Source organism: Bacteroidota bacterium (genome assembly GCA_016711505.1).
Taxonomy (GTDB): Bacteria; Bacteroidota; Bacteroidia; order AKYH767-A; family 2013-40CM-41-45; genus JADKIH01.
Map to the genome: position 1 here is coordinate 461,371 of JADJSV010000002.1, position 57,671 is coordinate 519,041.

The following is a 57,671-nucleotide window of genomic DNA, read 5'->3' on the forward strand; positions in this document are numbered from 1 at the left end:
TTTCAGGTTTTTTTTCATAAAAGCGAATGTCGCGAATTATTCTATCTCCCATTTTTGTTTACTTCAATTAATTCCCGTAAAATTAATTTGTTGGTTGAAAACCTTCTCGCTCTGCAACTAAAACCATTTCATCAAATATCTTAAAGATATCTTGTCCATTCGATTTCAAAATAAAGTCTATACTCAATTGTTTGCGAAAACCATTTTTTGAATCAATTAGAAAGCCGAATGAGTCATATGTTTTTGAAAAATCCGTTATTTTCTTTAGACCACCTTTCGCCTTCATAAATGGAATATCACAATCAATTGTTGCGTATGCTATCAAAGCATCACGGGGGTCTTCTTGAAAATAGAATCCCGTCTGATAGTTTTTATGCTTGCCAATAAATGTTTTACTTCTAACTTCATAATATCCTTTTAATTTTAAAGCCGTTAGAAGTAAGGAATTATTGACCTCGTTTAACAATCTGACTTGTTTTTTGCGACGAAAAAATATAAATAGAATAGCCAGGCTAATAAATCCAATTGCAAGTATATAGTCCATGATATTTTGTTTTCTTTAAAATGTTACAATGAATTAATTAAAATTTAGCTTGTATTTTACAATTATATTAATTTCATTCCATATATTCAACTTGCTGTGCTTTTATAAATTGTTTTAATTAGCAGACATTTCAAATAATTTACTTTCCAGATCTTTACTTTCTAATTCTGCGACTTTTGCAATTTGTCTGTCAATATTTAAAAACTGTAATGATAGCCAAGCTATTGAAATAAATATTGCAAAGGCGAAAAGTGAAATTTGCCAGTTGAAATTTTCTCTGATAGGTCCAATTAAAGCTGCAAAAGTCATTTGTCCGAGGTTTGCAATTGTCATGAATAATGTAAATTGACTTGTTGATACTTTTTCCAACAACATTGCATTGCAATGGCAAGATGCCAATGCTGGCAAAAGTGTACAATATATTTTGAGTAATCATAAAAGCAAAAATAAAGTTTCTGCTAGGCCAATAAGATTTTGATAAGACCAGTGTCATTATTAAAAAGATCGAACTTAAAAAGTAAAAGTTCATCATACGTTTTTTGCCAAACTTGTCAATCAAAAGTCCGCCAATTAGCATTCCTACAATCCCTCCAACTAGTTTTGCAGATGCAAAATAATTTGAGTAGTCCACATTTGTCCAGCTTAATTCTTTTACAGTAAAAATAGGAAGTAGTGTGGAAACATATTTAAAGCCACCTTGGCTGATGAATAAAACTAAAGCGATGATTAGTGAGTTTCGTAATCTAAATACGCTGAATAAAGATTTGAAAATGTGTCGCCAACTTTCTATTTGTAGATTTTTTGTTAAAGGTGATGCTTCGCCTGAAGTCCATGGTACAATTTTCTCACCCTGTCGTTCTCTTAAAAATAAGGGCACAAGCATAATAATGCCAATAGCAACAGCCATCATTAGTATCGCAATAGTAAAATTGTATTTGTTTAATAGCCAACTTCCGAGAGCCAATGAAAGAGACATTCCAATAATTTTTGAGCCCCACATCAAGCCATTTGCTTTTGCTTGTTGGTCGGCAGGAATAATATCTACTGCCATACCATCGGTAGCGACATCCTGGAATGCCCCGAAAAACGAAACAAAAAAACCGGCAATCATCAATTGGTCAATATTGTTTAAAGGTTCAGGGATATAAGCCAAATAGATACAACTTACCAGTAAGCCTATTTGTCCTAAAAGTATCCAAGGTCTTTTTCTTCCCATGGGCAGATAATTATATCGGTCCATTAGAGGTGCTACAATAAATTTAAAGCTCCATGGCAAAACTGTTACTACGGCAAAGCCTGCTATTTCTCCGGGTGATTTACCATTCATTACCATCCAGGCCGGTATGCCGAAAGAGAGCATTCCTTCAGGAACGCCTTGCGCACAATACAATACTATAGAAGTGATATAACGTAAAAAAGAATTATCGGTAAGCGATGTTTTTCTTTTTGTTTTAATTGTCTGGTAATTCATTGTAGGCTTGGTGTCTTGTGGGTGAAAATTGTAGATAGAGTGGATGATTTAATACAACAGATTTAATTTACTCTAATTACAAGTATATTACTTTAATCCATACTTTTAACTTGATTTGTTTAATATTAGAAATAAACTGAATTATCTTAGTTAGTTGAAAAAATATCAGGCAATTTATCTGTTTTCAGCTACACTCATGCTTGCTAGTTTCTTTAAAGTTGTATTTTTGAAAAATTATATCACTATCTATGAAGCAAATTTTTACCATCATATTTTTCTCAATTTGTACTATTATAACTCAGGCTCAGAAATTTCCCGATGAAATTCAATTGAGCAGTGATGGAAGAATGCTGAAAACAGGACATCTTCCGAATACCGGCTTATACGATCAATCTGTAATTAATGAGATTCATTTGAATTTCCCTCAGAATGATTACTGGGATGATCTTGAAGATAATTTTGATGACGGTATCGATCTTGCTGCGCAACTAATTTTTAATGGCGAAGCATTTGATAGTGTTGGTGTGAGATTCAAAGGAAGTTCATCGTACAACAACATCGGAACCTCGCCGAAAAAATCGTTCAATATTTCAATGGATGCCTTTATTGAAGGACAGGAGTTGCTGGGTTATGGAACATTGAATCTGAATAATTGTTATCATGATCCGTCCTTCCTGCGTGAGATCACCTATCAGAATCTGATAAAGGATCATGTAGTTACAACAAAAGGAAATTATGTTCACCTTTTTATTAATGGGCAGGATTGGGGTCTGTATGCAAATGTACAGCAAGTAAACAAGGACCTTTATAAGGAGTGGTTCTATACAAACGATGGTGCAAGCTGGAGATGCAAGCGTCCGCCAGGTAGTCCTGCAAGTTCCGGCAGTGATGGTGATGGCACAGCTGCACTAAATAATCTTGGAACCGACAGTACAGATTATCAGCCGTATTATTATTTGAAATTTTCGGATCAACCGGATCATTGGACAAAGTTGGTTCAGCTTTGTAATGTGCTGGATACTGTTTCACCGTCCAGAATGGCAAACATCCTAAGCGATTATCTGGATATTGATCGGGCACTCTGGTTTCTGGCAAGTGAAATTGCCTATTGCGATGACGATAGTTATGTGCTTAAAGGTAAAACTGACTACTATATTTATTTTGAACCTGAATCCGGACGTATTGTTCCAATAGAAATGGATGGCAACGATGCATATGATGTAGACTTTACAACTTCATGGGGACCATTTTATCATTCTACTGATGTTAACTATCCTCTCCTCGAAAGAATTTTATCTGTTCCTGAATTCCGTCAGCGGTATATTGCTCATTTAAAAACAATCATCAGCGAGGATTTTAATCCTGCAACTACTTTCCCAAAACTTGATCAGTATTATGATATGATTGAAGATATCGTTTTGAATGATCCTATAAAAATTTATACTGATGCAGAATTTGAAGACGAGATTGATGTGATAAAAGATTTTATTACCGACAGACGTACATATCTTTTGGGAAATTCTGAAATGAATGAAGTTGGTCCTGTAATTACAAATGTTATATACAAAACGGATGATACCTTATGGAAGATTCCTGTAAGTATGCAAGATGTAAATGTAAACGCAAGTGTAAGCAGAGCAGGCGGAGTTGATATTGTATATCTGTACTATTCCGATCTGCTTACAGGGAAATTTTCCAAGATCACAATGCACGATGATGGTTTGCATGAAGATGAATTAGCAGGAGATCATGTCTACGGTGCAGAGATTCCCGGGAGAATAGCCGGCACAAGGGTTCGGTTTTATATAGAAGCTATTGCAGATAACTCTGATAAAACTGCCAGCTACAATCCCGTAGGCGCAGAACAGGATGTTTATACTTACTATGTTAATCCAAGCCGGAGTGCCGATAGTTCAGTTGTACTGAATGAGATCATGGCAAAGAATGAAACCATAGTTACGGATAGTCTTGGTCACTATGAAGATTGGATCGAATTGTACAATCGGTCTAATTCACCTGTGGATCTCAGCGGTTATTATCTGACCGATGATACATTGAATATTCGAAAATGGGAAATGCCGGCGGGTACTATTATTCAGCCGGATAGTTTTTTAATTATCTGGACTGATGAAGATGGTGAAGAAGGATTGTATCATGCAAATTTTCAGATGTCAGGAGATGGTGAGAGAATTACTTTGTTGAATTCAGTCCTTGAAATTGTTGATGTAGTAGAATTCGGAATTCAGCAAACTGATCTGTCATTATCACGACTTCCAAATGGTATGGGGGATTTTGTAATACAAGCGCCAACTTTTTATGCCAATAATAATCCTGTTGTAGTAGCAGGTTTTGAGATGACAGATTCTGCAGGATGTGCGTCGCTTACAATTGCCTTTACTAATATGTCTGTTAATGCTAGTTCATACTTCTGGGATTTTGGTGATTCAATAAATTCTGCTTTAATTTCTCCGACACATATTTTTAGTCAGGCCGGTACTTACATTGTAAAATTGGTTGCAACACAAGGAATGTTCATGGATTCAATTTATCGTACAGTTGTTGTTCATCCTATACCAATACTTGATTTTGGTGTCGATACAATTCACAGTTCTGCAGCTGCCTATCAGCTTAATTCTCCCGGAATATTTCAGACTTATTTCTGGGGTGCAGGCAACACTGATTCATCATTATTGGTTGATACTGAAAACAGTTATTGTTTACTTGTTACAGATTCTAATTCATGCCAGATGTTTGATTGCGTTTTTGTGGATTTATTTTTTGTTGGTATAGATGATGTTTCTTCTCAATCAGGGATTTCAATTTATCCGGATCCGGCCAATGAGTATATTAATATTTCTACTTCGCAAAATGAGTCAGGGAATCTGACGATCTTTAATATTTTAGGTGAAATTGTCTATGAAAATTATATGGAAAAACGGATTCTGATTCATACAGAAAATTGGGAAAATGGTATCTATTTTTTCAGAGCTGGAAGTAGAACAGGAAAATTCATGGTAAATCATTAATGAATGGGTAATTAATTCCCATGGTTTTTGTTTGGAATTAGAAGATTTTTTTAACTTTGATAATAAGTTAACAATCAAATTCCACAAACATGAAACTGAAAAAATTACTCTTGATTATTCTTTTGACTATCCCTCTTGTGCAGATGTCGAAAGGGCAAATAACCTATTGCGAACCATCTTTCAATCAAGGTTGCTTTGGATGGAACAATCAGGAAATTTCACTTGACAGTATCCAGTGGACACTTGGTAGTACAGATTGTACAATTTCGGATTATACATCGATGTCAACTACATTAGTTAAAGGCATCGCAACACCGATGACTGTTTTGAACGGAGCCTGGTGTGGAGTAGGTGTATGGATCGATTATGATCTTAACGGCGACTTTGATTCAACAGAAAATCTGTATTATCAATATACTGCCGGAGATCCGCAGACATACAGCTTTCTGATTATCGTTCCGAATACAGTTGCTGATGGGGCATATAGAATGCGTGTAATAGCAGGTTGGGGAACTGATTGCTATACGGTAAGTGCAAATGGATATGGTGCTTGCGGGTTATATGAGTATGGGAATTTCGATGACTTTACAGTTAATATAACTTCTAATGTCGGAATAACGGAAACTAAGTTGACTGATCTTAGCATATATCCAAATCCTGCGAGTTCGATGCTAAATCTGAATTCGAATTTAATAGGAGAATCATATTCGATTATAGATCCTTTAGGGAAAGTAGTTTCGAAGGGAACAATTAACTCATTGAATAGTTCAATTGATATTAACAATTTAACGAATGGGGTTTATTTGCTTTGGATAAATCAAAAGGTCAACAAGGCTTTCCGCATTTTGAAAAATTAATACTTGGAATCCATGATAAAAAAGCACTCTTCCGGAGTGCTTTTTTTATTTAAAGGTGGCATAGAAATTTAGGGGAAGTTTCTGCTAAACTCTGTTTAGTTTTTTTATGAATAACCTAAACAGATACCCCGCTTTAGAAGAGCTATATGATAAATATGGTCGGACAGTTTATGGAATCGTATTGAGGTTTAAAATTTCTATTCCTGAAGCGGAGGAGATCGTATGTGAGCTCTTCAGGAATTTAGACTTAAAAGAAATTGAACAATTGAAAAATATTTCAGTGCGACAATTTTTAATCTCACATACAATTGAATTTGTACGAAATAAAAAAGGCGAAGTTAAAATGGAAAGTGATCTTCACAATGTGACTTACATGAACGAAATTCTCTATAAGCAAAAGTCGCTTGAAGAATTATGCAATGATAACCAAAAGAGCAGAGCAGAACTTTTTAAAGCAGTAAGACGTGAACTTCAAATGAGATCAGGCTTTATTAAATAACGAAGATTATACGGTTTCGAAGATATTTAGTGTCTAACATTGGAAATCTATTTCTCCACAAAATACATATCAATCTCGCCCTTACCCTTAGCCTGAATCTTTCCTCTATGCTGGAATTTAAATTTGTCTTTTACCATTTCATAGGTAGTACCTGAAATATTTACTTTGCCTATTTCGCCGCTGCTTTCCATTCTGCTGGCAGTATTTACAGTATCACCCCAGATGTCATATGCAAATTTCTTTACTCCGACAATTCCTGCTACGACCGGTCCGGTATGAACTCCTATTCGGATCTCAAAAAATAATTGTCCTGCAGCAGCCTTCTTTGCTTTGTGAGCGTCCATAAATTCGCGTACTTCAATGGCAGCATTAACAACATCCACTGCGTGAGTTTGATTTGGTGTAGGTAATCCACCCGCTGCCATATATGCATCACCGATGGTTTTTATTTTCTCTACCCCATACTTTGTCATGATGTGATCGAAAGCAGAAAAACATTCGTTGATCTCATTTACTAATTCTTTCGCGCTTAATTTTTCTGACAATTGAGTGAAGCCTTTAAAGTCAGTGAACATTACAGAGATCAGATCAAAGCTCTGAGGTTGTGCTGTGCCGGTTAACTTTAACTCTTCTGCAGTTTCCTCAGGAAGAATGTTCAGGAGTAATTCGTCGCTTCGTTTTTTCTCTTTGCTGATCTTGTTTCGTTGACCAAAAAAGATGAATGCAAAACATCCGACTACTAAAAATCCTCCTACGAAACCATTCCGGATTAACTTCTGACGTTTGATTGTCTGATCCTGGATCACTTTATCTTTTGTAAGTAAATTGATCTGTGATTCCTTTTTTTCGAGATCAAAAGTGAACTGAAGTGTTCCTAGTTTTTTATCTGTATTAATATTATAGATGGTATCCTTAATTGATAACAACAGATTTTGATATTTGAAGGCATTTGAATAATCGTTTTTCTGCGAATATGCCTGTGCTAAACCTTCATATGCATCTTTCACTTCCATATTTGCATTCAAAGATTTTCCGATATCGACTGCTTCAAGAAATCTTTTGATCGCAAGTCCAAGATCGCCTTTAGCAAGATATGCCTGAGCCAGTCCTACGAGTGATTGTGTTTTGTCAAGTTTCGTATCTAGTTTTTCGGAAATATTCAGTGCTTCTAAATGGGTCTCTATCGCTTTTGAATATTCTTTTTGTCTTACATAAACACGACCCTGATAATTTAGTGCATAAGGAAGATCTTCAGTGCCGGCATAAGCTTTTTGAGCCTCATTGAGATAAACCATTGCAGTAGAATCGTCATTTAGGCGATAGTACAGTTCCCCCAGATTAACAGCAGATGTTCCAATCATATATTTGTCGTCAATCAGCTTGCTTAATGTATAAGCTCTTTTAAAATTGTCGATTGCTTTCTTATATGTAGCAGATTTGTTCAGATAAATGGCACCTATGTTGGTAAGCGAAGTGACAATGCATAAGGTGTCATTTACATCTTCTGACATTTTCAATGATTGTAAATGCAACTCCAGTGATTTATCATCATCACCCTGATTGAAATAAACTGCACCCTGCTTACTCAGCATATTTGCAACTCCAACTTTATCACCATTTGATTTATATACCTCCAGGGCTTTTTGCCAGGTATTGATTGCATCGATATAATTTCCTTGCAGATAATATGCAATTCCCATATTTTTTAAAGCAAGAGCCAGACCCGGTTTGAAGTTTATTTTTTCAGCAAGTTCTTTAGAGGAATTTGCAATTTTTACTGACGTATCCGGAGCAACGTTAAAATAACTTTTGCTCAGAGCATTTAATACAGTTACTCTGGTGGTATCGGGAAGTTTTGTTTTTAATAGTTCTTTTAAACTGTCAGAATCACTTGCAGGAATATTTGTATTGCTAAATAAAAAACTGATTAAAAAGAATAGAATAAACCAATGTTTTTTGTTTATCATTTCTGTGCGTATTTGGGTGTGGTTTGTAAATCTAATAAAATACGTTCTTTCAAAAGTGATTTTCTGATTATTTTATAAAGAATTGCCCGTCAATAAAAATGTTGATTTATTCAGATAGCGCAAATTGGATAAAAAAGGTAGGGTATCAGTTGGAATCAGAGCTTATTTCTTCGTTAATTTTTCCAATCCATTTCCTGCTACCCCAAAAAACAACGCAGGAAGCAAGAAAACGTAAACCCCAATAAATTATCCCCTTAAATCCGGTATGAAGGACGTAATCAGTATAGCTATAGTAACAAAATATAGAAGTGCATAGAAAGGAAAAACTAATTAGCATAATAATTACTGCCCAAAATTTTACCAACCTTGACAGAGAATAATGCTTGAAAATTATTGCATATAGAATAATGAAAACAAGAATCAACATAACGGATTCAAGGTAAAATTCAATTGCAGATTGAGCAGTCGTTATTTTTTTTATCCACTCATATACAAATAGGAAAATAATTGCAAGTAAGAAAGAGAGATACCACTTACTTGTAATAGTGCTTTTCATTTTTTGGATCTTCAGAACTATGACAATTTGCTAAAAATTTTTGATAATAAATTTAAAAGCCATAAATTAATCATACAACATCCCGGTATACTAAATAATCCATTTACTCCTGGGCCAAAAAGAGCCATCTGTTCAAAATAATTCTATAATCCCAATCCCGGTAATCCTATAATCCAAAAAAATCCCGGTAAAAAAAATTATCAAACCATAGCTGAAATATCTTAATCCAGTACTCAATAATCCTAGTATCCTAGTATCCTATAATCCTATAATCCTATAATCCTAATATCCTATAATCCATTAATCCTAATCAAAAAGGGGTGTCAAGCCTCTGCCTAACACCCCCTTTTTCATAATGCTCATTGATTCTATCTGACAACAATTCTTGTTGTCTTTGTTACCACCTCATCAGCCGATAATGTAACCATATAAACTCCTTTGGTCACTCCGGTAATATCAAATTCTCTCGTGTTCATTCCGGTTTCAGAAGTGAATACTTCATTTGAAATGATGTTCCCAATAAGATCAGTGATCCTGATCAGATATTTCGTTTCAGTTTCTGAATTGAACGTTACAAGAATTTTTCCTGAAGTTGGATTTGGATATACTACTATTTCAGAGTCGGTGATCTCAATTTCATCGGCAACAGTCCGACACGACAGGTTCACTGCAACATTCAATTGTCCCGGTTGTGAAGGTCCGCATAAGCTGTTAGCATTTGCACGAATTATTGAAGAAGGATTCAGCGATGTATTGTAATTGACTACTGCGCTTGTTCCCGAAGGTGAAATTGATGCGCCACCTGTAACTGACCATGAATACGAAGTCGCACCTGAAACCGGTGCAATGTTATAAGCAACGGATGAATTTGTTTTACAGACAGACGTAGGGCCGCTGATCACAGGAGCCGCAGGACGTGATGTAATTGTGAAACACCGCGCAGGTCCTGTTCCACAGGCACTGTTTGCAGAAACGCAGATCGTTGACGAATTGGATGTGAATGCAGGCGTAAATCTGACGTTAATAGACAATCCGTTTGGTGCAGTAGAAAGAATCGTAACACCTGCCGGAACTGTCCAGTTATAAGACGTTGCCGTTGGTACCGGAGCAATTGAATATGTAACCTCTGATAGTCCGCAAACGCCGCTTCCCGGTCCTGATATCGATCCAGGTTGAGCAGGAGTAGAGTTCACAGCGAATGAACGCGAATACGAACCACAACTGTTTGCATCAGTAATAGTAACCATTCCTGAAGTCCATGCCGGACCAAAGTTGATGGTCGCTGTTGTAGTAGATGCAGTCGTAACTGTAGATGCAACTGTTGCATCACCTGTAACTGACCATGTATAAGATGTTGCACCAACAACAGTATTCATTGTATAGACTCCTGTTCCGCCTGCACAGACAAACGTCGGACCTGTAACCGGATTAGAGTGAGCAGGGATACCTGTGATTGTCATACCGCGGACAGCACTTGATCCTTTACAGTTCACACTGCGAACTTGAATTGAACCTTGTCCGAAGTTCGAAGGAATGCTGACTTGTATCGTATTTGTTCCTTGTCCATTTACAATAGATGCACCTGTACCTGTTATTGTCCAGTTGAAACTTGTTGCATTAGGTGCAGAAGTGGAATACGTATGTATTCCCGGACCACATGGTAGTACCGGACCTGCAATTACAGCAGGAACCGGAGGCGCCACTGTGTTCACAGGAATGTTCAGACAAGATGTTGCAGAAGTGCCGCAAACATTTACAGCAGCTACACAAATAAATCCGTTAGCATATGCAGGACCAAAAGCTACAGTGATACTGTTTGAAGTTGAAGACCCTGTTGCTCCTGTAGGAAGTGTCCAGATATACGAAGATGCTCCCGGAACCGGTGTCACCGAATAAACAATTCCTGATGTACTTCGGCATGCACCTGCCGGACCGGAAATGGATCCCGGAACAATGATCGAACCACCTGTTGTGTTAACAACAGCACTGGTTGAAGCAGTACATCCCTGGCTATCTGTAACTGTAACTGAATAATTTCCACCCGTTAGATTATTTGCTGTTTGAGTTGTCTGTCCATTTGACCATAGATAACTATAGCTACCCGAACCACCGCTTGCATTTGCTGTGGCTGAGCCATCGCTTGATGAACATGATGAAGGTGTAGTCGTTGTTAGTACTTCAACTTTTGTTGGTTGAGTCAGTGTAAGTGAAATTTCAGATGCACATCCATTGGCATCAATAACAGTGTAAGCCATCGTACCCGCAAACTGCGCGAAAGTACCTGTGCCGCTGTATGGTGATGTACCGCCACTTGCTGTCACATCAACTAATGTTGAACCTCCGAAACATGATATAGAAGTACTGTTCGAAGCAGCCGCAATTAATTGCGACGGTTCGGTTACAGTGATCATTGTAGATGTAGAACATCCGTTTGCATCAGTGAGAGTATAGTTATACATGCCTGCACCAACATTGAAATCTCCCGTTCCTGAATATGGTTCAACACCACCGGAACCGGAAACAGAAATGGTAGTTTCACCACCATAACATGCGATAGCTGTTGCGGAAGAGGATGCAACAAACTGTGCAGGTTCAGTTATTGTGAGAGTAACTTCAGAAGTACAACCTTTTGCATCTGTTACAACAAAAGTTTGTGTTCCAGCCGTTACAGTATGAGCGCCATCGCCGGAGTAAGGCGATGTTCCACCACTTGCCGTGATGGTAACTGTTGTTGTGCCGCCATAACAATTGATATTTCCCTGTGAAGTTGATAGAGTTAATGATTCATCTACCGTCAACACTCCCGGTTCATATACGAGAATATAATTGGCAGGAGTATCAGCTTGTACCAGATCACTCGGAACGATCTGATAAGTTCCACCTGCAAGATTACCACTGCCAACATTCACATTCATGTTGTCAAGAATAGTAAATACCGGTCCGCTTGCAATCACGTTACTGTCTGCATCTTCGTATTGGTAGATGGAGTTGGTGAACGTGTAAGCCGGTTGAACACCGTTGCAACCTGCAGTGGTATCGTTTGCTTTTACAGTAAGTGTTTCAGGAACGATCGTAAGTGTTCCTAGTCCGTAAGAGATGTCGAAGTTTTCCGATAACAATACACCCGGAGCGATCACCCAGTTTCCTACTGTGATACCGGTGATCATGTTCATGGAAGTATAACCAACAATCGAATCATTCGGATCTCCATACACATCGAGTGAATCGACGATCAGTACAGCGTATTCGTTTGATTCATCGTTGAAGGTATTGCTGTTCACGGCTTGCTTTCCATTTACGGCTTGCTTACCATTCACTGCTTGTTTACCATTCACTGCTGCTTTACCATTCACGGCTTGCTTACCGTTCACGGCTGCTTTACCATTCACGGCTTGCTTGCCATTGTATAGTACAGCATTGGTTGAATCGATATGGTAATCGAAGATCGATGCCGGATGTACCGGAATGTAATAGGTCGTGTCGTAAGAGATACTGTTCACTGCTTGTTTTCCATTGACAGCTTGTTTACCGTTGACAGCCGCTTTTCCGCTGACAAGGAAACTCATGTTCTGGAAATCGGCAGCACTCAGTCCGTTGACGGCTTGTTTACCATCGACCAGTACAATTGAAGTTGACATGGCAGACTGATGTTCTTCCGATAATGAATCATGGAATAAAAGTTGTTCGGAAGGATCAATGTTAGAATCATCGTAAACATATGTGAACTGAATATCTTTTCCATTGATGGCATCACCATAAACCAATGTCATATCGTTTGGTGTGACCATGATCGGCATTCTTTCAATAGTAAGAACACCATCCACAAACTGATAGTTGAAGATTGCAGAAAGCGCGAGTGACTGCGGATTGGAAAGATCCGTCACCGCAGAGTGACCGCGTCTGAAATATAAACCGATATCGGAAGTGTTGGTTGCATTGGTAGAGTAGGTAACGTCTGTCAAGCCAAGCGTAGATAAAGTTTGTCCTGTGCTTGCCATTGGAACATCGTTGATCGTAACATCAAAAGAATAAGCAGGAATGACCTCGCCATATTTTTTGTTAACGCTGTTGATGGTCACTTTTACGTTCTGCGGAATCGTGCTGAGTAAATAAATAGAATCACTTACTCCACCATCCAGACCACTTGGAGCGATCGGTGGATTGTAAACCACCAGTGGCGGGTTACCTAAGAAATCAGGAAGTTCCACAGTAAGTTGATTGCCGACCACTGTAGCCGGAATTGTATCGTATTGGAAGATGACCGAAGCATCAGGAGCAATGTATTCACCATTGATGACAAGCGTGATCGGTTGTAATCCCGGTGTGAATGCAGAATCTGCTAAATGATAATCATCGATGATCGGGAACGGATTAGCAAATGTCTGCAGCGCAGCATCGGCCTGAATGAATCCTGCTCCTGTTGCTGCATCATATCCTGCACCATCCATGTTGATGGCAGTCGATTTCAAGAGTGCTTTCATTTGTGCACCGTTGAATGTTTCGCCTGCATAATATTTTTCTTTGGCTTCAATCAAAAGAGCAGCCACACCCGCAGCATGCGGAGCAGCAGCAGAAGTACCGAAGAAGTTAGGGAAAAGATCGTTGTCAATATTCACGCCGCCGAAATTCACAGTTGTATTCACGCCATTCGGAGCGCAGAAGTCAGGCTTCTGTCTGTCGATACCATCGATAAGCACTCCACCTCGTGAAGAGAAGGAAGCTACTGTCGGAGGATTCACACCATAAACAGGGGTATTAGTATACAACACTGCACCGATCGACATAGCGCTTTCAGCATTTGCCTGTCCGATGACAGTTGCTGTTCCCTGATTGTATTCATTGATCACACCTTCACCACGGAAGATGACATATTTGAAACGAACATTGCCAACACCACTCTTGCGGGTGATAATGATGTTTGCTCGCGAAGTAACCTTCACAACTAATGGAAGGATCTCACGTGGATCACCATCGATGTTGTTACGATTGACGCCAAACCGACGTGCACCGAACTGATCGACCAGGAAGATGTCAGGGTCATTCTGAGCACCAACGATCTCACCGATAGAATAGAAATCATCATTCCATTGCAGAGCGATCGTATAAGTTCCTTTTGGAAGTGTTACGCTTTGATAGAAATCACCACCACCGAAATCGTGTGCAGCACCGGCATAACCGGCAGGGGCTGCGATAGGAGTGAAATTGCCTTCGTAGGATTTTATTCCGAAGTTACCTGCCGAAGTAAAGTAGTTCACACCTGTAGCAGAAACATCTTCCACAGCTTGTGCAATGACACCATCGCGGAAGAATGGTTCAGTGATGTAGGTGATGTCATCGACAATTACTTTACATCCTGAATCACGAAGTGATTTGATGCCATCAGCAAAGTTGCCGGCACTGATGAAACCGGAACGGAACATCAGTTCAGCATTTGGAGCAACATCATGAATGATCTGCAGCATGGCACGACCTTCATCAGATCCTGTTCCATAAGGATATTCTTCAGAAACAATTACGTCTGTGTTGAAATTCGGATTAGCAGCACCCGGAAGATCACCATTCTGAACATCACGTTCAGCAGGAGTAGGGCTACCGAATTTAGTATTGTAACTATCAGAAAGTACACCCACTTTTACACCATCACCGGAAACTTTCCAGGCTTGTTTGGCTTTGTGTGACATCTGAGCTGAATCACCTTGCGATGTTGTCAAACCGGTTGATGCCAGCGCAAAATTTCCATTGATTGGAGTGTAGTATGGCCGGGCATAATTTATCAAAATTGGCAATGAATCGAGCTTCGGTAAATTTGCGATCGGATACATTCCTGTTATGATCAGAGTAGTGTCGCCATTATCGATCAAACTATTCATGCCATAAGCAGGAGTTTGCAATAAAGCAAGAAGTGTATTGTACTGACCTACGTTTGCAATTACCTCGATCAATACTTCGCCCTGGATTTCATCTATCTTAAAGATATTATTCGCAGCAGTAGTATCGACGAGAGAATCAGGATATGAATACAATTGAGTCAACTCAGATCCGATCAGATTATCGATCGTGTCATTCGTTGGTGGTTCATAATATGGAATGATACAATTTGTAACGAATACTTTCAGTTCTGTTGTCGCTGTACATCCATTACCATCAGTAACAAAATAATTGTATGTTCCGGTAACAAGGTTCAGAGTATCGCTTCCTGTATAAGTGTAAGGCGCAACACCATTCAACGGAACAAGATTTACATCACCACTTGTTGCTCCGTTTTCTGCACAAACAAATAACGTATCGCCTGCAGATGTTGTAAGTGATAAATTACATACGAAAGAACAGTTAGTACTGAACGATGCACCTGCATCTTTTCCTGCGCTCCAGAAAGTATTCATGTCGTTCACATTGTCAACCTGAATACATGAAAGTGAAGGATTTCCTGTTGCATTGAATGAAATCAGGTTTGAATTGTTTCCATTCTGGATATTCAAACTTGAAAGGTTGTTTTGATTTACAAGTAAGTCCGATAAGCTTGGAGTAGAGGAAAGATCAAGTTCAGTTAAATTATTATTTTGACTTATGAACTGCGTGATACCCGGATTCTGACTCATATCGATTGAAGTCAAGCCCGGATTGTTTGAAATGTTTAATGTCGATAACAGTGGATTGTTCGTTACATCTAAACTTGTCAATTGATTACCCAGTGCAATAACAACAGTTAAGTTTGCATTATTTGTTAAGTCAAGTGATGTAATGTTATTGAATGGACATTCAAGCCAGAATAAATTTGTATTTGAGCTGATGTCGATTGTCGTAAGCTGGTTAATTCTACATACTAATTGTTGAAGTGCAGTATTCGAAGAAACGTCTAATGTTGTTAGTTGATTACTTCCAACATCAAGATAATTCAACTGTGTATTTGCAGAAACATCAATTGTTGTTAACTGGTTATTATAAACCTGTAAAACCGTTAATGATGTGAAAGCTTCAATTCCGGTCAGATCTGAAATTGACAGGCCGTTTACATCCATATTACCGTTGAAAGCTAATGCTTCCGAGCATTCAATTTCTAAATTGCTGTTTGTGTTGATGCTTGCATTTGCAAGCAAAGCATTTTTGAAGTTGACGTCAGGGATATTCACATAGCATACACAATTTGTTCCTGTAACAACTCCACCCGGAGAGACCCAGTTTGATGTCGCACCTTCAAGGTCAAAGTTGTTCAGTATTGCATTGTTGCCATTGCCGCTTACATCAGTATCATTTATAACACTTACGTTACTTTCATTAGCAAAGCCTTGATTAAAATGAAAGGCAGCAGCTAATCCGGGTTGAGCACCGATCTCACAGTTCATATTGTCAACGATCTGCGATTGAGATCTGCTAACATTCCAGATTCTGACTTCATCTAATGCACCATCCAGAAATTCATTACCAAATGATTTTCCGATCTGAAGATTATTTGCAGTCGGAACATTTAAAGTGCCCGGAGTATCTTGTCCGCGTAACACACCATCGGTATATATCGAACGTGTTGTACCATCGTACGTGGCAGCAATGTGATGCCAGTTACCATCAAGTATATTTGGAATCATCACTATAAGATCATTCGCCCACCAGTAATTAACCAGTTGTGTTGGTCCGGCAAATCTGATCGCATTAGATTCATTCTGTGTTCCGAAGTTTCCATATCCTATGAATCCTTCGTTGAAGTTAATTGTATTTGGTTTGATCCATGCTTCAAGAGTATAAGGGCTGTTGCCGGTTGGAAGATTGTCGACTGTGTTTAATGAAACAAAATCATTAACTCCATCAAAATCCAGAGCAGCTGCCGGTGTACAACCTGAGTGAGTATTAATATCTGAATCATCACAATCATTATAGTCATTCACAAGGTTTCCAGGTGCAAAGCAAGGAGATGTAACAACTATAGAGTTATTAGGGTCTCCAAAGCCATCACCATCCAGATCATAATACATTGTACCTGCATAACCACCATTCCAGTTAGAAACGTTGAAGTCTCCTGAAAGTGAAAAAGAGATCAGTTGACCAATGTTATTGGTCGAAGTAAAATCAGTAAGAATGTTGACTCCTGGATTCTCGGTGTTAGCTGTACCGTGATCGAAAGGATAATAATTTATTAAATTCGGTTCATAATAGACATAAGCAGTCATTTTGGATCTGATCTCTGCTTGTGTTTTTGCTACATCCCAGATACGTACCTCGTCCATTTTTCCGGAGTACCACTCAAGATTGAAATCAGGCCATCCGCCTAGTCGGCCAACATTAAATCCTGATGTTAAATCTCTGGAGTAAGTGTCAGTTATGGATTCGTCAACTCTTCCATTTACATAGATCTTATAATTCATCCCTGCTCTTACCACTGCAACATGTGTCCATTGATTGAGCGAGATTGAAGTTGTTCCGGAAACTACTAAATAACCAGGAGCTCCGGCTTCTGCAAGTTCTAGCATAAGATTTCCGGAATCAAATTTAAGTCCGAACCAATTCCCCGCACCACCAGATTCACTCGTTCTGTTTGTGATAATATATCCGTTAGTTGTTGCATATGGGTGAATCCATGCTTCAATAGTGAAATCATTTGTTCCAAGATTGAAGTCCTGCATTTCTACATAGCTGGTAGCACCATCAAATGAAAGTGAATTATTTTCACTGATATTTCCATTACAGTTTTGATCTGTTCCGTCGCAAATTTCAAGAGCACCGGGACCTTCACTGTAACTATTAGGGCTGCAATCATTACTGAAAAATGAACTTCCACAAGGCGTAGCCGGCAGTACTCCAAAACCATCGTTATCATAATCATAATAAGTTGTATGAAGATCATCGCAATCCAGATTATTAACTACATATCCCGGAACAGGAGCAACATCAATGATCTGACTTGCATTGTCTCCAAATCCATCACCATCAACATCTGCATAGAAAGTTCCCGGTAAATTACAATTTGTACCTGTAACAACACCGCCACTGGTGATCCAGTTTGAAGTGTTTCCGTCAAGTGTAAAATTGAAAAGACTTCCATTCCCGTTGAGTGCCGCATCTGCTAACTGATCAATCATTGGTGTTGTGTTATCACTTTCTCCTATACCTTGATTGAAATGATAATTGGCCAACAAGTCTGATTGCGGTGCAAGAATTTCACAAGCATAATGATCTGTAATTTCCTGGGCCGTTAATGCTCTTGACCAGATACGAAGTTCATCCATAGATCCCGGGTAGAATCCTGAAGTTCCTAATCTAGATCCGACATATATTGAACTGCCAAGTCCACCGCCTATTGCAGTAACTGATGCCACAAATGCACCATTTACATAGATAGATTGTAAATTAGTTTGGTCGTCATAGGTACAAGCAATATGATTCCATGTGCCAAGAACCAATGGACCTGTTGATACAGAAGTGTTATCTCTCAGCCAAAATTCAAGATTCTCAGTTGATCCTTCTAAACTAGGATCGGAAATTGAAGCAGCACTTTCCCATACAAAAGCATTTTGACTTGCATCAGCTTTCACCCAAACTTCAATTGTGAAAGAGCTTGTGCTAATTGTTGGAATCGCTACATAATCATCTATACCATCAAAGTGCAATGCAGAACCCGGACCGCCGGAAGTTAAATCACTGCCATTACAATCCTCATCGATAGAGTTGTTTGGAATCTCTGTTGCACCCGGATTGATTAGAGGGTCATTGTCATTACAGTCTGCACTGCTTTCAGTATAACCTGGAGGTATAGTACAAACGCTACCTACAAGAATAGAATTATTCAGATCTCCATAAGTATCTTCATCACCATCTGCATAATATGTCAGAAGTGTAATGGGTGTACATGAAGTTCCTGAAACAACTCCGCCAACTTCAACCCAATTTGATTCTGTTCCTGAAAGTGAACTGTTTTGAATTACACCATTACGATTATTTCCGGAAGCATCGTTTACAATGTCTACTGAAGGATTGTTTGATCCGGCAATTCCTTGGTTCAATGGGTAGTATGCTACCAGACCCGGAGCGTTTGTCGGGATCTCGCAATTCATATTAGCACTTATTTCGGTCTCGCACAATGCACGATTCCAGATTCTGACTTCGTCAAGAGTTCCGTCTAATGCATATCCTGAATTGTCATTTCCAAGGATAAGATCGAATATTGTATCATTGACTGTTCCTGTATATGGCACTGTTGCTTCAAGAGCCCCATTGACATACAACTTCATGTCGAAGCCATCATATGTACCTGCAACATGGTACCATTCTCCGGGAGTAATAGTAGTAGTTGAATTCGCATCATGCCATCCCCAGCCGTTTACAAAGAATGTAAAATTTGTACCGCCGCCACTTAAGTTTAATCCGTATCCATCTGCAAAAGAAGACGGTTCGGTTTTCATGATGATACCTGCATAGTCGTCAGCAGTTCTCGGCTTAACCCAACATTCAATTGTCAATTCAGTTGGGTCTAAAGCGTCATCATCAGGAACAATTACAAGATCATCAACACCATCTAAACTTAAGGCAGCACCCGGTATTGGAGTCGCAGCTTCCCCGATCTGAAAATCAGAGAATGATGTAAGTTGTCCTGCTGTGATCGATAAACTTGTTCTGTTGAACACCTGGAAATCTATCCAGTCAGGTGCATCATATTTTTTTACAATAAAGTTATTGAAGTCTGCATTCAGATCAACATCTGCAGCATCCCAGTTGAATGTAACAACTAAGTCCTGAAAATTCAGTCCTGCATTGGTAAGATTCCAGAAACGGTTTACTGCTTTATTCGGGTCAATTCCTGAAGAAGCAATTTCCGGATGCACACCAGGCTCTGTACGTGCTATAATTCCACCATCAGGGAACAATCACCTGTACATTTAAAGATACAGGTGCATATTGTGTTGCATCACCGATTGGATAATCTTTTACTCCTGTTGAAGTAAAGTCTCTTTGTAAATTTCCAACTACGTAAGAAGTTGAAGATGCATTGTGATGGTAGCAGAAGCACCAATAATTACATTGCTGAGATTTGTGATCAGCTTACCATTATTAAAATTAAGGTCTTGATTAATTGTTTGTGTTCCCTGAATAACGACGTCAAATGGATTGAGAATAGTCAACTTTTCAATTGAGCCTTGACCGAAAATGGTTTGCTGAAGACTTCCTGTCATAGAAAGATCTGTAAATTCAATTGATCCTCCATTAGTCAGATTCAAGCCACTGAATGTCATGTCGCCTCCTGTTAATGTCGCAAGTGGATCTACAATCAATTCATTTGCATTGATAACAGTTTGAATATTGAAAGTTCCATTCTTAAAGACAAGCATTCCGCTGGCCATTGATAGGAATGATGAGCCCCCAAATGTAAGGGTGCCCGGAGTAGCAAAAGTAAATAACCCATTATTGTCAGGACAATAGAATGTTCCATTGAATGTATTATCCCAGCCGGTCGCAACATTTACAATTCCAAAATTATTATTGAATGTACCGTCATTTGTAAATACAGATAGATTTAAAATAGTGTTTAGAGTTGACCCTGTAGCATTGAATGTGTGATTGACAGTTCCTGTTGAAGTATTGTTCAGATTAAAGTTATTGATAGTTACCTGATCTATACCATCGTGAAACAAAAAGTTCACGATATTGTTATTGATCATTTCTCCTGCCATATTATATTCAATCAATGCGCAGCAAGAAACGTCAGAGTTTTCAATATTTATTACACCGTTATTTGTAACAGACAAAAATAAGTTTGCTCCATTGGCAGTATTATTTCCTAAGTTTAAAGTTGCATCACTGTTAATTATCATCAAACCTTGACCGGTCAATGTGCCATTTTCAACTATAACAGTTCCGGAAACATCAAGATCAGTACCTGGTCCGTCAGCAATCACAATTCCTGGTCCTGTTACATGTAATGTTGCACCGGTTTGAACAACGATTTGATCTGCGGTAATTCCACCATCAACCGTAACCGTAAATCCACTTTGAAGAGTGATAGTATTGTCCCCATAATTCGGAGTACTTAAAGCAGGTTGCCAAGTACAGCCATCAAAATATTCCCAGGTAGAAAGAGCGCCCCAATTGCCACTGGCAATTGAACGAAAATCACCTGTTGGAATACATGCTTCAAAGTTTTCTCCGATCTGAAATTCACTGAAGGATGTGATGTTAAAGGCAGTCAGAGATGTTTCTGTTATGTTACCTACTGTAGGAAGTGTCCAGGTTGGATCATTGTATTTTGCAACGATAAAATTGTTGAAGTTAGTGCTGCCATCAACTTCAGCAAGGTCCCATGAGAAATTAACATCACATGTATTAAAACTTAAACTGTGATTAGTTATGTTCCAGACACGGTTCACACTTAACGCCTGGTCAATTCCTGAATTGAGAATGTCGGCATGGTCTCCTGCTGTTGTATGTGCATTAATAAATCCGTCACCACTACCGTCATTTGGAAGATCGAATGTCAGTGCGATAGGTGCGTAAGCATTTTCATCACCAATAGGTAATTGTACTGGACCCGGAGTTGCATATGCAAAATGGTGCCGTAGATTACCATTGACATATGAATTCACAGATGGATCCATAATAACAGCACCAGGCCCAAGAATCAATGTGTTCGGACCGGTATTAATTAATCCAACACCCATATTCAAAGTATTTACAATGGTCTGATTTCCATCAAGTGTTACTCCGGATTCATTATAGATAGACATATTTGCAATACTTCCTGATCCAAGAATAGTCTGTTGTCCAAGTGATGTAAAAGAAAATCTTGCCAGTTGAATCAATCCATTATTTTCTAATGTACTTCCGTAAAATTCAATTCTGCAAGTCCATTCAATTCTGCATCGGAATAAATCCGATATGTACCTGAATGTGTGCCAAAAGAATTTCCTAGTCTGAGTTCTGAAGCTGATTGAAGTTCTACAACACCAAGATTGTTAAATTGCATTTCTTCATCATAGATCAATCCATCGATTCCAGTATCAATCCATATAGTACCGGAAGGCATGTTATTAAACTGGGAGTTGGAACTAATCGAACCCAGGAAACTTGTTGAAGCATTAAAATATAAGTTGTCGTAATTGTTGAAAAAAGTATTAGCTCCTCCGAAGGTAATGGTTGCATTTGAGTTCCAGGTTATCGGTGTGTAATTATTAATAGTCAATCCGTCATTAAACGAATAACTTCCACTCGACATTTCTATAGTAGAACCTGGCAGGAAGTCAATAATTCCCGGTCCATAAATATCACTACCTAAAAGAAAAGTACTTCCATCTTCGAATTGTGCATTTCCAAGTATATTAAAGGTAGCAGCTGAGAACTCAATTGTACCGGAACATTGTAAATCTATTCCGGCTCCATCAGCAATGGTAAATTCCATTTCTGTTACCAATAAACTACTGCCTGGATTAATTATTAGTTGGTCAACTACAAGAGGCGAAGTATTTCCAGGTACCATATAATGGTCGGTAATTGTAATTTGTTCAGCATTTGATGCTACCGGATAATCAATAGCAGGTACCCAGGAATTTCCGTCAAATGTTTCCCAGTTGGAAATATCGTCCCACGCGCCATCACTCACAGTTCTATAGTCATTTACTGCATACGAAGCTACTTCTCCTACCTGATAGAATCTATCTGCAAAAGTAGTAACACCGGAAACATCAATTGAAGTTGGTTGTGGGTTAGAAGATGTTGCAATGCTCCAAATACTGGCATCACTGTAATAAGAACCTACTCCAAAATTTGAAGTAATTGCATCAAGATCAACATCAGTTGCATCCCAGTTTAATGTAAAATCAGCAGTAGAAAATATCTGATTCGCACTCTGATCAATTGACCAACAACGATTCACACTTAAATCACTTATAATACTTGATGTTCCAACTTGCGGATGATCATTTCCCAGGAATGGATACGGAATTCATCACCAAGAAGTAAACCATTTATAGTTAATGATACCGAGTGTAAACGTTGTCGTCACCAACAGGAAAATTTAATGTAGTTGTACCTGCAGGGAAACTTCTTTGGATAAAACCATTTACATAGCTACTTGAAGAACCTGAAGAAATATTACCGGTTGATAAGATGCTTATTGTATGAGCAAATGTTCTGATCTTTCCTGTTGTCAATGTAAGAAGTCCGTTGAAACTTTGAGACCCACCTAATGTAATTCCCACTCGGATTAGCAACAGTCATATTTAAAATTGATCCATTACCATTAATTGTTTGGTTAGAAGCACCGACAACTTGAAGATTGGTAGTATTTAATGTACCATTGTTTGTGAGTGTCGGACCGGAGAAAGAAATATTGTTTGCTGTCAACGTTGCACTATTATTCACAACTAAAGTACCGCCCACATTACAGTTTCCGGTTAATGATAAAGTTCCTGCGGATACTGTCATCGCTGATCCTGTATTCGTGTAAACGCTAACAAAGCTATCGAAAGTAGATGTGCTTGTAGTGGATTTAGTAATGCTTCCCCCTGTATTATTCCAGAATGTAAATGTCGCAGAAGGATCACCATTGAAATGTAGAAAAGAAGGAGCAGATAAATTGAATGCACCATTGTTTTGAAGTGTGATAGTACCACCATTATATGCAATATTGTTTGCTGTCCCCGGCCATGTCATTGTACCATTGTTGGTGAAAGTATGAGTACCTGAAAGAAACATACTACCTGTACCTGTCCAATTGAAATTTCCACCGATATTATTTGTCCAGTCACCATTGCCTGTAATTGTGCCTGAATTAAAATTAAAGACTCCGCCACTGGTAATTGATACAGTTCCTCCTGAGCCATTGCTCAGTGTTGGCCCGCTTAAATTACATGTCCCTATGATCGTAAGTGAATTTCCTACACCCCCATTCAGAGTCAGAGAACCGGAACCGGATACTGTTAAAGTTCCGCCTGAATTAACCACTGTATTATCTGTAGTTACATTGGAATTGATAGTAACTGTGTGAGTGCTTAGAATTGTAATTGTGCTATCTGAAAAAGATGGTGATGTAATAGCGCCTATCCATCCGCAAGCTGTGAGTGTTTGCCATATCGCCGGATTACTCCAGGAACCTGAACCCGCTGTACGATAGGTATATGTTGCACCCATAGCATAAGAACGAACCCAGTTAGAAGTTGTCCCACTCAATGCAAATCCGTTTAACGTACCGTTGTAGGCGTTACTGCTCAGATCAAGAAGTGTTGTAAGACCCGGATTATTTTGATCTGCAATTCCTGATTGAATGGATACATTACTACTAAGCCTGTTTGTGGAGTTATCTCACAATTCATGTTTCCTTGTATCTGAACTTGTGAACGTGATACATTCCATATCCGTAATTCATCTAAAGTTACTGCAGTATATCCTTGTAAAATATTATTCATCAATCCCGCACCGATTGAAGTCAAAGACATAGGTTGTGGACCAAGTCCGGTTGTACCTGTGCCATCAGAAATTCCATCCAGATAAAAAGTAACGGCGTTTCCTGATTTTGTAACTGCAACATGATGCCAGTTACCATCATTAACGTTAGTATTGCCGGTGAGCTGATGTAGTGATATACCATCACCAACAGCAAGTCGTAACTTTCCGGTGTTTAGTGCAAACTGCACATAATTGTTATTTATTGCTTCCCCATACAAAGATGGTTGCGTTTCCATCAGTTGTCTGAATCCAGGTTTCGATTGTAAAGGTTCCGGAATAAGGGACGACTGTGTTAGTAGAAACATAATCGTTTGTACCATCAAAATGCAATGCGTTTGAACCTTGCGCTTTTAATTCTGATGCGAAAGAAAATGTTAAAATAAAAAGTGTGGACAATACAAAATTTGCCCAATTGAATGGTGTGGGGTTTTTCATGTGTGTTTCAGTGTGTATTGGTTTGCAAATTAAGAAATTGCTGAGTCATATTAAAATTTTATCGGTAAACTGACGAGTATTTTTTTTTCTATTTTTTCATAGATAAAAATGCTCGAAAATGCAGCAAAATCAATAGATTTAAGACTTGACAGGAATTAATTCCAAAGATTAATGCATTAACCCGGTTAATTTCTTCGAATTCCTGGTTATTTGCTTGGTAAAACGCGCAAAAATGAATGTTAATAATTAATTAATTTTGTTCTTAATTTCTGATTCGATGGCAGGATTTTTTAAATGTGGAAATTCTGTTTTTGTGAACGTCTGAATTTAGAATAAAAACAACTACTTTGTAAAAATGAAAATCATCACCTTCTTTGTTTCACTTCTGCTTATTTTGAATTTCAGCTCTCTTCTTTTGAAAGCTGAAGAGATTTCAACGCCTGATACTGTCAATGTCGGATTATACATTACAAGTATTCATGACATAGATTTCCGGCAGAAAGAATATTCCGTGAATCTGTGGCTATGGCTAAAATATAAGAACAGAGATTTTGATTTCATGAAAAATCTTGAAGTACCAATGGCAAAGTCTGTCGAAAAATCGTATGCAACTGTCGATACACTTGAAGATGGCCGGATCTATTTGCTGATGAAACTTCAATGTGTGATGAAAGGAACGTGGAAGATAAATGATTTCCCATTCGACAGACAAAAATTACGATTTGCAATTGAGAATTCTATGTACGATTCTAAAGCATTGGTGTTTTCTGAAGATACTGTTGGGAAACATTATGGTAAATATTTTTAATGGGATGGGAGAAAGACAGTTTCAATATTAAAACAGAAATGAAACGATATGAAACTGCTTTCGGTGACCCTAGAACTTGATAAACCGGAATCAGAGTACAGTAGTTATAAAGCTACAATTGTTGTCCATAGAAATTCATGGGAAATGTTTTTCAAGATATTTTTAGGAATGTATATCTCGTTTCTCATCTCCACGATATGCTTTTTGTCCACCTGACAATATGGAATCACGACTGGCTTTAAGTGTTGGTTCTTTGTTTGCTGTAATCGGTAACAAGTATATAATTGATTCTTCACTTCCGGAATCCAATACGTTTACAATGGTCGATACACTGCATGGACTGACATTGCTTTATATTTTTCTTGTGATCGCATCTTCTGTTTATACGCTACGGCTTGTTCGTGCAGGATTTGAACACCGTTCTGAAAAACAAAACCGGTTGATGGGGTGGATGTTATTACTTTTTTATGTAGCGTTGAATATATGGGTTATCCTGCAATCATATAATACGATTGCAACTGGATAAAAAATATGAGACAACTTATTTCCTGCATTGTTTAATTTATTATTGAAAATGAAACAGATCGTATTTTTTATTTTATTGTCGTTTGCTTCCGTATCGAAGGCAAACATCCATTTACCATCCTTTTCCGGACTCAAATGCTTATTGGAATATTATAGTTGAAGTGTATTGTGCACCGATGAATAGCCATGTATTTGATCATCACTCTGTCGAAATCGGAGGTGATACACTTATCGGTGGAATTCAGTATCATACTTTTCAGGTACCATTCATTCAATCTGGAAGCAATGGCGTTTGTCCCTACTATCAGAGTGGATATAAAGGTGCGTTTCGTCAGGATACAACTTTAAGGAAAGTTTATATTATATCTCCCGGTGATTCTCTGGAGCAAATATTATACGATTTTAGTCTTAATGTTGGTGATACTGTATCAGGATATCTGGTAAGAGATTTACCGACAGTCGAAACGGTTATTAGTATTGATTCAATAATTATAGGAGGAAGTTACAGGAAGAGATGGCTGATTAATTCAATATATCCACTTTATATGACGGAAGGTGTAGGGTGGCATTACGGTTTAATTGTTCAATCACCAGGAATATTGCTAGACGCAACAAACATAAATATGACATGCTTTACACAAAATGGAATTGTTCTTTTTAATAATGGGTTTCCGGTGTGTGACCTGATTGATCAAGTTGAAAGAAATAATCAGGAACAAACAATTTTTGAGTTACCCAAATCCTGCAACATCAACGACTAAGGTAAAATTGCCTTTATCTTTTGTCAATGGAAGATTTGAAGTTTATGATATTAATGGCAAATTAATTGAAGATTGCAGTGTTGGTGAGAACGTGGATTTTGAATTTGATGTTACATCATTCCGGAAAGGAATTTATTTTATGAAATTTTATTCTGTTGAAGGGAAAAATACTTCGTTAAAATTAATTAAGGAGTAATTATAGAATCACATGTAATTGAATTTTTTCAGAATAGCAGTTAATTATACCTGATTTCTTACAGTTTACAATTATCAATTCTGCAATTGGGTTCTATTTATTTATGAAATTGATTAAGAAAAATGGAAAATCATAGTTTTTACTGTACTGAAAGTTACTATTGATTACAGAAATGACTTTTAGTCAATCAAAAGTTGTTGAACTTTTGTTAGTGGAGTAGTATTAAATTGTGAATAAACACACTAAATCCACACAATGAAAAAATTAATTACTCTTATTATTGTTTTTGCATTTTCGAAAACAAATTTAAATGCACAACTTTTGAACGGTTCTTTTGAGAACTGGAGTACTGTGCAGTATAATGATCCTGCCGGATGGCATAATGGAAATGAGGAATCTGTTCCGACTATTGGTTCCGCATGTGTGACTGAAGTTGCAGGTGTAACCGGTTCAGCGATCAGACTTGAAACAATGGTAAATGAAAATGACACGGCTCAGGCTTTCTTTACTAATGGTGATCCTATGAGTGGTGAAGGCGGAGTACCATGTGCTTCTCAGCCCACTTCAATAACAGGAAATATACGTTACAACATTCCCGGAAACGATACTGCTCTTATTCTTATCATGTTCAAAAAGAATGGTGCCGTAGTCGGACAGAATGTTATACAGATAAAAGGAACCGGTATTCAGAATTCATTCGCACCATTTTCTTATCCTGTAACTTCTTCGGTTGCTCCTGATTCAGTTATTATCGCAGCAACATCAAGTAATTTATTAGGCAACGGTGGAGTAGAAGTAGGAAGTTTCATTGAGATCGATGACCTTGCCTTCGCAGGTGCTGCAGTTGCTATTCCTAATGGTGATTTTGAATCATGGTCGCTTCAACAGTTGATTTTGTTTCTGACTGGAATTCAAATGGAGATGTTCAGCGTACAATGGATAGCCAGGATGGTACATATGCTATTAAATTAACTACAGTTGATTATGGAAATGGTGACATCGGTGCAGGTCAGGTATCAAATGGATACTATTCTCAGAACGGTCCTGTCGGTGGATTTCCTTATACTTTAACAAGTGATACACTTTGCGGATATTACAAATACATTACTTCAGGTAGTGATTCAGCGGACATCAGCGTAACTGGCACCGTAAACAATTCTATCATCGGCGGCGGATTTCTTTCTTTTGGACCGGTATCGCAGTATACATACTTCGAAATTCCAATTTACTTTGGATCAGCACCTGATTCATTGCAGATAAATTTTTCATCGTCTCATTGGCCGTATTCAGGAAATTCTATCGGCGGTACTTTGTACATAGATAATCTTGCATTGAGGTCACAACTTACTGCCGGTATTTCTAAGAATGAGAATAAAAATCCTTTCTCGGCCTATGTATTTCCAAATCCTTCAAGTCACCTTATCTCAATAAGAACAGAGCAAAATTTATATGGTACTTCTGTAGTATCGGTTTATGATGTCTCGGGTAGTCTTGTGAAAAGTGATATTATTTACAATTCAGGAAATACAATCGAACTTGACATTACAACTTTAAATCCCGGAAATTATTTCTTTAAAGTGATCTGTGGAAGTATTGTACTTCAGAGTTCATTTACGAAAAATTAATTTCGGAATATTAATATAAAAAAAGGCCCTTAAGAAGTTGGGGTGTAGTCTGCAGACTACACCCCAACTTCTTAATGCCTTTCAATAAGTGATCTTGATTGTTAATTTTTCTCAATCACTACAGTCTGTGTTTTGACAATCGCTCCATCTCTTTCTAAAAGAAGAATGTAAACACCGTTTGTGACATTTTCAATATTGATAGTATTTCTCATCAGACCTTCGCCTTTCAGATCTTTTTCTTCCAATATTAATTTGCCATACATGTCAATCAACCTGATGTTGAATTGTTCTCCACTCAGAGCGTCAAATTCAACATTGATATTTGATGCTGCAGGATTCGGATAAACACTGAAGATTCCTGCTTCTGTTTCATCCTCTTCACCCATTGTTCTGCAACCAAGATTTACGTTGATCGCTTTTGTTGAGAATGCAGAACTGCCGGAAGAATGGTTTGCTCTTACTGAAAGTGTAGCAGAATTTGATGTTGCAGATGTGAACCTGACTATTACAGTTCTTCCCGTTGTAGATCCCACAAAAGTTGCACCTCCTGTAATCGTCCATGAGTATGAAGTGGCTCCTGTTACAGAAGAAATACTATATGTAACATTCGTATTGGATTTGCAAACGGCCGAATTGCCGGAAATACTTCCCAGGTAGCCGGTGCCGGTGAAACGACTAAGGAAGAAACAGGGCTCGAACCGCATGTGCCATTCGCTCTGACTGTTATTGTACCTGTTGATGTAAAACTGTTCCCGTAATTTACTTTCACACTTGTACCTGTCGAACTACCCGAGAAAGTTGCACCTGAAGGAAGCGTCCATGTATATGAAGTTGCATTCGGTACAGCACTGATTGAGTAGGTCTGACCGGTTTTCTTACACAAGTTAACAGTAGGCCCGTTGATCGCGCCTGGTGTTCCCGGGATGGATGATGAAATATTCAGTGTAGTAGTTGGTCCGTCACCACAAGCATTACTTGCATAAACAGAAAGAGTCCCTGAATTAAATCCGGCCGGATAAGTAACATAAACTTTTGTAATTGCACTATCAACAGTCAGTGGATTTCCGGTTAAACCAAATCCATCCGAAATTACTGCTCCTGCCGGTGCTTCCCATGTATATGATGTTGCATTCAGGAATTTAAAGATCTGATAAGTTTTTGTTGTTCCCGGACAAACTGAATTTGTTTGAGCTGAAGTGAATATAGGTGGAATTATTAATACTCCTAATGAATATGTTATTCTGAATCCGCTGCTTCCCATGCAATTTGTTGCTCTTACGGAGATCAATCCGGCGATGAATCCTGAAGGATAACTGATGCTAACCGTATTTGTTCCTTGTCCGGATAGTATGATAGCCTGTGTTCCGCCACCGATACTTAATACTGACCAGATATAACTTGTTGCATTTCCTACCGGAGCCACAGAATAAGTACTTACCTGTGGTCCGCAGATATTCTGTGTTCCTGTGATCGGTCCCGGTGTTCTAGGTGCAGAGGTAAATTGTGAAAGAGTTACTGTACTTGCAAAACTTGCTCCACATGAATTAACTGCTTGTACCGTTAACACACCTCCGGTATATGTACTTCCAAAACTTAAAGTTATCGATGTTGAAGTCGATGAACCTGTCGCACCTGCAGGAACTGTCCAGAGATAAGAGGTAGCTCCGGCAACCAGGGCGATACTGAAGACAACGCCAGTTTGATTTTTACATGCACCGGACGGTCCTGTAATAGAAGTTGGCTCACTAGGTACAGAAGATGTATTTGTTATCAATGCAGAAGCATTACCTGTACAACCATTGTTATCAGTAATTGCTACCGAATAATTTCCTTCAGGTTGAGATGTTATTGATGAAGTGGTTTGTCCACCCGGTGACCATAAATAAGTAAAAGGTGCAGCCCCGTTTATTACTGTTGCTGTTGCTGTACCATTGCTTAGATTACAAGTCGTATTAACTGTGCTTATTGAAGAAGAGATAGGAGCAGGCTCAACAAGGTTGATTGATGCACTTGTCGAACATCCATTAGCATCACTCACTGTATAGTTGTAGTTTCCGGCAGTTACATTGGTGAATGTTCCTGTTCCGGTGTATGGAGACGTTCCTCCGATCGCTGTTACAGTAACTGATGTTGTTCCTCCATAACATGCTATTGATCCATTTGCAGTTGCTGATAATGCTGATGGAGCCATGACTATTCCTGTTGCAACTGTTGAACATCCGTTTGCATCTGTTACAGTGAAACTATAAGCACCGGCATTAACTGTGAACGTACCGGTTCCTGTATAAGGTCCCGTTCCGCCTGTTGCGGTAACCGTAACTTCAGATGTACCGCCGTTACATGAAATTGGTGTAGCAGTTGCAGATGCAACAAGCATCATCGGTTCTGTAATTGTAATTGATGTATTTCCTGAACATCCATTTGCATCTGTTACTGTTGTATTGAATGAACCTGCCATAACAGTAAATGTTCCTGTACCTGAATAAGGTGGTGTTCCACCGGTTGCAGAAATAGTTATCTGTGTGTAGTCACCATAACATAATACTGGTGTCGCACTTGCTGTAGGTTCTACTTCTGTTGGCTCAGTCAATGTTATTGTTGTAGTCGCTGTACAGCCATTCGCATCAGTAATATTGTACGTATACGTTCCGGCACCTTCATTAAATGTTCCTGTTCCTGTATAAGGAGCAGTTCCACCTGTAGCCGTAACAGTAATATCTGCATGATCTTTATTACACAAAATTATTCCTGCAGTAGAATTTGCAGTCAGTTCATTTCCTACCGTCAATACTCCCGGTTCATATACGAGAATATAATTGGCAGGAGTATCAGCTTGTACCAGATCACTCGGAACGATCTGATAAGTTCCACCTGCAAGATTGCCACTGCCAACATTCACATTCATGTTGTCAAGAATTGTGAAGGTCGGACCGCTTGCAATCACGTTACTGTCTGCATCTTCGTATTGGTAGATGGAGTTGGTGAACGTGTAAGCCGGTTGAATACCGTTACAACCTGCTGTATTATCGTTTGCTTTTACTGTGAGTGTTTCCGGAAGAATCGTTAAGTTACCAAGACCATAAGAGATATCGAAATTCTCAGACATCAATACACCCGGCGCAATGAGCCATGTTCCCACTGTATACCCGGAGATCATGTTCATCGAAGTAAATCCAGCGATAGTTACTGAATCATTCGGATCATCATATACATCGAGTGAATCCACGATAAGTACGGCATTCTCATTCGACTCTTCGTTGAATGTGTTGCTATTCACAGCTTGTTTGCCATTAACGGCTTGCTTCCCATTCACAGCTTGCTTTCCATTCACGGCAGCTTTTCCATTGACAGCTTGTTTTCCATTCACGGCAGCTTTGCCATTGACTGCTTGCTTGCCATTGTAAAGAACAGCATTGGAAGAATCTACATGATAGTCGAAGATAGAAGCCGGGTTGACCGGAATATAATACGTCGTGTCGTAGACAATGCTGTTAACCGCTTGTTTGCCATTGACTGCTTGCTTGCCATTGACGGCTGCTTTTCCACTGACCATGAAACTCATGTTCAGGAAATCAGCAGGAGTAAGTGTTACACCATTTACCGCCTGCTTTCCGTCGATTAGTACCACTGAACTGGACATTGTTGATTGATGCTCTGTTGACAATGAATCAAGGAAAACCAGTTGATCGGAAGGATCAATGTTGGCTGTGTTATAATCATAATCAAATTGAATTTCCTTACCGTTGATCGCTTCACCATAAACCAATGTCATGTCGTTCGGCGTCACTGTGATCGGCATTCTTTCGATCGTGAGTACTCCGTCGATGAATTGATAGTTGAACAATTCTGACAAGGTCAATGAGAGAGGATTACTCAGATCAGTAACAGCAGAGTGACCTCTTCTGAAATACTGACCAATGTCAGATAGATTAGTAGCGTTTGATGAGAAAGTAATATCAGTCAGACCAAGCGTAGCAAGAGTCTGTCCTGTACTTGCTAAAGGCACATCATTGATCGTAACATCAAAAGAATAAGCAGGAATAACCTCGCCATATTTCTTGTTAACGCTGTTGATCGTAACTTTTACATTCTGCGGAATAGTGCTAAGTAGGTAGATTGAATCACTCGCTCCACCATCCAGACCACTTGGAGCGATCGGCGGATTGTAAACCACCAGTGGAGGATTACCTAAAAATTCAGGCAAGTCGACTGTGATCTGATTTCCAATTACAGTAGCAGGAAGAGTATCGTACTGGAAGATGACCGAAGCATCAGGAGCAATGTATTCACCATTGATGACAAGCGTGATCGGTTGTAATCCCGGTGTGAATGCAGAATCTGCTAAATGATAATCATCGATGATCGGGAACGGATTAGCAAATGTCTGCAAGGCAGCATCGGCCTGAATAAATCCTGCTCCTGTTGCTGCATCATATCCTGCACCATCCATGTTGATGGCAGTCGATTTCAAGAGTGCTTTCATTTGTGCACCGTTGAATGTTTCGCCTGCATAATATTTTTCTTTGGCTTCAATCAAAAGAGCAGCCACACCCGCAGCATGCGGAGCAGCAGCAGAAGTACCGAAGAAGTTAGGGAAAAGATCGTTGTCGATATTCTCACCACCGAAATTCACAGTTGTATTCCCACCGTTCGGAGCACAGAAGTCAGGCTTCTGTCTGTCGATACCATCGATAAGCACTCCACCTCTTGAAGAGAAGGAAGCTACTGTCGGAGGATTCACACCGTAGACAGGAGTGTTTTTGTACAACACTGCACCGATCGACATAGCGCTTTCAGCATTTGCCTGTCCGATGACAGTACCGGTTCCCTGATTGTATTCATTGATCACACCTTCGCCACGGAAGATGACATATTTGAAACGAACATTACCAACACCACTCTTGCGGGTGATAATGATGTTTGCCTGCGAAGTAGCCTTCACAACAAATGGAAGGATCTCAAGTGGGTCACCATCGATGTTGTTACGATTGAAACCAAACAGACGTGCACCGAACTGATCGACAAGGAAGATGTCAAGGTCATTCTGAGCACCAACGATCTCACCGATAGAATAGAAATCATCATTCCATTGCAGAGCGATCGTATAAGTTCCTTTTGGAAGTGTTATGCTTTGATAGAAATCACCGCCACCGAAATCGTGTGCAGCACCGGCATAACCGGCAGGAGCAACCATAGGAGTGAAGACGCCTTCATAAGATTTAATTCCGAAGTTACCTGCCGAAGTAAAGTAGTTCACACCGGAAGCAGAAACATCTTCCACAGCTTGTGCAATGACACCATCGCGGAAGAATGGTTCAGTGATATAAGTGATGTCATCGACAATTACTTTACATCCTGAATCACGAAGTGATTTGATACCATCAGCAAAATTGCCGGCACTGATGAATCCTGAACGGAACATCAGTTCAGCATTCGGAGCCACATCGTGAACAATCTGCAGCATGGCACGACCTTCATCAGTTCCTGTTCCATAAGGATATTCTTCAGAAACAATTACGTCTGTGTTGAAATTCGGGTTAGCAGCTCCGGGAAGGTCGCCATTCTGAACATCACGTTCAGCAGGAGTAGGACTTCCGAATTTTGTATTGTAACTATCAGAAAGCACACCCACTTTTACACCATCACCGGAAACTTTCCAGGCTTGTTTGGCTTTGTGTGACATCTGAGCTGAATCACCTTGCGATGTAGTTAATCCTGTTGTAGCAAAGGCACTGCTAATAGGTGAATAGTAAGGTCGAACATAATTGATAAGTATCGGTAATGAATCCAGTTTCGGCAAATTCGCTATCGGGAACATGCCGGTAATGATCAGAGTTGTATCACCATTGTCAATAATGCTGTTCATGCCATAAGCAGGAGTTTGCAATAAAGCAAGAAGTGTATTGTACTGACCGATGTTTGAAATTACCTCGATCAAAACTTCACCTTGATTATCGTCAATGAGGAAGATATTGTTTGTTGCAGTAGTGTCTACTAATGAATCCGGATAAGAATAGAGCTGAGTCAACTCTGCACCGATCAGATTGTCGATCGTGTCATTCGTAGGTGGCTCGTAATATGGAATGATACAATTAGTAACAAATACTTTCAATTCAAAGGAAGCAGTACAGCCCACAGCATCAGTTACATTATAAAAATAAGAACCTGTAACGAGATTCGTTGTGTCATCACCTGAATAAGTATATGGTGCAGTACCATTGAGAGGTACAAGGTTTACGCTTCCACTTGTTAATCCGCTTTCTGCACAAACAAATAAGGTATCGCCTGCGGAAGTGGTCAATTCTAAATTACATGCGAAACCTTCATCTACCAATCCATCGCAATCGTCATCGACACCGTTTAATACTTCAATTGCATCCGGATTAATATCTATATGGTTGTCATCACAATCTAAATCATTTGATCCATTACCACATGCTACTGCAGGTCCTGCTCCATATCCATCACCATCCAAAGCGTCATACATGAATTGATAGTCATTGCAATCATTGTTGTCAGTAACAAATCCGCTTGGCGGTGTATTTGAACAGCTTTGAGTTGAATTATAAAAATTACCAAATCCATCACCATCAACATCTGCATAGTACGTATATGTTACATTTTGTGTTGTGTCATTATCATTACAATCAGTATTCGTAGTAACACTTCCGCAAGCAATCAAAATGCCTGAGCCAATTCCATCATTGTCAAGATCTGCATAGGTTAATAATGAATCATTGCAATCTGTAGAGTCTGAATTATAACCCCCGGGAACGAATGAACATGAGTATTTAACATTGTTGGGATTTCCGAAACCGTCACCATCAGCATCTCTGTAATAAGCAACTCCCGGAATTACAGTAACGTCTTGCGTGCAAGTTGTAGAGTTATTAAATGCATCTGTTGCTGTCCAGGTAACTGTTGTTACACCAATTGGCAAACAAGTTGGAGCGTCATTAGTAAGAGTAACGTTTGAACATAAACTTGAAACAGTAGGGAAGGTAGGGCCAACTACAATTACACCGATAGCCATTGATGCTTCGTTTTCAAAATTTCTGTTTGGCTGGCAGAAATAATCAAGTGTTCCTTGCTGACTTAAATAATATATTCCCGGAATAGTAGGAGCTGTAAATGTGATTGAAGAATAAGAAGCAGAATAACCACTATAAATATTTGCCTCGCACTGGATAGTCTGACTTGTTCCTCCGATTCCAATGTATGATTGAACAACACAGCCGGGACAATATCCGGTTTGAGAATCAAAGAACACAGAAACATCATATCCAAGTGTTACTGTTGAACCACCGGTAACAACGGCGGAATTTCCGCCACCATTAATTGAAACGTTGTTGTATGAAATTCCTCTGTCTGCGTAATCAACAGGTACACCTGTGATTACAGTTGCAGGGTAGAATTCTACGTTACAAGCTCCTGAAGCATCATTCTGACAAACAGTGAATGGTACAGGGCAAGTTGTAAATACAGGTGCTGAATTTTGAACAGTAACTACTGCTTCCGCGCATGCGCCCGGTGCAACACATCCTTCTTCTGCTCTTACATAATAATAAGTGGTTGCTGTTGGAGCAACAGTTATAGAACTTCCAACACTTAAATATGTACCGCCGCAACTACCTTCATACCACTGCCAGTCTGCAAAATCATTTAGGTCTCCTGAGTCAATACTTAATGTGATACTGTCGCCGGGACAATTGCTTGTCTGATTTATTACTACAGGGACATCAGCAGGTATACAACTAGAAATACCAATCTGGATAGCACCTAAACTTGTTCCTGTATAGTGCAATGTTGCTGTTGTTGCAGAACTCGCTAAGACATCAACAATTTCCCAAGCCTGACCGGTCCACATTCTTGCAATCAGATTCGAAGGGTTAGCTGCTTGATCGATTTCAGTAGCGCCCCATTGTACATCAAGGTAATATTGATTGGTGGCTGCACCGGAAGAAGAAATTGTCCATGTACGGTTAACAGATTTATTTGGATCAATTCCCGAAGATCCAATCAATGAATGATCAGCACCATCAGTTCTTACTATTATTCCACCCGGACTAGTGATAAAGGCGGAAAGCGTAACCGGTAAATATGAAGTTGTATCACCAATTGGATAAGTTAAACCAAGTGATGATTGATAATAAATTTCAAGATTACCATCAACATAAGTAGTAGCAGTTCCGTTATAAATAGAAGCGCCATTCGCAATTACAATTTTTCCCGATCCTTGGGCACGGACAATTCCATAATTAAATGAAAGTTGATCGGTAATTGTTTGTGTTCCTGTAATCGTAACCAAGGAAGGGCTAAAACTGAAAGGTATAAATGTTGAGATTATTCCATTCCCGTTAATTGTAACAGAGCCGGTTCCCGTGATAAACTGAGAAGTGTTTAATGATCCATTATTGATCAAAGTACTTCCGCTATAGAAAAAACTTGCACTACCATTTACTTCTGCACCTGAATTCACATCAAGTGTAGCAGCATTACTCCATGAGATACTACCTTCAATAGTCAGATCCGGACCTGTTCCATTGTTGATCACAAGTGTTCCGCTGTTTACAGTAAGTGTTCCTCCTGACTCTACAGTTGTCTGATCAATTGTAGTGCTACCATTTATATTCACGTTGTTTCCATTCCGGATCGTAATAACATTAGATGAAGCAGATGGTGCTGATACAGCAGGAATCCAGCTACATCCGTTATATTCTTCCCACGTTAAAGGATTACCCCAGTCGCCGGAAGTTACAGATCTGTAATCACCTGTTGGATCACATGGTTCGCCTATCTGAAATTCACCTAAAGCAATTTGACCACCATTCGACTGAATTGAATTTGATGACCGCGATAAAATTGATTGTGTAAACCATGACCCATTACTGTAAAGGCTGACATTGTAGTTGTTATAATTTACACCTGCATCTTCATCTGCTGCATTCCAGTTGAGAGTGGATTGATAAGATGTAAAAGAAGTTCCATTGTTTGTCACTGACCAGGTTCTGTTTACAGTCTTTGCAGGATTCATTCCTGCAGTGCTTATATTCACATCATCACCTGCAACAGTTCTGGCAATAATAGAACCCGGACCGGAGATCGCAGGAAAACTTAATTGCATTTTAGCTTTTGAAGTTGCATCACCAATTTCAAAAGTTGCTACTCTGCTTATTAGACCAGAACCTATTATATATTCAATAATTCCATTCACCCAGCAATTTGCTGTTGAAGTCTGAGTGATGCCATCGCTAAGTATAACTCTTCCGGCGCAAGTTAGAATACCATTCGTCCAGCTAACAGAAGTTTTGAGAAGTGGACTGTCAGTAAGAGTGAATCCGCTTGCATTGTTAAATGTAACGTTTGAAAAACTTCCGTTTCCTGCAATGGTTTGCAATGCAGTTCCACTAAAACTGATTGCACTCATTGAAACTTCGCCGTTATTCGTAAATGTACTTCCGGTAAAATTCATATTGCCGGTTCCATTTAGTCTACCTTGAGATGTTACATTATAAATTCCGGAATGAACTCCAACTGACGAATTCAAAGTGAAAATCCCTGCATTCACGTTAAACGTTCCGTAATTGTTAAGTCTGTTTGGACTTGTCAGTGAAGTCGTATCAACATCATTTTTGTTTACAATTCCACCCACCATATTATTGAAAGCAGGTGCAACGACACCACCTACAACAGCAAAGTCAGCTCCTGAATTAATATTGAAAGTTCCGTAATTGTTGAATTGAACACTTGCTCCGAAAGCAAGACTTCCTGTAACACTACTTGTTAAATTACATGTTCCGTAGTTATTAATTGTTCTTCCGTCATTGATGATTTTTGTTCCAACACCGCCTAATACAAATGTTCCACCCGGTTTAATAGTTGTAGTTCCGGTTCCCCGCATATTTCCATTCGTCCATGTTAACGTTGCGCCGGTATTGATTTCAATTTCGCCATCACCTTCAATAAAACTTCCTGAGAATGTCATTGTGCCCATTACAAACAGATCTGTAGATGGATGATTCATCACTTGAAGTGTACCACTTGAAACAATCAATGATCCGCCTGCATCCACCTGTGTCTGATCAATGGTTACAACTGAATTCACGGTTACAGTATGACCGTTTCTGATACTTATACTAGAATCAGTAGATGTTGGTGCAGTGACTGCCGGTACCCAACAAGAGCCGTATTGAGTTTCCCATATTGCCGGGTCGCTCCAGTTTCCTGAAGTAATTGTCCGATAAATATTTGTTGGCTGAAATACAATAGAATTTACCCAATTGGATGTGGTGCCATTTAAAGCAAAACCTCCCAGAACACCATTACGTGAATTGCCACTATAATCAGTTAATACAGTGGTTGAAGGATTTGATCCGTTTGGAATTCCATGATTAAAATGATAAAGAGCTGCAAGGCCTGTTTGTGCATTCAGTTCACAATCCTTGTTATTCATTATTTCAGATTGTGTCCTTGCAATGTTCCAAATTCTGACTTCATCAATCGTTTCAATCGAGTAACCTTGAAGACTTCCGTTGATTATACCAGCTCCAATTGCTGAACCGGAAATTGTGGAAGATGGATTTCTTGTACTTGTGCCGCTTCCATCAGGAATACCATCAACATAAAATGTTACTGATGTGCCCGATTTAACAACAGCAATGTGATGCCATGTGTTATTACTTATAATGGTATTACCATCAAGTTGATCGACACCGCCGCTGCCTCCGACAGAAAGGCGGAGTGTTCCAAGATTTAAACCCAGATAAGCATGTCCATTTAAAACAGTACTTTCCCAGATAAATAACTTGGCATTCGGGTCACTTGTTTTTATCCAACCTTCGATTGTAAATGTACCCGTATAAGGAACAGAAGGTGTGATGTCAACATAGTCGTCGTTGCCATCAAAGTTCAGAGCATTCGCTGTCTGGGCGAATAATTTATCCGTTGTGCCGAATAAATTAATAGAAATTAAGGCCATAACTAAGATGGCCCGCTTGAGTGGTGTGGGTGTTTTCATGTGTAAATTGTTGTGCTTGTGAAAATTAACAATTTTCTCAAATCTGGCAAAACTGGTTTGAAAAAAGTTGATAAATTTTCGTCACTTGAAATGATGCATTTTTATTGGGTTTTTAGTGTAAAAACACAACTTTTCAAGATCTATAATATGAGTTAATTAAAAGTGTTGAAAATTTATTCTGCGAAATGGCGTCAGACGGAGTGTCAATATGACAAATTACATGGGTAAATGATGTAGGTCATTGGATTTAAATAGTGATTATATGGATAGAATTAAGCCGCCACACACCTACATTTCTGATTCAAAGTAGATCTTGTAAAATTTCCGGCCATCCTTCTCAACACCCCTTTCAATCATGTCTTTATTGCCATGAATATAGATGTGAAAATTCTTGTCGAGCTTCAAAACACTTTTGAAAACTTTCGATTGCTTTTTAACCGCCGGTTTAGAAATTTCAAACTGATCTTCGATCTCCAGATCATTGTCCTCTCTGTAACTGGTGTCATAACTTCTGAATGATTTGATGATCTCCGGCTCCTGAAAAACTTTTTTCTCGAAATCTTTTTATCGAAGGAATCATTTTCTTTAAAATATTCGACGGAGCGGTTTAACAGATCGATCTGATCCGACTTGCTCACTTCGAAATCTTCTGAAAGTTGTTTGACGACAAAGTTTTTTGCAATGCCTAAAAATTCTTTCGTCATATGGAAATCATTGTTCACAGGTTTTACTTTCAGAAAATCATCTTTCCAGTATTGTGCTTCAAGTGATTTATTCAGATTGTCGACGATTGCAATTTTAAATCCTGTTGTCTCGTCTGTATTAAAGATCAGACAACCTTTATCAAGTTTATTTGTATTGATGCCTTCTTCACTTGAAACATTGAAGATCTTGTTTTTCTGCTTGACCTTCAAAAATCTGTCTTTTGATTCTGATTTAAAAAGTCCAATGGCATCAAATGATTCATCATCCAGAACGAGATCAGTAAAATAAGCTACATAAAATTCACCACTCTTTATTTTCGGATGCTCCGAACATTCATACAAATGCTTGGCAATATTTTTTCCTTGTCCGAAAAAATTACGCTTCTCTTTAAAGATCTTCGTGCAAAAACTGAAAAGTTCGTTCAGCTCAAGATCCGATTCATGATAAAATTCAAACAGTTCTTCGCCTTTAATTGATGACAAAAAATATTTCAACAAAGCCTCAATCGTAGCATCATCCGGTTGTTCCATAACAGATTCGGAAAACTCAATTCCTTCTTCGAGGGATTTATTTCCGACGTAGTGTACGGCGAGTTGGCGGATTTGGGTGTTGAGAGAATGAATCATATAAAGTCATATTGATGGAGGCAAATATAGACTTTATTAAACTCAATTATTTCTGGCGTTTTGCTTTATCCAGTTAAAGATCATTTCGATCTGGCAAGGATCCAGATTTCCAGTAGGAGGCATTGGCTGGGTAGTTGATTTCATTTGTATATAAAGGATGCTGAATTTAGGATTAATCGTGTCTATATATCCTTTGCCTGGTTTCATCAGTTCTGTATAAGCTTCAAGAGGTTCCAGATTTAAGCCACCTTCGGGACTTGTGCCTGAATGGCAACCTGATGTATTGCAATAATTATTGAACAAGGGAATGATGTCATTATTGAATGATATGGAATCATTTGACTGATCATTACATGGGGACAAATTCAGGTTGTCATATGTACATGAATTGAGTATAAGAAGAAAAAAAACAATCAAGCAAGTTGAGAAAGTAATAAAATTGATTTCAGCCCCGATCCGTTTTGGCCGGGAAAATAAGATGAATTTATTTTGTTTGTTTCTCATTTAAATGGAATAAAAAACTACCTGCTGCAATTTAGCAGCAGGTAGTAGAATCAAAACATTTTTTATTGAATGATTATTTTTTGAGTTTGTACGCCATTGTTTGTAGTAATTCTCATGAAATAGACACCTTCCGCTACATTTAATTCAATCTCATTTTTTGAAATTTTATTAAACTGCTTGATGATCCTGCCTGCTTCGTCAAAAATATTTATCTCAAGAATATTTTCGTTTTCATTCTTGAATTCTAGTTTGATTTTGCCGGCACTTGGATTTGGAGCTATCTGAATTGTGGCATAATTCTTATCCGGTCCATAAAGTCCTACAGGAATCACAGGCAATTCTGAAAGCCCCTGTGAATACAAAGAATTGTTTGGAGTCGAAGTGAATATTCGTGTAGTAACAAATGAAAGTTTATTCAGATCAGCATAGCTGGGTACATTAAATTGTGTTCCGGCCTCTTCCCATGTCACTCCATTATCTGAACTTGCAACAACAGAACCTCTGATACTTGCAAAAACATATCCTGCATAAAATCCCATACTCTGAATTCTGGTTACATCAAGACCCATCAATGCAATGAATGAATTTGAAATAGAAGAAGTAGCCGACCAGTTGATCGTCGTAGCATCAGAAACGAACACACCATTACCATCAGTTCCGGCGAAAACTTTATTTTGATCATTTAAAGAAACGGATGTTACATTTAAATTGCTCAAACCATTGTTGAATTGTGTCCAGACACCGCTTGATTCATTTCTGGTATAAATACCATCACCATATGTTCCTAATAAAATGATGCCCTGATAGAAGATCATAGAAGTTGGAACAACTCCACTTGGTAGTCCTGCCTGTACACTTACCCAACCTGTCATCATATCTGAACGATAAATTTCATTTGATGAATCAATAATGTAAATGTAATCTGAACTTGCAATTATTTTTTTAATGCTAAGATTTGATAAACTCATATTCATCGTCATCCATGTTGAACCTGTGTCATGACTCATAAATACTCCGTCGTTTTCTGTTGCTGCAACCAGTGTGTTTCCGAAAAATGTAACGTCGTTTACATGCAGACTATCGGTCAGGCCTGTATTTGCAGTTCTGTAACTTGTAGCAAGATTATTACTTACAAAAACGCCTCTTTCAGTTGCTGCTACAATCAAAACAGTGTCTTTTGCTGCGAGAGAATAAGTGACAAGGTTGTTGAATCCGGTTGCAACTTTTGTCCAATTGACTAATGAATCCGGAGTTTTGAACAAGCCTTCATTATTTGTTCCAACTACAAGCCTGTTCTGATTCGGATAAGGTACTATAGCTGTAATATCCTGCGTCGTTAGTCCTGTACTTTCGCTTGTCCAAGTGATACTTCCCGTCGTAGAACTAAAAACACCTTGATTAGTTGCCAAGAACCATTTTGATCCATTATTGGAAATGGACCTGATCTGGATACCTGAGGGCAATCCTGTTTGTGATGCAACATAACTCGGAACTCCAGTTGTACTTGCAGACGCTAGTAAAAACAGACCACCTGTATTGTTGATTAGTATTTCGTCAGTCAATGTATTGTATGAAATCGCTGTAGCATCAATGTGTTCTGTGTTAGCATCATTGAATTCATCCCATGTTAGAGCATTGTCATCCGATGACCATAACCCACCGTCGCATACTTGTATTATTCTTGAACCTGCATTTGCAAAACCTTTTACATCGAAATGATGAAGGTTTGTATTAACTGCTGTCCATGTCAAACCTTTGTCACTTGATTTGTATACACCATCACCCATTGTACCTGCAAGAATAGTTATCGAATCAATGGAGCACAATGAGATTACTGAAATGGTATCTAATCCTGCATTCACCTTTTCCCAGTATCTATCATTCCCGACAAAACCAGTGAAACGGTAAACACCGCTATCACTTGCAGCAAACAAATAGCTGCCTGTATGAGTTAGTGCATTGATCTTTCCACTCTTTAAGCCCACTGGGCGAGGAGTCCATGCTGCCAATAATGTATTGGCACTTTGATAAACACCACCCGTAAGTGTTCCGACGTAAACGACAGTGTCATTTACAATAGCGCAATTCACTGTGCCGCCGAATGGGCCCTTTGATCCGAAGTGTGCTATTGAATTAGTTGCTGAAAAAATAATTGCGGTGGCGGTGATCAGAAATATTTTTATTTTGGATATTTTATTTTTCATTTTTGAGTTTTAATTAAAATTATTTTTTGTTCGACCAGATGAAGTCATTTATAAATTGGAAAAATTTAACACGAAGGTGGCGGACGAAAAATGGAATTATTAAAGTCAATCGAAAACGTCCTGAGATATAGTGTTTCGATCTCATTGATCTCGACTAAGTAAAGTGTGTGTTTTTTGTGTATATCTGATGTGAAGGCCCATTCGATCTGGCTTTTCAGGTCCATGTTCTTTTCGGATTCTTTTTTTTCTTCTTTCTCAAATTGTTTTTTTAGGTAACAGTTTCCATGACATTTCAATTCCGGTTTATTTTTGTTTTCGCATAAGTTTGTGGCGATATAATCGTTCTTCAGAAGAAATGAGGATATGATCACCAGATTCATCTGTGATTGGATAGTGAAAACAATTAAGAGAAAAATTCCAATGATCTTTTTCAAGACTTTGACTGTAAGAGGGATTACTCCGGTTTGAACATGTTTGGTATATTACTTACTAATCTGACAGCTATCGTTGAACTATTGTCTGCCGGTGTTGCAATAATAAGATTGCCGACATCATTAAGCTGAACACCTGAAAATAGTTCAGTGTAATCAGCAACCATGTGTGCAACAGCTGCCTGATCTTTAAGTATACTTACATTTATACCGGGAATTGTAACCTGAGCCAAATTTGCATTTGTTCCTATCTTGTAACTAAATGGCACTTGTGCTTCTGTCAGGCTTGATGATGTATCAATTGTTCCCTGGAAATTAAAGAAAACATAACCTTCAGGTTGCGCAGCTGGACCATACCACATGTCTGACCTGTTGAGTATAATAGAATCCGGTGAGGAGGTTGGTTGCATTGCATTTGTAGCAGCATCAAGACCAATTTTAAATTTAACTGTTGTGTAGTTACCGACAGGAACATCGCCAATAGTATAGAGTACATTTTCAAAAGTCTTCAGGATTTTTTTACCGGAAAAACTATACACTGTACCATCTAATTTTACAAGTTGAATGTCGGTAATGTATAAATTTGCTTTGGTAATAGTAATTTCTCTTCCATTATCATCCGGATTGGAAAGGTTTGGGAGTTCTCCAATGTCAGTTGCATCAATATAATTGTGAAGGTGCAATAACATTGTTCCTGTTTCGGTTATTACTATTGGCTCATCTGTTGCTTCCTTTTTCTTGCAAGAAGAAAGTGTCAAACTAAATGCTGCTATAAATAAAATTGCTAATCGAGTAAAGAATTTGTTTTTTGATTTCATTGTTGAATATTTTTTTAAAGAAACTAGTTAAACGATTTTGTAATCGTAGCAAACAAAGAATAAGCTGTCGACATCTGGATCCCATTCACATTCTGATAAACGGGAATCCCAAATTCAATTCCGAATTTAGTATCATGCAGAAAGCCTTTGTTCAGGTAGTAGTTGAATCCTGCATACGTGTTTCCTTTTATGCCTCCATGGTTAACAGGATTTGCATCCGGTTCTGCTAAAATTGAGATCATAGGATCTTTTCCGGAAATAACATCGCCATTAAATAGTTCTCCACGCAATGAAGCACTGAACGATGAACTGAATGAGTAAGCCGACCAGATATTAAAAGTCAGATCGCTGCCTTGTCTGTAACCATTATCATTTTCAAATGGCCGTATATTCAATAAAGCCTGTGTGCTCCAGGAAAGTTTTCCTGTTCGTTTGTAATAGGTGAGACCGGGCATCAGGTCAAAAGAACCTGTGCCTAATTGCATCATGTATGACTGTCGTTGTCCCGGAAATAATGCATGTTCTCCTGCTTCAACATTGATATTTCCTGTTGGAACATTTATTCCGGCACTTAGCACTAATGAAGACCCTTCACCGTTACCGATCTTATATAAGCCCCATAATTTTACATCGCCAAATCCACTTGACTCATGTGTGTGAAATAAAGAACCATCGCTGTTCGCGCCTCCATGAACATGTCCTGCTGCATATGATTGCATGTCCATTGAATTAACATTATAAGAGGCCATCATCATTACGGTAAGTCGACCTGTGAATCCATACATAGCCATGATCATATGCATGTCCATTTTCATTTTTTCTGCGGCCATGCTGTAATCCTTAGTAAATATTTCTTCCGCAGAAATTTTCGCTGTTTCTGACAAATTATTTTTCATCAGCATGTTCATGTAAGTATAGTTGAACATCCAGCCGCCTTTGGGATGACTATGACTGATCATTATACCGGCAGGACTAGCATCAAGATTTTGGGCTTTAATTGTTTTGCTGAAAATAATAGTCAGCAAAACTATAAAGCAAAATTTTGCATTCATATGTTCTGATTTTTTAGATTGAAAATAATGGAACTGCAATCAAATATTGAATCGTGAAAAATTCCTATTTGATGTGTTAAGTAATGCAGTCCTGAAAAGTTATTTTTAATCAGCAGGAAGGTGGATGAAAAACAGAAGCCGGAAAGCCTGTATGAATTTCTTTAATTGTTACTTTAGAAAAGCGAATTGGTTCTTCAGAGAAAATTTGTTTTTCTGCAATGGATTCAACAAACAAAACGATAGAGTTTTCCGATTTCGAATTATTGACAGGATTGCTTTGTTTTTTATCATCTCCTGCAAGCTCTTTTTTCAGATGGCATTTGCCATGACAATTCATTTTTGGTTTGGCCTTGTTTTCCACATAGAACATTACTGTAATAGGAAAGATTTGACCGGTAATGAATTAAAAGAAGTGTTTTACTTACTGCGCTGAGTAAGACACATATTAACAAAAGAAAAGATATCTGCCTGATGACCATATTTAGTGCAAATGTAAATAATATTATTAAGTTAAAAATGTTATTTTTACAAAAAAAGAGAGAAATTGAAGAAAAGAAGGTTGCAACAGATTTTTGCATTTGCAAGCATATTATGCTTGTTGTTGTTTTGTTGTAATTTGGTTTCTGGTGATCATCAATCTGATCAAATAGTAGATGAGGATTTGACATTTCTGTCATCAGGCAAGAAGTTAGGTAAGGGTAATTCAGTCATGAATTGTCCTCTTGCAGCTCCTTTCCTGGAATTAAATTCGGGAGTGTACAAACTTGTTAAAGGAAATTTCAGTAAAAAAGTAGCAGATCATAAATTTTTTCTTTGTGAAAACAGTTTAGGATTATTAAATGGCTTTTCATTACTTTATTATAAAACATTTTTCAGGAAGACGCAGGAGTTGCATCTCATTACATCCATTTTGAGAATTTGAAATTTAATATTTCCAGTAGTTTTTTTTTTAAAGCAAATCGGATAATTCAAAAATCAAAGAGGTTTGAATTATCGGGGTTGTTAAATTTTAATATCAATATAAATAAAGTTAGAATGAATAAAGTAGCTTCAAAAAAAGATTTCAACTATAAACTGGCAAAGAGATTTCTTCAATTCAAGATCGTAATGGTGAATAATGTGAAAGATGTTATCCTCATCATATTCGGAATCTTTGCCGCAGCTTTTGGATTCAAAGGATTTTTATTGACCAATCATTTCATTGACGGTGGTGCAACAGGAATTTCACTTTTGATCTCAGCATTGACAGGAACACCATTGTACATTCTCATCATTTGTCTAAATATTCCATTTGTAATTCTCGCTCACAAGATCATTGACCGGAAGTTTGCTTTCAAAATGACTTTGGCTATTTCAGGACTAGCCTTGGTTTTAGCAACTGTATCATTTCCGAATGTAACAAATGATAATCTGCTGGTTGCAGTTTTCGGCGGATTTTTTCTTGGTGCCGGTATCGGACTATCAATCAGAGGCGGTGCTGTACTCGATGGGACAGAAGTGCTTGCAATTTATCTGAGTCGTAAATTCGGAACAACGATCGGCGATATCATTGTGATCATTAACGTTATCATCTTTTCGGCAGCTGCATACTTCCTGACAATACAAATTGCATTATATTCAATGATCACCTATTTGTCTGCGTCAAAAACGTTAGACTTTTTAGTAGAAGGCATTGAAGAGTATTCCGGTGTTACAATTATCTCAGTTCATAATGAGCAGATCAAACAAATGATCATAAATACATTGGGCAGGGGAGTAACTGTCTACAGAGGATCTGGTGGATATGGAAATCATGGCACTAAGGGTGATATCGATATTTTGTACACAGTGCTCACAAGGCTGGAATTGAACAGACTCAATACCGAAATTGAAAAGATCGATAAAAATGCATTTGTAGTTATGAGTAGTGTGCGGGATACTAAAGGGGGGATGATTAAAAAACGACCTTTGAAACATTAATTTGCATGGGAGAGTTTTGTTAATTTGTTAGGGCACAGCTTTGATTTTTTTTAAACACTAAGAACACAAGAGGCGAAGCCTCATTCCGTGGTCTTTCGTGAACTTAGTGCCCTAAGTGTTTAATTTCTCACATGTTTTTCTGGTACAATCCTTGCCTATCAAAATAAGTTCCCCAAATTATTAACAGCCAAATCTCCAAAACATGTAATGAAAATCATTTTTTGGACAGAAATGATGGCTAATTTTGCTCTCTCTTTAGTACACATTAAACTAACAATTCATAATTTAAAAAAAACAAAAAATGAAAACAGGAAAGATCATTCTGATCAGTGCTTTTTCAGCATTAACAATTTTCTCAGGTTGTAAAAAAGATGAGGATAAAGTTGAAGATGCAAAACTTGATGCTAATGTTTCACAATTTAATTCCGATGCCAACAATTATAAAGCAGAATCGGATCAGGTAGACAACGATATTAATAATTCATTGAGTGAAATTCCGGCTTTCGGAAGAATGTCATCTTCATCAACTTCATCAACAATTTTATCGAGTCCTTTATGCGGTGTAATAATTGATTCATCGCAGATCGCAAACAAGATCCTCTTTTACAATTTTGATGGTGTTACTCCTTGTTTCAGTCCATCCCGGACTCGTTCAGGACAGATCAAAGTTGAATTAACCAGTGGAACACATTGGAGCGATATCGGTGCAGAATTAACTTTGACCTACATCGATTTTAAAGTTGTACGATTGAGTGATAACAAATCAATAAAATTCAATGGTGTCAAAACTTTGAAAAATATTAACGGAAACAACTGGCTAGGCTTCCTGCTGAGTACTGCTACCCTGAAATATCAGGAGCGTGCATTAAATATCAATGTCGTTTTCGATAACAATATGAGTGCAGTGTGGAACAGTGCAAGAATTACTGAGTGGAGTCTGATTCCGGCAACTGCTAATCCAAGCATTCCTTATGCACATATTCAGTTCAGTGCTCTTGGTGATACATCTTTGAATGGTCACACTAACGTAGACAGTTGGGGTGTGAATCGTTTCGGAAGTGCATTTACAACCTATTATAATTCCACAGTTAATTCAAATACATATTGTGGTCTCTGGAGATTCAACTCAGGTGAACTATCGCATGCCGTCGATGGGAATACATTTACGCTCACACTTGGTGTAGATCAAAGTGGAAACCCTACTCCGTATGCATGTGCTTATGGATACAAAGTTGCATGGAATGTGAATGGAAATTCCAATAATGTTGTTTTAAGTTACTAAATGAATTTATAACCTTCGTTTAGATTTTTCTTTTAAAAAAGATGTTATATAGCCGTGATCTGTTAAAAGGTCACGGCTTTTTTATTAATGGCATAGATATTTATTTTTTGACATTAAAGGTAAATATCATGAGAAAAATATACTTGGTTTTCGCACTTTTACTCACATTGGGTAAATCAGATTATGCTTCTACAATCTTAATTACCGTTGAGGATTTTGAATTCGATCCTGCAGTTATAACAGTAAATGTTGGCGATACTATTTTATGGATCTGGGATGATGGCGTACATACTACTACTTCGACTTTGATTCCTTCAGGAGTTACAACCTGGAATTCTCCGATTGATCAGGGGAATCCTGTGTTTATGTATGTAATTTCACAACCCGGATCTTACGATTATGAGTGTATTTATCATTCATCAATGGGTATGGTCGGTCACATCACTGCATTGGATCCAACCGGTGTTCCTGTATTAGTAAAGAATGGCACAGGACTGGATTATAATTTTACTTCTGAAAAACTGCAATTCAGTTTTGAAAATGCCGGATCATGGAGAATCGAAGTTTATGATGTAAGAGGAAATTCAGCTAAATCTCTTGGATATGTTTCATCGGGTAATTCGCATGTTGAATTTTCTATTGAAGATTTAGCTCAGGGAATCTATATCGTAAAAATGACAGATGGTAAGTCAGAACTTTCCGGTAAATTGATCAAAGAGTAAAAGAGTGGAAGTTTATAGTTTTTTTAAAAATGTTTTTATAAAGATTGTCATGGTAAACATCATCATTTTTATGTCTGCAATTTTTTCGCAGATGACAATTACAAGTCCTGCTTTCAAAGAAGGGAAACTAATTCCTGAGCAGTTCACATGTGAAGGAAAAAACATCAGTCCCGAATTGAATATTTCAGGTTTTCCTGAAAACACAGTCACACTTGCTTTGATCATGCATGACCCGGATGCACCGATGGACGGTGGCTTTACGCATTGGGTCGCTTTCAATATCGATCCTGTAAAAAAGATAGAAGAAAATACTTCACCCGGAACAGCCGGCAAAAATAGCTCCAACAAAAAAGGTTATACCGGACCCTGTCCGCCTACGGGAACGCACCATTATAAATTCAAAGTTTATGCATTGGATGCAAAACTGGATCTGAAAAAAGGTGCCACAAAAGCGGAACTTGAAAAAGCCATGGAAGGCCATATCCTTTCTCAGGGACTTTTAACGGGTTTATATAAGAAAACTAAAACCAAAGGCTAATTTAATTTAGTAGTATGATTCACATTGGTTAATACTAATGAGGATTGTAATTTAATGAGCACTAATCGAACTTCTGAATCTGAAGTTCATTAGTGCTTTTTTTTATGTTATTTACATTTGAGGAATTGGATACAAATGCATCCCAGGCAGAAATAGATTTGAACGAATGCAATAATGGCTTATATTTATATAAAATTATAAGTTCAGACAATAGCATTAATGCTCAGGGACGCCTGAGTGTAATAAAGTAAAAATGAAATTTCTAAAGCGTATTATATTTTTTATAATTGTTAATTCCCTGTGTGCTTACTCACAGGGAATTGACAATTTATGGATGATGGGATATGAAAGCTGGGCTGGTTTTCCTTATGGCGGAATAAATATTGATTTTAATTCAGGAACTCCGAATATTTATGGAGTTAACAGAATTCAGAACTTTAAAGCTACGAACGCAAATATTACTGACAACTCAGGGAATTTGTTGTTCTCATCAAATGGTGTATGGATTGCCGATGCTACAGGCGATACTATGTTGAATGGAAGTGGATTGAATCCAAGTAACTATACGGCATCAAATACTCCATATGGACTTTATATTGCTCAGGGAAATGTAATTATTCCTGCACCTGGAAATTCGGAATTATATTATTTATTTCATATTACAATCGATGAGACTACACTTGGAGGTCACTACATTACACATAATTTGTATTGCTCTACAATTGATATGTCGTTGAATGGTGGACTCGGTGCTGTCATAAATAAAAATGCCGTTATCCTGAATGGGGATATTGTCCCTGGAAAATTGACTGCTGTTAAACATGGGAATGGAATTGATTGGTGGTTAATTGGTCACTTATATAACCGTACAGTTATGTTAAGTTTCTGATAGATTCTGCCGGAATTCATGGTCCATATAATATTGGTGCAGGAGTGCTGCGTTTAGACGCCACTGGTCAGTGTGCCTTTTCAGAAGACGGCAACAAGATGGCTTACTATGATGTGATTACTGATCTCGACATTTTTGACTTCGACAGATGCAGTGGAACCTTATCCAACTTTATTCACATTGCCATTGATGATTCTGCGCAAAGCGCGGGAGTCGCATTTTCTCCAAGTGGAAGGTTTCTCTATGTACCTTCTATGAATTATCTCTATCAATACGACCTACAGTCTTCTAATATAGACAGCTCCAGAATTACTGTTGGTGTATGGGACGGTTTTTATTCTCCACAACCTCCTTTTGCGACTTATTTTTTTCTAGCACAACTCGCTCCTGATAACAAAATTTATATTAATTGCTCCAATGGAACTCAGGCTATACATGTAATTAATTATCCGGATAGCATAGGGTTGGCTTGTGACTTGTGTCAGCATTGCGTTCAGTTGCCATTTTATAATGCATTCACCTTACCAACTCCGCCGAATTATCATCTGGGAAATTTACCAGGAAGCATTTGCGATACATTGCTTTCTGTAAATAATCTCACCGACTTGAAATTTTCTTTTTATCCGAATCCGGTAACTAATAAATTGCAACTTCATTTTGAACAAGATTATTGTATTGATCAAATCAGAATTTCAAATATTTTAGGTGAGATTTTTTATACAGATCAAAATTCAGGATCTTTAAAGGATAATGTTACTATAAATACCGAACATCTTTCTCCCGGAATTTACATTTGTAATTTGAGTATTTTGGAAAGAAATATTTCGTTTAAATTTATTAAGGAATAAACTGATCTTTAGTATCAGGAATGTCGCAAAGTATTCAGTAATGAGTTTTTTGTTTTAGAAAGAAAATCATGCTGTTTCTTCAGAAATCTCTATCACATTATAATACAATAAGATTCATCAATTAATAAGTAATTGCATATGGATTCGTGGCAATAACACAACTTGCAGACATTTATCTCCAATTTGAAGATTATATTTTTAAAACAGATAAAATCTGTCCAATTTTGCATGGATAAATAACTAAATTTGAATTTATGAAAAAGTCAATTGTCGTTTTATTTCATATTGGCTTCTGGGCATGCTACATTATATTAATATTAATTATTGTTGGAGTATTTTACAGGAGTGGACATACAGTAGATCAGCAAGCAAGGGCGGTGAATGCTATTAAGAGTGTTTTTGTCTTCGCATTCTTTCCGTCTTTTATTACTTTTTATTTATGTTATTTCCTGGTTTTTCCAAAGCATCTTCAACAGAAGAAGTTTTATCGTTCCATATTATTTGGGTTACTTATATCACTATGTGCGGCAATTGTTGGATATATAACTATCAGATATTTGATCGAAACAGGTCAAATTATCGATATGGACGAAGGAGGGAAGCATGGCCGGTCTACTGCGGTCTTCGTAATATTTGTTATGACGATTATTGCGTCCATATCAGGAATGGTAGCATTGGTAATAAAAGGATTTATCACCTGGTTTGAAGAGGTCAAACAGAAAGAAAGGTTAAAGCAAAAAAATCATGAAACCGAAATGGCTTTGGTTAAGGCTCAACTCGATCCGCATTTTTTATTCAATACATTGAATAACATCGATGTACTTTTGATAAAAGATGCTGCTGAAGCATCAAATTACTTAAACAAACTTTCCGACATACTTCGTTTTATGTTATATGAAACCAAGACTGATAAAATTTTACTTGAGAAAGAACTTGAATACATTGAAAAATATATTGAATTGCAAAAGATAAGGACTTTGAATGCAAGCTATGTTAATTTTAACGTAACCGGACTTCCCGGCAATAAAACGATTGCACCAATGGTTTTTATTCCATTTATTGAAAATGCTTTTAAGCATACTACAAATAAGAAGATAGACAATGCAATCAATGTTCAGGTAGTCATTAAAAAGGATACCATCTTATTTGTTTGTGATAATAAGTTTGATCCGAATAGAAAATTGAAGCAAGACAGCAACGGTCTTGGCAATGATCTTATTCAAAAGCGACTTGATCTTATTTATCCGGGAAATCATACTTTGGAATTAGTCAAACATACTGATATTTATAGTGTACATTTAACCATTAGAAATGGATAAGTATTCGTGTATAATAATTGAGGATGAACCTCTGGCTCTTGAGCGGACGAAGATTTTCGTCAGTAAGATTCCTTTTTTGAATTTATGTGGGACATTCGACAATGCACTTGACGGCCTATCATTTCTTAAATCAAATAAGGTCGATCTGCTGTTTCTTGATATTAACATGGATGAATTATCTGGAATAGAATTGCTGGAAAGTTCAAAGATCGAAAGCAAGGTGATCATAACAACAGCATATCAGGAGTATGCAATTAAAGGTTATGAGTTGAACGTAACGGATTATTTATTGAAACCATTTACTTTCGATCGTTTTTTAAAAGCGGTGAATAAAGCTCAGGAAAGTATGAGCCAATCTGCACTAAGTTCACCTCCGGAAAATATTTTTGTAAAGACAGAAAATCGTTTAGAGAAAATTAATCTCTCCGAAATAATTTATATCGAAGGAATGCGCGATTACCGCAGAATTCATACAGCTGATAAGCGGATCATGACACTCCAGAATTTCAGTGAACTGGAAAAGGTCATTCCTTCTAACATAGTTTGCAGAGTCCACAAATCATTTATGGTTGGGATCAACAAGATCGAATCCATAGAACGCAGCAGAATTAAAATTTTCAATCAGATCATACCTATCTCAGAAACCTACAGGGAGCTTTTTTTTCAAATAATCAACAAGTCGAACATTTAAATTGTAGTTATTGATATTGATATTTAACCAACACCCATTTTTTTCATTTCACTTCATTTCACTTCTTTCCACTTCTTTCCACTTCATTCCACTTCATTCCACTTCATTCCACTTCATTTCACTTCATTTCACTTCATTCCACTTCATTCCCCTTCATTCCACTTCATTCCACTTCATTCCACTTCATTCCACTTCATTCTTATTCTCCCCCAATCCCACGCTTTGCAGAATATAAAGTCCATTTCGCAGACATCTCAACTTGCTTGGCATAGTGGAATTGCAGACCAGAGCTCATTCATAGACTTTTGTATCAATAATTAAAACAACCACTACAAAAACACATACTATGAAAAAGTTCATTACAATTACATTATTAATTTCCTTTCTGTCGGCAATGGTCTATGGTCAGGAGATGACTCGGGTAGTTCGGGGAACCGTACTTGATGTTGATAGCAAACAACCATTAATTGGTGTAATCGTTGTTATGGCAACTGATCCAACTATCGGTGCAGTATCTGATCTGAATGGCGAGTTTAAACTGGAAAAAATTCCGGTTGGCAGAATTTCACTTAAATTATCATATATGGGATTTGAAGGAAAAGTTATTCCAGATATCGAAGTAAATTCAGGTAAAGAGACAGTGCTCGATCTGACAATGCAGGAAAAGGTTTCAAAGCTTAACGAAGTAGAGATCACCGGTTATAAAAACAAAGGTGAAGCGATCAATGAAATGTCGGTTGTTAGTACACGCTCCATTTCTGCAGTAGAGACAAAGCGATATGCAGGTGGCTTGGATGATCCATCCAAGATCCTGTCGAATTTTGCAGGAGTTACTGCCGGACAGAATGGCCAAAACGATATCATAGTACGAGGCAATTCGCCAAAATATGTACAATGGCGTCTGGAAGGAACAGAAATTACTAATCCAACTCACTTCGCTGATCAAAATGGAATCCAGGGAGGTGTCAGTGCTTTGAATAATAGTTTACTTGCCACATCAGATTTTTCCACCGGAGCATTTTCTGCAGAATATGGCGATGTGTTGTCTGGTGTTTATGATGTTAAACTTCGCAATGGTAACAATCAGAAATTTGAAACATCATTGGGTATTGGCGTCCAAGGCTCAGACATTACACTTGAAGGTCCGTTTAAAAAAGGCTATGGTGGATCATTTCTTATCAATTATCGATATTCAACTATTTCACTACTGAGCAACTTAGGTGTTATCGATCTTGATGGAACATTGAATTATCAGGATGCAGCATTTAAAATTTTATTGCCTACAAAAAAGGCGGGAGTATTTTCATTCTTCGGACTTGGTGGGTTAAGTGATGCTTCGATTGAAGATGTACAGGCAGATAATATCTCAACTCCATCTAATGAAACTATTACTTCGGACTTCACTGAAGATTACGACAAAAGTAATTACCTGTCGAATTATGGATTCAATCATTCAATTGCATTAAACGAAAAGAGCTATTTGAAAACTACATTATCTTATTCAGCAGATGGCATTGACGAAGATGTGTATAAAATTAAGACGACAAAAATTAATAATACACAAGGGGAGTTTTTACGTGATTCAATAGGAGATAAAGTTTTAAACTATAAAAGCAGAATTCAGAATTGGACTTACAGAGGAGCGGTTACATATAACAATAAGATTGATGCAAAGAATACTCTTCAAGTGGGTACAAAATATGCTCTGCATGGATTTAAAAATTCGATTGACCAGTCACAAAATAACGCAGACGAATTAACATCAATGACAGACTTTAATGAAGACATTAGTACTATTAGCAATTTTGCAAGTCTTAAACACAGATTGAATGAAAAAATTACAATTATTGGTGGGGTTCACAACATGAATGTATTATACAATCAAAAAAGCACAATCGAGCCAAGGCTTGCAATTAACTGGCAGGTTGGCGAAAATAGTTCTTTCAGTGCCGGTTATGGTAAGCACAGTACAATGGAAAGTGTACATAACTATTTTGCTCAGGTAAAACAAGCGGATGGCAGTTTAACTGAACCAAATAAAGATCTGGATCTGTTAAAAGCTGATCATTATGTTCTGGGGTATGAAAAACGCCTTGGAAAAAATATGAGATTGAAAGTGGAAGCTTATTATCAGTCTTTGTATAATCTTCCGGTTGAGAATGTTGATACAAGTTATTATTCAACTATCAATGAAGGAACCGATTTCAGATATGTTGAACTGGTTAATAAAGGAGCCGGAAAGAACTATGGAGTAGAAGTTACCCTCGAAAGATTCTTCGACAAAGGATATTACTACCTGATAAATGCATCAGTATTTAATTCGAAGTATATGTCGCTTGATGGTGAGGAGAGAAATACACTATACAATAGCAATTACCTTGTTAATTTTTTAGTTGGAAAAGAATTCGCCAACCTGGGCAAGAAGAAAAACCAGACACTCAATTTAAATGCTAAAGTGTTTCTTAGCGGCGGGCAGAAATACATTCCACTTTTAAAAGATTCTCAAGGCAATCTTGCTGTCGATCCTGCTACCAACAAGTTCTGGGATTATGGAAAAGCATACGAAAAAGGTTTTGAGGATATTTATAAAGTATCTTTATCTGCAGGATATAAATGGAATAAACAAAATGTAACCCACGAAATTTTTGTTAACCTTGATAACATCACCAATGCCCAAGGGAAATTATCAGAATATTATGATGGAAAAGTTGCCGGAAATGTTGGTTATGTAAAACAGTTTGGATTGTTTCCGAATATTATGTACAAGTTATATTTTTAAATGTGTGTTTTCTTTTTATTGAAATGAAGCGATGTGGGCAACCATGTCGCTTTGTTTTTTAATCAACTTTAAGAAAACCAATTCCCTGTAGTGTCAACTAGGGCTTTTTCTTCCGGTTAAATTTCAATTGAAAGTATCCAATATCAGAAAATTATAGAGCAGATTTCAGCTATTGAATTGTAATAAGACTTTTCGAAAATGAGATTGAAATGACTATTTGATGAACGTTACTCACATAATTGATGGAAATGCTGAGTAAATTCAGTCCTGACAATTTGCAGAATTGCTATTATAAAGTGTAAGAGTTTAATTGTTTTTATTATATCATGTCGCAATATATTTTGTGAAATTCTTACAATATCAATTTTAATAAAGGATAGCATTTCATTTTAAAACCCAAATTGAGCCTCTACTATTGCTACAGGAAAACGAACATAGGTAATTTAATTTTAAAATCAATCGCCGGAAAGTAAGGCATAATTTAAAACAAAATACAAATGAAAAGAGAATTTGCATCTTCTGGACTGTTAAGAATTTCTGCTTTAGTACTTATAAGCTTTTCACTTATTTTAACATCATGTTCAAAAGAAGAAC

The 57,671-nt window shown here is 37.9% G+C and carries 36 protein-coding genes and 1 pseudogene (2 of these 37 only partly in view); 19 read left to right on the top strand and 18 right to left on the bottom strand.

Annotated features, from left to right (window positions below; all coding sequences use genetic code 11):
• The 3 genes from IPL24_05615 to IPL24_05625 form a co-directional block, all read right to left on the bottom strand.
• Positions 1–52, bottom strand: partial view of a hypothetical protein gene (locus IPL24_05615; GenBank protein ID MBK8363167.1) — the start only. 686 nt of this gene lie to the left of the window's left edge; the window shows 52 of its 738 coding nt (coding positions 1–52); its start codon is at positions 50–52; the stop codon falls past the left edge of the window.
• Positions 53–82: 30 nt separating this feature from the next.
• A complete protein-coding gene (locus tag IPL24_05620) occupies positions 83–544 on the bottom strand; it encodes a hypothetical protein (GenBank protein ID MBK8363168.1) in 462 nt (153 codons plus the stop codon).
• A 190-nt stretch (positions 545–734) separates the two neighbouring features.
• On the bottom strand, positions 735–2,015 hold the full coding sequence (locus tag IPL24_05625) for an MFS transporter (protein ID MBK8363169.1): 1,281 nt from the start codon (positions 2,013–2,015) through the stop codon (positions 735–737).
• Positions 2,016–2,263: 248 nt separating this feature from the next.
• On the opposite strand from IPL24_05625, the gene IPL24_05630 reads away from it, so the two are divergent.
• The 3 genes from IPL24_05630 to IPL24_05640 all read left to right on the top strand — a co-directional run bounded on the left by IPL24_05630 (position 2,264) and on the right by IPL24_05640 (position 6,397).
• Positions 2,264–5,041 carry a CotH kinase family protein gene (locus IPL24_05630; GenBank protein MBK8363170.1) on the top strand — a complete coding sequence of 926 codons (2,778 nt, stop codon included), beginning with the start codon at positions 2,264–2,266 and terminating at the stop codon, positions 5,039–5,041.
• Positions 5,042–5,130: 89 nt separating this feature from the next.
• Positions 5,131–5,898, top strand: coding sequence for a T9SS type A sorting domain-containing protein (locus IPL24_05635; protein ID MBK8363171.1), 768 nt, complete (start codon positions 5,131–5,133; stop codon positions 5,896–5,898).
• Positions 5,899–6,004: 106 nt separating this feature from the next.
• A complete protein-coding gene (locus IPL24_05640; GenBank protein MBK8363172.1) occupies positions 6,005–6,397 on the top strand; it encodes a hypothetical protein in 393 nt (130 codons plus the stop codon).
• 47 nt (positions 6,398–6,444) lie between these two features.
• On the opposite strand, the gene IPL24_05645 is transcribed toward IPL24_05640, so the two are convergent.
• The 7 genes from IPL24_05645 to IPL24_05675 all read right to left on the bottom strand — a co-directional run bounded on the left by IPL24_05645 (position 6,445) and on the right by IPL24_05675 (position 24,778).
• Positions 6,445–8,364: a tetratricopeptide repeat protein gene (locus IPL24_05645; GenBank protein MBK8363173.1), complete on the bottom strand. Its 1,920-nt coding sequence runs from the start codon at positions 8,362–8,364 to the stop codon at positions 6,445–6,447.
• A gap of 924 nt (positions 8,365–9,288) precedes the next feature.
• Complete coding sequence (locus tag IPL24_05650) at positions 9,289–19,773, bottom strand: T9SS type A sorting domain-containing protein (protein MBK8363174.1); 10,485 nt, start codon at positions 19,771–19,773, stop codon at positions 9,289–9,291.
• Positions 19,774–19,872: 99 nt separating this feature from the next.
• Positions 19,873–21,702: a hypothetical protein gene (locus IPL24_05655; protein ID MBK8363175.1), complete on the bottom strand. Its 1,830-nt coding sequence runs from the start codon at positions 21,700–21,702 to the stop codon at positions 19,873–19,875.
• Positions 21,703–21,713: 11 nt separating this feature from the next.
• Entirely contained in the window at positions 21,714–22,772 is a 1,059-nt protein-coding gene (locus IPL24_05660; GenBank protein MBK8363176.1) for a hypothetical protein, read from the bottom strand.
• Positions 22,773–22,990: 218 nt separating this feature from the next.
• Positions 22,991–24,067, bottom strand: coding sequence for a hypothetical protein (locus IPL24_05665; protein ID MBK8363177.1), 1,077 nt, complete (start codon positions 24,065–24,067; stop codon positions 22,991–22,993).
• 38 nt (positions 24,068–24,105) lie between these two features.
• The gene (locus tag IPL24_05670) at positions 24,106–24,579 is read right to left on the bottom strand and encodes a LamG domain-containing protein (protein MBK8363178.1); all 474 of its coding nucleotides are present in this window, start codon (positions 24,577–24,579) and stop codon (positions 24,106–24,108) included.
• On the bottom strand, positions 24,539–24,778 hold the full coding sequence (locus IPL24_05675; protein MBK8363179.1) for a hypothetical protein: 240 nt from the start codon (positions 24,776–24,778) through the stop codon (positions 24,539–24,541). The genes IPL24_05670 and IPL24_05675 overlap by 41 nt, the downstream gene beginning before the upstream one ends.
• 355 nt (positions 24,779–25,133) lie before the next feature.
• On the opposite strand from IPL24_05675, the gene IPL24_05680 reads away from it, so the two are divergent.
• From IPL24_05680 to IPL24_05705, 6 genes are all read left to right on the top strand, one after another.
• Positions 25,134–25,586 carry a hypothetical protein gene (locus IPL24_05680; GenBank protein ID MBK8363180.1) on the top strand — a complete coding sequence of 151 codons (453 nt, stop codon included), beginning with the start codon at positions 25,134–25,136 and terminating at the stop codon, positions 25,584–25,586.
• A 220-nt stretch (positions 25,587–25,806) separates the two neighbouring features.
• Positions 25,807–26,112: a hypothetical protein gene (locus IPL24_05685; GenBank protein ID MBK8363181.1), complete on the top strand. Its 306-nt coding sequence runs from the start codon at positions 25,807–25,809 to the stop codon at positions 26,110–26,112.
• Between the two features lie 175 nt (positions 26,113–26,287).
• Complete coding sequence (locus IPL24_05690) at positions 26,288–26,872, top strand: hypothetical protein (protein MBK8363182.1); 585 nt, start codon at positions 26,288–26,290, stop codon at positions 26,870–26,872.
• A gap of 7 nt (positions 26,873–26,879) precedes the next feature.
• Positions 26,880–27,068 (top strand): T9SS type A sorting domain-containing protein, encoded by a 189-nt coding sequence (locus tag IPL24_05695; GenBank protein MBK8363183.1) that lies wholly within the window; start codon positions 26,880–26,882, stop codon positions 27,066–27,068.
• A gap of 255 nt (positions 27,069–27,323) precedes the next feature.
• A complete protein-coding gene (locus IPL24_05700; GenBank protein MBK8363184.1) occupies positions 27,324–28,040 on the top strand; it encodes a hypothetical protein in 717 nt (238 codons plus the stop codon).
• The gene (locus tag IPL24_05705) at positions 27,941–28,693 is read left to right on the top strand and encodes a T9SS type A sorting domain-containing protein (GenBank protein ID MBK8363185.1); all 753 of its coding nucleotides are present in this window, start codon (positions 27,941–27,943) and stop codon (positions 28,691–28,693) included. The genes IPL24_05700 and IPL24_05705 overlap by 100 nt, the downstream gene beginning before the upstream one ends.
• Positions 28,694–29,273: 580 nt before the next feature.
• Here IPL24_05705 and IPL24_05710 read toward each other — a convergent pair.
• The 8 genes and pseudogenes from IPL24_05710 to IPL24_05745 all read right to left on the bottom strand — a co-directional run bounded on the left by IPL24_05710 (position 29,274) and on the right by IPL24_05745 (position 46,387).
• Positions 29,274–39,710, bottom strand: a complete 10,437-nt coding sequence (locus tag IPL24_05710; protein ID MBK8363186.1) for a hypothetical protein — start codon at positions 39,708–39,710, stop codon at positions 29,274–29,276.
• Positions 39,711–39,998: 288 nt separating this feature from the next.
• A pseudogene (locus tag IPL24_05715) lies at positions 39,999–41,041 on the bottom strand (nucleoid-associated protein).
• A gap of 42 nt (positions 41,042–41,083) precedes the next feature.
• Positions 41,084–41,545, bottom strand: coding sequence for a hypothetical protein (locus tag IPL24_05720; protein MBK8363187.1), 462 nt, complete (start codon positions 41,543–41,545; stop codon positions 41,084–41,086).
• Between the two features lie 62 nt (positions 41,546–41,607).
• Entirely contained in the window at positions 41,608–43,749 is a 2,142-nt protein-coding gene (locus IPL24_05725) for a T9SS type A sorting domain-containing protein (protein MBK8363188.1), read from the bottom strand.
• A 65-nt stretch (positions 43,750–43,814) separates the two neighbouring features.
• Positions 43,815–44,183: a hypothetical protein gene (locus IPL24_05730; GenBank protein ID MBK8363189.1), complete on the bottom strand. Its 369-nt coding sequence runs from the start codon at positions 44,181–44,183 to the stop codon at positions 43,815–43,817.
• 20 nt (positions 44,184–44,203) lie between these two features.
• Positions 44,204–44,998: a hypothetical protein gene (locus IPL24_05735; protein MBK8363190.1), complete on the bottom strand. Its 795-nt coding sequence runs from the start codon at positions 44,996–44,998 to the stop codon at positions 44,204–44,206.
• Between the two features lie 23 nt (positions 44,999–45,021).
• Positions 45,022–46,050, bottom strand: coding sequence for a transporter (locus IPL24_05740; GenBank protein ID MBK8363191.1), 1,029 nt, complete (start codon positions 46,048–46,050; stop codon positions 45,022–45,024).
• A gap of 109 nt (positions 46,051–46,159) precedes the next feature.
• Positions 46,160–46,387 (bottom strand): hypothetical protein, encoded by a 228-nt coding sequence (locus IPL24_05745; GenBank protein ID MBK8363192.1) that lies wholly within the window; start codon positions 46,385–46,387, stop codon positions 46,160–46,162.
• Between the two features lie 698 nt (positions 46,388–47,085).
• Here IPL24_05745 and IPL24_05750 point away from each other — a divergent pair.
• The 10 genes from IPL24_05750 to IPL24_05795 all read left to right on the top strand — a co-directional run.
• Complete coding sequence (locus IPL24_05750; protein MBK8363193.1) at positions 47,086–48,009, top strand: YitT family protein; 924 nt, start codon at positions 47,086–47,088, stop codon at positions 48,007–48,009.
• Positions 48,010–48,310: 301 nt separating this feature from the next.
• On the top strand, positions 48,311–49,291 hold the full coding sequence (locus IPL24_05755; protein ID MBK8363194.1) for a hypothetical protein: 981 nt from the start codon (positions 48,311–48,313) through the stop codon (positions 49,289–49,291).
• A 128-nt stretch (positions 49,292–49,419) separates the two neighbouring features.
• Positions 49,420–50,013, top strand: coding sequence for a T9SS type A sorting domain-containing protein (locus IPL24_05760; protein ID MBK8363195.1), 594 nt, complete (start codon positions 49,420–49,422; stop codon positions 50,011–50,013).
• 91 nt (positions 50,014–50,104) lie between these two features.
• Positions 50,105–50,551 carry a YbhB/YbcL family Raf kinase inhibitor-like protein gene (locus IPL24_05765; protein ID MBK8363196.1) on the top strand — a complete coding sequence of 149 codons (447 nt, stop codon included), beginning with the start codon at positions 50,105–50,107 and terminating at the stop codon, positions 50,549–50,551.
• 253 nt (positions 50,552–50,804) lie between these two features.
• Positions 50,805–51,440, top strand: a complete 636-nt coding sequence (locus IPL24_05770) for a hypothetical protein (protein ID MBK8363197.1) — start codon at positions 50,805–50,807, stop codon at positions 51,438–51,440.
• A 44-nt stretch (positions 51,441–51,484) separates the two neighbouring features.
• The gene (locus IPL24_05775; GenBank protein ID MBK8363198.1) at positions 51,485–52,288 is read left to right on the top strand and encodes a T9SS type A sorting domain-containing protein; all 804 of its coding nucleotides are present in this window, start codon (positions 51,485–51,487) and stop codon (positions 52,286–52,288) included.
• Positions 52,289–52,542: 254 nt separating this feature from the next.
• Positions 52,543–53,607 carry a sensor histidine kinase gene (locus tag IPL24_05780; GenBank protein MBK8363199.1) on the top strand — a complete coding sequence of 355 codons (1,065 nt, stop codon included), beginning with the start codon at positions 52,543–52,545 and terminating at the stop codon, positions 53,605–53,607.
• Positions 53,600–54,298, top strand: coding sequence for a response regulator transcription factor (locus IPL24_05785; protein MBK8363200.1), 699 nt, complete (start codon positions 53,600–53,602; stop codon positions 54,296–54,298). Before IPL24_05780 ends, IPL24_05785 begins: the two co-directional genes overlap by 8 nt.
• Before the next feature lie 346 nt (positions 54,299–54,644).
• On the top strand, positions 54,645–57,077 hold the full coding sequence (locus tag IPL24_05790) for a TonB-dependent receptor (protein MBK8363201.1): 2,433 nt from the start codon (positions 54,645–54,647) through the stop codon (positions 57,075–57,077).
• Positions 57,078–57,574: 497 nt separating this feature from the next.
• Positions 57,575–57,671 carry the 5' end (the start) of a hypothetical protein gene (locus tag IPL24_05795; GenBank protein ID MBK8363202.1) on the top strand. 905 nt of this gene lie beyond the right edge of the window, so only the first 97 of its 1,002 coding nucleotides appear in the window; the start codon lies at positions 57,575–57,577; its stop codon lies off the right edge, out of view.

Excerpts from the sequence above, each read along its gene's own strand:
- IPL24_05770 (MBK8363197.1), top strand. The coding sequence starts at position 50,805 with ATGAAATTTCTAAAGCGTATTATATTTTTTATAATTGTTAATTCCCTG.
- IPL24_05790 (MBK8363201.1), top strand. The coding sequence starts at position 54,645 with ATGAAAAAGTTCATTACAATTACATTATTAATTTCCTTTCTGTCGGCA.
- IPL24_05745 (MBK8363192.1), bottom strand. The coding sequence starts at position 46,387 with ATGAATTGTCATGGCAAATGCCATCTGAAAAAAGAGCTTGCAGGAGAT.
- IPL24_05635 (MBK8363171.1), top strand. The coding sequence starts at position 5,131 with ATGAAACTGAAAAAATTACTCTTGATTATTCTTTTGACTATCCCTCTT.
- IPL24_05710 (MBK8363186.1), bottom strand. The coding sequence starts at position 39,710 with ATGAAAACACCCACACCACTCAAGCGGGCCATCTTAGTTATGGCCTTA.
- IPL24_05680 (MBK8363180.1), top strand. The coding sequence starts at position 25,134 with ATGAAAATCATCACCTTCTTTGTTTCACTTCTGCTTATTTTGAATTTC.
- IPL24_05620 (MBK8363168.1), bottom strand. The coding sequence starts at position 544 with ATGGACTATATACTTGCAATTGGATTTATTAGCCTGGCTATTCTATTT.
- IPL24_05685 (MBK8363181.1), top strand. The coding sequence starts at position 25,807 with ATGGAATCACGACTGGCTTTAAGTGTTGGTTCTTTGTTTGCTGTAATC.
- IPL24_05750 (MBK8363193.1), top strand. The coding sequence starts at position 47,086 with ATGAATAAAGTAGCTTCAAAAAAAGATTTCAACTATAAACTGGCAAAG.
- IPL24_05625 (MBK8363169.1), bottom strand. The coding sequence starts at position 2,015 with ATGAATTACCAGACAATTAAAACAAAAAGAAAAACATCGCTTACCGAT.
- IPL24_05780 (MBK8363199.1), top strand. The coding sequence starts at position 52,543 with ATGAAAAAGTCAATTGTCGTTTTATTTCATATTGGCTTCTGGGCATGC.
- IPL24_05645 (MBK8363173.1), bottom strand. The coding sequence starts at position 8,364 with ATGATAAACAAAAAACATTGGTTTATTCTATTCTTTTTAATCAGTTTT.
- IPL24_05705 (MBK8363185.1), top strand. The coding sequence starts at position 27,941 with ATGGTCGCTTCAACAGTTGATTTTGTTTCTGACTGGAATTCAAATGGA.
- IPL24_05700 (MBK8363184.1), top strand. The coding sequence starts at position 27,324 with ATGAAAAAATTAATTACTCTTATTATTGTTTTTGCATTTTCGAAAACA.
- IPL24_05760 (MBK8363195.1), top strand. The coding sequence starts at position 49,420 with ATGAGAAAAATATACTTGGTTTTCGCACTTTTACTCACATTGGGTAAA.
- IPL24_05765 (MBK8363196.1), top strand. The coding sequence starts at position 50,105 with ATGACAATTACAAGTCCTGCTTTCAAAGAAGGGAAACTAATTCCTGAG.
- IPL24_05670 (MBK8363178.1), bottom strand. The coding sequence starts at position 24,579 with ATGGAAACGCAACCATCTTTGTATGGGGAAGCAATAAATAACAATTAT.
- IPL24_05740 (MBK8363191.1), bottom strand. The coding sequence starts at position 46,050 with ATGAATGCAAAATTTTGCTTTATAGTTTTGCTGACTATTATTTTCAGC.
- IPL24_05755 (MBK8363194.1), top strand. The coding sequence starts at position 48,311 with ATGAAAACAGGAAAGATCATTCTGATCAGTGCTTTTTCAGCATTAACA.
- IPL24_05630 (MBK8363170.1), top strand. The coding sequence starts at position 2,264 with ATGAAGCAAATTTTTACCATCATATTTTTCTCAATTTGTACTATTATA.
- IPL24_05720 (MBK8363187.1), bottom strand. The coding sequence starts at position 41,545 with ATGAGAAACAAACAAAATAAATTCATCTTATTTTCCCGGCCAAAACGG.
- IPL24_05640 (MBK8363172.1), top strand. The coding sequence starts at position 6,005 with ATGAATAACCTAAACAGATACCCCGCTTTAGAAGAGCTATATGATAAA.
- IPL24_05785 (MBK8363200.1), top strand. The coding sequence starts at position 53,600 with ATGGATAAGTATTCGTGTATAATAATTGAGGATGAACCTCTGGCTCTT.
- IPL24_05675 (MBK8363179.1), bottom strand. The coding sequence starts at position 24,778 with ATGAAAAACCCCACACCATTCAATTGGGCAAATTTTGTATTGTCCACA.
- IPL24_05735 (MBK8363190.1), bottom strand. The coding sequence starts at position 44,998 with ATGAAATCAAAAAACAAATTCTTTACTCGATTAGCAATTTTATTTATA.
- IPL24_05690 (MBK8363182.1), top strand. The coding sequence starts at position 26,288 with ATGAATAGCCATGTATTTGATCATCACTCTGTCGAAATCGGAGGTGAT.
- IPL24_05725 (MBK8363188.1), bottom strand. The coding sequence starts at position 43,749 with ATGAAAAATAAAATATCCAAAATAAAAATATTTCTGATCACCGCCACC.